Here is a 57,671-nt window from a genome sequence, read left to right as displayed (position 1 = left end):
ATTCCTATTAGCAAGAAGACTTAGTTCCCCATTTAAACTAAGTCTTCTTTTTTTTATTATTCTTTTATTTTTCTTACTTCTTATTTATATTGCTATAAAATCATCTTTTTTGCTGATTTCTATTTCATAAACTTAACTATTTTTCCTTCTTCTTTATATACTTTCACTGCAATAGCTACTCTTTCAAAGTCTCGTTTTAAGCTATATGAATATATATCTCTAAATAATCTATAACCTAGTTTTTTATTTACCGCAAAGGCAAGTTCGTATAGTTCATATATATCCATCGAATCAAAGTTCTCATGTGCTTTTATTACATCTACTAATATGTCATCACTATGCTCTCTAACTGCTTTTTCTAATAGATCATTACGAAACTCTGATTGTTCAAGCGTATATTTAAATCGTTCACGAGATACTCTTGAAAAATCACTTATTAGTGTTTTGTAGTCTAAATCATCGAATAACTCATATCCTAATTTTTCATTTATTTCTTTTGCTGTTGCTATGAGTTCTTCTTCACTTACACCTCGTAAGTCCCATACACTTTTCGTAACTGGATCCAACACTTCACTATCATCACCTTGTATCGCTTTTTTAAGTAATTCCTCTTTCATAATGTCTCCTTGTCTTTAGATAAAAACCTATTTATACCTTCTTAATAATCACTTCTATCATTATATATTATTATACTTTCGCTAGCAATATCTTATATTCAATATTTCTTTATTTATCTTCTTTCTCTACCTTGACACTATATTTATTTTATTTTATAATTAATTTGTAAAGTTATAACTTGACAATATTCAGAAAGGAGGTCTAATATGTTCTCAAAAGATAGATTACAGTCACTTAGAAAAAAGCATAATATATCACAAACAGCTATTGCCCAGCATCTTGGTGTTACTCGTTCAGCATATAACGGTTGGGAAAAAGGTAAATTTATACCTAATAAAAAGAACTTAGAAGAGTTAGCCGACTATTTTAATGTTGAGACTAGTTACTTTGAATCAGAATACGAAATAGTCAACAGATACTTACAGCTAAATGATATTAACAAGAAAAAACTTCTAAAAGTAGCCAATGAGTTATATTTTTCTCAGTTATATAAATACCGTGTTCATGCGAAATTATCTGCCGGTCTAGGTAACTACTATGATGAGAATTATGAATTCGATACTGTTTATTTTAATAATGAATACGACTATGATATCGCCTCTTGGATAGACGGGGATTCTATGGAACCTAAGTATCATAATGGCGATGTAGCTCTTATTAAGAAAACTGGTTTTGACTATGATGGCTTAATATATGCCGTAGTGTATAATGAAGAAACTTATATTAAAAAAGTCTATATCGAAGAAGATAAAGTACGCTTAGTTTCATTAAATGATAAATACGATGATATTATCGCCCCTATTGATGAAGTAAGAATAGTAGGATTAGTCACTAAGAGCTTTAGACCTATTAGTGAGGTGTAGGCTATGGGAATTATCGATTACACATTAGAACCTCATTCTGATATTGCTTTTATCGATATGAAGTCTTTTTACGCCAGTGTTGAGTGTGTAGAACGTGGCTTAAATCCCCTAACTACTTCACTTTGTGTTATGAGTCGTGCTGATAACTGCAACGGTTTAATACTTGCGAGTTCACCTGTTTTCAAAGAAGTATTTGGTAAAAATAACGTTGGTCGTAGTTACGACCTCCCTTTTAATATTAATGATAGAAGTTTTTCTTATTATAACGCTAGACGTTTTGGTATGAAAATTACCCCTGAATATATCCGACACGTAGAGTCTTGGGCGAAAAAAACACTTATAGTTCCTCCTAGAATGAACTTGTATATTGAAAAGAACATTCAGATATTAAATGTTCTAAAAAACTATGTCCCTGATGAGGATATTCATCCCTACTCTATCGATGAAGGGTTTATCGATTTAACACAGTCGTTAAACTATTTTGTAAAAGATAGTACTAAGTCTAGACGTGAAAAGTTAGATATTATTTGTGCGAAGATTCAGCGTGATATTTGGAAAAAAACTGGTGTTTTCTCTACTATTGGCATGAGCAATGCTAATCCTTTACTCGCTAAGTTGGCACTTGATAATGAAGCTAAAAAAACTAAGACTATGCGAGCTAATTGGTCTTATGAAGATGTTGAAACTAAAGTTTGGAATATAAAATCTCTTACTGATTTTTGGGGAATTGGTTCAAGAACTGAAAAAAGATTGAATAAATTAAAAATATATTCTATACGTGATTTAGCAAATGCTAATCCGGATATACTAAAAAAGGAATTTGGTATTATTGGTGTACAACTTTGGTTTCACGCAAATGGTGTTGATGAAAGCAAGCCTTCTGTTCCTTATAAACCAAAATCAAAAGGTCTTGGAAATTCACAAGTTTTACCTAAAGACTACACCATCAAGTCGCAAATAGAACTAGTATTATCAGAAATGGCTGAACAAGTAGCTATAAGATTAAGACGAGCTAAAAAGAAAGCTAAGTCAGTTCATATAACAATTAGTTATAGTCGCATAGAAGAGAAAAGACCTCTTGTTGCATCTCAAAAAATTAAACCTACTCAAAATACAAAAGAACTAACAGACTATGTATTAGCACTATTCAGAAAGAAATATACTGGCGGCGCTGTTCGGTCTATCGCTGTAAGGTATGATAATTTAGTCGATGATAATATTACTATAATTTCGCTATTTGATGATATTGAGGCAATAGAAAAACAGGAGAAAATCGATAAAACTCTTGATTCTATTCGTGATAAATATGGCTTTTTAGCTGTTCAAAATGGTAGTATCTTAATGGAAGGCTCTCGTGTTAAAGAGCGAAGTAAACTAGTTGGTGGTCATGCTGGTGGTATGGATGGTATATCATGATTAATAGAAGCTACCTACCCTATAAATCAGCTAGGCAATATGTAGATCGCGGTATGGCAAAATGGATGGGATTTTTTATTTCGGAACATACTACAGCTATTAATACTCAAGGTAACACTATAGACTTTTCTATAAATATGGATATAGCTGAAAAACGTTTATTATTAAATCAGCTATTTTTTTTTAAAGGTTTAGCTTGTTTATATACTACTAAACAAATAGCTCCGTTTTTAGGAAAAGTAACCGACTGCCAAAATGACTATATTTACTTCACAACAAAAGATACTATTATTCAAATAGATATAAAAGACATATTAAAAGTTTCAATCGCAGAGGAATTAGACTATGAATAAATTAAATCAACATGAAGTCCAATTTGATTATTTCAGTAGTAACTATGATAAATTTGAAAAAGATTTCTATAAGTATTCTGCCTTAAACATTCCCTTAACTTTTCTAACGGATGATATTTTGAGTTTAATGATGAATAACAATAGTAACTTTTTCAGATTAGCTGCGAATAAATCAAAAGATAAAAGAGATCATTACTTTTTCTTCAAAGTAAATACTCCACAAGAAAATAATACAGTAAGGATTTTTAAATATATTGGACATAAATATCAACTACAAAAATAAAAAAGTGCATCTTAAATTTTAGTGAAAACTAAATTTATAAGGTGCACTTTATTATATTAAGTATAAAATCTCTAAAACATTTAGCCTTAGAGATATTCATACATTTTAATCATATTTAATAGTTTCTTCCGCTATTGCATTTGTTAACAATTGAGAAAAATTAATATTATACTTTATCGCTACATCATTAGCCCACTTAGGAATAGACAATGTTTTTTTTACTAAAGTAGAACTATCTAAATACTGTTCCAAATCAACAACAACCATTGAAACAAAAGATTTTTCAAATACATAATAATCTTTTAATTCAGGATCATCTTTAAATGGATAATCATCCTTAATAGATAATTTATTTATATCACTTACCTCTGGCAGTTTTTCTCCATTTTCAATATAACTAGCAAGCATTAGCCCTAAGTAATCGGAAGCCATACTCATAGCTTCAGGTATATCTTTTCCTTGAGTACCAGAACCATTAATATCTGGAAAATATACATTATATGATGAGATTTTTTCGCCTTCATTATTAAAATAGAAAATCGCAGGATAGCTAATTAACATACAATCACCTCTTTATAGTGGATGAGGGTTATAATAACCCTGCATCCTTTAATATCCCCTTTTCAGTAAATTTATTCAATTCACCTTTAGGAATTATGATTGGTCTAAACTGTCCAGGTTTTGTCATCTTTACATGAGAACCTTTGCCGCCTTTTTGTAAAATAAAGCCATGCTTTTTCAACAGTTTAACCATTTCATCTTGTGTCATCGGCATAAAAACAACCTCCTGACACTTTTATATTACTACGTATTAATACGTATGTCAATAAATTTATTATACTTTTTTATAATTAAAACCCGAAACAAAGATTTCTCCTTGTTTCGAGTTTTTATTGTATTCTATTATCTTTTCGCTATTTCTTCTAATAACATTTTGTTAATCATTTGTGGGTTGGCTTGTCCTTTAGAAGCTTTCATAATTTGCCCTACTAAGAATCCTATAGCACGGTCACGACCGTTTTTGTAGTCTTCAATAGATTTTGGATTGTTATCTAATGCTTCGTTAACCCAAGCTAATAATTGTCCACTGTCAGATACTTGTACTAGACCTTTTTCTTTAACGATCTTCTCTGCATCTCCACCGTGTTCGATTAATTCAGCGAATACTTTTTTAGCGATTTTACTTGAGATAGTTCCATCAGTGATTAATTTAATCATTCCTGCTAAACCTTCCGCAGTAAGTTTAGTTTCGCTAAGTTCTTTTTGAACTTTATTTAAGTATGCATTCACATCAACCATTAAGTAGTTAGATGCTAATTTTGGATCAGCTCCTAATGATACAGTTTTTTCAAACATATCTGACATTTCTTTAGTTAATGTTAGTACATGTGCATCATATGCTGGTAATCCAAGTTCTTCTTGATATCGTTTTTGACGAGCATCTGGAAGTTCTGGAATAGTTTTTCTTACTTCTTCCATCCACTCATCTGAGATAATCATAGGTACGATATCTGGCTCTGGGAAGTAACGGTAATCGTCTGAACCTTCTTTAACACGCATTAGTTTTGTTGCACCAGTAGTTTCATCAAAACGACGTGTTTCTTGTTCGATTACTCCTCCAGATAGAATAACTTGCTCTTGACGTTTTTCTTCGTACTCTAATCCTTTTTTAACAAAAGTGAATGAGTTTAAGTTTTTAAGCTCAGTTTTTGTACCGAATTCATCTTGACCATATGGACGAATAGAAATGTTCGCGTCACAACGCATTGAACCTTCTTCCATCTTAACGTCAGATACTTCGATATATTGAATAATTGAGCGTAGTTTTTCTAAGTAAGCATATGCTTCTTCTGGTGTTCTAATATCTGGCTCAGAAACGATTTCGATAAGTGGTGTTCCTTGACGGTTAAGGTCAACTAGTGAATAACCATTTTTGTGAGTTAATTTACCAGCATCTTCTTCAAGGTGAGCACGTGTAATACCGATACGTTTAGTTTCACCATTTACTTCGATATCTATCCAACCATTTTCCCCAATTGGTTGATCAAATTGAGAAATTTGGTATGCTTTCGGGTTATCTGGATAGAAGTAGTTTTTTCTATCAAATTTTGATTCGCGAGCTACTGTCATATTAAGAGCCATAGCTGCTTTCATTCCCCATTCTACTGCTCTTTTGTTTACTACTGGAAGTACCCCAGGATATCCTAGGTCGATTACGTTAGTGTTAGTGTTTGGTTCTGCACCAAAGTGAGCTGGAGATGGTGAAAATATTTTTGAATCTGTTTTTAATTCTACATGGACTTCTAGTCCAATTACTGTTTCAAAATGCATCTTGTTTCTCCTATTATAATTCTATTTTTTTATCGTGTAAGTTGTAGTGTTGTTCAAAGTTATACGCTACATCATAAAGTGTTGACTCTGCGAATGGTTTAGCAATAATTTGCATACCGATTGGACGTTTACCTTTGAATCCACATGGGATACTAATACCTGGTAAACCAGCCATATTCACTGGAATTGTTAAAATATCATTTGCGTACATAGTTACTGGATCATCGATTTCTTCTCCAATGTTGAATGCTACTGTTGGAGCAGTTGGCCCAATAATTACATCGTATTCTTCAAATACACTATCGAAGTCTTGTTTAATTAATGTACGAACTTGTTGTGCTTTTTTGTAGTAAGCATCGTAGTATCCTGAAGATAATACGTAAGTTCCTAACATAATACGACGTTTAACCTCAGCACCAAATCCTTCTCCACGAGTTTTTTTGTAAATTTCTTCTAAGTTTGTTGCGTTTGGACTTCTATATCCGTAACGAATTCCGTCAAAACGTGAAAGGTTTGAACTTGCTTCAGCTGACGCTATTACGTAGTATGTAGAAATAACGTGGTCCGTACTTGGAAGACTTACTTCTTCTACAATAGCTCCTTGACTTTCTAAGTATTTTACTCCATCAAGAACTGCTTTTTTAACATCTTCATCGATACCAGCACCGAAGTATTCTTTAGGAAGAGCAATTTTCTTACCTTTGATGTCTCCAGTAATAATTTTACTGAACTCTGGCACTTCTACAGGAGCACTAGTCATATCGTGGGCATCTAATCCTGAGATGATTTCTAATACACGTGCATTATCTTTTACTGTACGTGTCATTGGCCCAATTTGGTCTAATGATGAAGCGAATGCTACTAATCCAAAACGTGATACACGTCCGTAAGTAGGTTTTAATCCTACGATACCACAGTATGAAGCTGGTTGACGTACAGAACCACCAGTATCACTTCCTAAAGCGAAGCTTACTTGTCCAGCGGCTACAGATGTTGCTGAACCACCACTTGATCCTCCAGGTACTGCGTCTAAATCATGTGGGTTACGTGTAAGTTTGTAGTAAGATGTTTCAGTAGAACCACCCATTGCGAATTCATCCATGTTTAATTTACCCATTAAAATTGGATTTTCAGCATTTAATTTATCCATTACTGTCGCACTATAGATTGGATTGAATCCTTCTAAGATTTTAGAAGCACATGTAGTTTGGATATCTTTAGTTACGATATTATCTTTGATTCCCATTGGAATACCGAATAATTTTCCTTCTACATCTCCCACTTCTTGGCGACAATCTAATTCTTCAGCTTGTTTTAGTGCTACTTCTTCAGTTACTGTAATAAATGAACCGATTTTATCTTCAGTAGCTTTAATTCTATCTAATGATTCTTTAACAAGATCACTAGGTTTAATTTCTTTATTTTTAAGTTTACTTTCTAAACTTTCGATTGATTCATGTAATAAACTCATCAAATTATCTCCTTACTAATTTTATTCTAAGATAGTAGGTACTTTAAATTGTCCTGCTTCAGTTTCTTTAGAGTTTTTAAGAACTTCTTCTCTATCCATACCTTCTTGAGCTACGTCTTCTCTAAATACATTAACTAAATCTAGAACGTGGTAAGTTGGTTTGATATTTTCTGTATCAACACTATTTAGCTCATTAAATAAATCTACAACTTTCTCTAATTTTTCAATATAACCATCAACTTCATCTTCTTGGATTTCTAATCTTGAAAGATGTGCAATGTGATTTACTTGTTCTTTTGTAATAGTTGACATAAGTTCCTCCAATTTATATATATTATTCTATTCCATACTAGTACATAACCGATTATTTATCAAGGGTTATAATGCTTTATAATAAAAAAGCGCCCCACATAGTTTAAAAACTACATGGGACGAATGCTAATTTCGTGGTGCCACCCTAATTTATATCAGAATACTGATACCTCTATAAATTATATTCGGTTCTATAAGAAGTGTTGCTCATTTCAATCATTAATATTTAACCTCTCAGCCTATGGATTAAACTCTCTTCTAAAAAAACATGAAATAAAAGTCTTCTTACTCTTTATTTTTTATGGTTTATTTATCTATATTATACTAAACCACTATCATTGTCAAGAATTTTTAATATAATTAAAGATTTTCAATAAAACAACATAATACTAGTATATAAGTTACTCTACTACATATATAAAAGTAGTTTATAAAATTATATTTTATAATTTTCAACTAACTATATAATACCCTTTTCATTTGATAATAACGATAAAATATTATAAGATGTTTAAGGATATTAATCACTGAAATTTTAATAATTTTAGTACTTGTAAATAAAATATAAATAATTGTGAGGTATAAAATGGAAAATTGGATTGAAATTACTATTCATACTACTAATGAAGCTAGTGAAATAGTTGAATCTATTCTTTTAGATTATGGTTCTACAGGGGTCGCTATTGAAGACCCTACTACTCTAGAAGAAAACTTACACGATGATTTTGGGACTATCGTTGAACTTAGTCCTACTGACTTCCCTGATGTTGGAGTTATTGTAAAAGGATATATAAATGAACTTAACTTTGATGATGAGACTTTTACTCGTTTTAAAGGTGAATTAGAACAACTAGGACAAAATATTAACATTGGAGAATTTTTCAAAATTGAAACTACTACCATTAAAGATAGCGACTGGGAAAATTCTTGGAAAGATTACTTCGATATTCTTAATATTGGTGAGAAGTTTGTTATAGTTCCTACATGGCGTGAATATGAGAATGAAGAAAATAAATATGTAATCAATATTGATCCTGGTATGGCTTTTGGTACTGGTGGACATGAAACTACTTCACTTTGTATTAAAAACTTAGAAAAATACGTAAAACCTCATGACAATATTATCGATGTTGGTTGTGGAAGTGGTATTCTTAGTATCGCTGCAAGTTATTTAACAGATGGTGAAATAAAAGCTGTTGACTTAGATAAACTAGCTGTTGATGTATCACGTGAAAACTTTGCACTTAATAACTTAGAAAATAGAATAACTGTTGAAGAAGCTAGCCTTCTTACAAAAGAAACAAAAAAATATAATGTTATCGTTGCTAACATACTAGCTCATATTATTGAATTAATGTTAGATGATGCATATAAGTTACTTGAAGATGGTGGATACTATATTACTTCTGGTATTATTAAAGATAAAAAAGATGAACTTCTTGAAAAAATGTTAGAACGTGGATTCAAACTAGTAGAAGAAACTTCAGATAATGAATGGTATTCATTCGTTGTAACAAAATAAATAAAATAAGGATAGATATATAACTTAATTGTTTATATCTATCCTTGTTTTTATATTAAATATAATGCAGCTTATAAAGTAAATAACTAAATAGTGGTGGTATGAATAATAACAATGGTAATACTAAGAAAAATATTGCGAAAATATAATATAATGTTTTTAATGGTTCTTTATTGTTACTTATTCTTATTTTATTATAACCTATAGTACACATCAAAATAGAACCATAGTTTAAGATTACCGTAAACAAATCACTTAAAAGCATACCCCATACATATTCTGTATACTTTTCAAACAATGTTAAATCACTTACTGAAGCAATAAGACCTAATATTGCAGAACCAACAGCTAATAACAAGCCTATAGAAATCCAAATTGCTAAAAGTGTACAGGTTAAAACTACTTGAATTATAAGTAGCGGTTTCCATGGCATAGTTAAATCTACATCTAACCCCTTACGTTTTCTTCTATATCTCATAAAGAGTATTAATAATATAAAAAATATAGGTACGGATATATGGCCATAATAAAATATCAAATTCATTCTATTGTCCGTCATTATTTACTTATCCTCCCTATAAATTATTTACTATAATTATAACATACATTAATATTCGTATAAAAAGAAAAGACTATCTTACTGATAGCCTCTTGAAGTGTTTATTTAAAGCTGTAATAATAACTAATTTTTATTATTTCTTCGTATTATTCTATTCTTTCTATCGTTACCTACTGCGCAAATAACTATAATTATTATGTATATGAATATCGTTATAAAACTTGAAATTACGGTAAATTCCCATACATCAGCTCTACCAGCAAGCGCAATAAGATATAAACACATAAATATCCATATCGGTGAAATTACTAATCCGACAATTATAGATATTACAAGAAATTTATTCCATGACATTTCCAAATATACATTTCCTCCTGATCCTTTTATACTTAAAATTTTAAGAAAAAATACTATTGAAATAGTAATGACTACTATTATGTACCCATAGAAAATAAAATACCCCATACAAAAGCCCCCTCTTATGAACTGTTTCCTTTATTATATCATATATTTACATAAAAAAGAGATTATCTTGTGATAACCTCTCATATATATTTATTAAATAACACATATTTCCAATAAAACTAATAGAAAATTCCATAAATAAATCCACTTGGAATTGCAAATATATAAATAATTATTAAAGCATAAGGCCATAATGTAGGTTGCATACTTTCTTCTTCTCGTTGTTTATTTATTCCTACTATGCATATTCTTAGTAAAATTACGTTTAAAATAACAGTTGCTATAGCACATATTACTGTTTCATAAAAAAAAACGGGGTGCTTTCTGGTGAGTCTGTAGACATTGCTCCTACAAATAATCCCAAAATCATCCATATAGGAGAAACAGTTATATCTATAGCAAATTGTATTCCAAGTAGCGTTGACCAAGGCATAGGTTTAATATTATATCCATTTTGTTTTTTTCTTTTTCTACTTCTTTTCATTAATAATATTATTAATAAAAAGGTTAAGGGGATTAATACATATCCTGACAATATTAATAAAAATATTAATAAAAAGGTTAAGAGGATTAATACATATCCTGACAATATTAATAAAATTAATAATCCACCTAATATATCACTCAATACCATTAGAAATTCCTCCTAAATATTTTGTATATTATATCATATCTCAAGTTATTAAAAAAGAGATTATCTTCACGATAATCTCTCCTATTTGAAAAATGCAAATACAACTGTTTATTCAACGTCTTTAAATCGTGCTTTATCTTTTTCATCAGCACTAGCTTTGCAAACACCTATAACTATTAAAGTCAAAAGTATTGTCAATACGCTAGTTCCTTGAGAAACATTTATAAATATAGCACCACTAGAACCGTACATAGATCTAAGTTCTAAACCATAAAGATACCCTATAAATATCCATGCTGGTAAAATCACCAACCCTACGAGTAATGACAACATAAATAATCCAGCCCACGGCATTTCTTCGTAAGGATCTCCACCATATCTTTTTATGCTTCTTACCATTATAGAAATTATCACTAAAGCAAAAATAGGTACAAGTACATGTCCACCTATTACTAAAAACGCTCCTGTATAATCAGCCTCTTTCATATATATTCCTCCTATTTATATCTGAATTTTTAATAAAAGCAATGGAACATTCCAGATAAAAATCTAAATGGAATTGCGAATAAGTAGATAATTATTATGATATAAGGCCAAAATAAACTATTTCTATATTCCTCTTTTCTTTGCTTATTTAAGCCCCTTGTAGTTATAAAAAGTGCTATAACATTTAAAATAATTGTTGCAAATAAACCAAACATTGATGCATCCGCAAATAATGTGCTACTTCCTGGCGCATCAGTAGTCATCACACCAACAAATACTCCCATAAACATCCAAATAGGCAAAATTGTAAAATCTAAAACAGCTTGTACAATAAGCAACGCTGTCCAAGGAATCGGTTTACTATCCCCTTTTGATTCTTTTCTTTTCATAAAAAATATTATTATTAAAAATATTAACGGAACTAATACATGTCCAGCCAATAAAAACAATAGTACTAATTTATCAATAAAGCTCATTAGTTATTCCTCCTTACTATTGATTTAATTATATCACATATTTACATAAAAAAGACTAAACTTTTTATGCTTAGTCTCTTGCGCTAGTATTATTTTGCTGCTGGTAGTTCTATTGTATTTGCAGTTGAACCAGTAGTTAATACATCGTTTAAGTTATCATAACTGATTTCAATCATATTAGATAAAGCTTCATCAGTATTTGATCCAATATGTGGAGTTACTAATACTTTTGGATATAAATCAACTAATTCTCTTACTGTTTGGTCTGAGATTTCATCTCCATTTTCAAAGTTTTTAAAGAAGAATGCTGCTTCATTCGCAAATACATCAGTACCAAATCCATCAAGTTTACCAGATTTAATAGCTTCTAAAATAGCTTCGTTATCTTGTAACTCACCACGTGCTGTGTTGATTAAGATAGCTCCATCTTTCATTTTTGAAATGAATTCAGCATTTACCATCTTATCATTTTTACCAGGGAAATAAGGAACGTGTAAACTTACGATATCACATTTTTCTAATAAGTCATCCATTTCAACGAATTTAACAACGTGTTTTGCTTCTTCACTTTTGAACACATCGTAACCATAAACATCTGCACCTAATCCTCTGAATAGTTTTGCTTCTGTTAAACCAATTTTACCAGTTCCGATAATTCCAACTTTACAGTTACGAATTTCTTTACTGAACATTGTTCCATCAACACGGAAGTCATATTTAGAAGTTTTGTTTACTGTGTGAGAAACGTGACGTAATAATGACATAGCTAATGTTAAAGATAATTCTGCAATTGCATTAGGAGAATATCCAGGGACACGAGCTACACTCATATTGTAGTCAGCTGCAGCTTGTAAATCAATATGGTTAAATCCTACTGTACGAGTAAATGCATACTTGATTCCATATTCTGACATTTTCTCAATATTTTGTCTATCAGCTACACAGTTACCACGTAAAATAACAGCGTCCATTCCTTCTGCTGTATTAATATTATCATGAGTTAATAATTCTTCTACTAATCTTAATTCAAAGTTATATTTGTTTAGTTTTTCAAAAAATGGTACTTCGTTTGGTCTTACACCATAACATACTACTTTTAATGTCATTTTAAAAATCCTTCTTTCATTTTATATATTTTAGTAAAGCGAAGTTACATTAGTCACCTCGCTCTACAATTGCATTTTGGCTTATTTTATTAATTTTTCTATTTATTAATGGAAAATTCCTAATGCTCCAATAATTTGAACAATAACGATCCATATTGGAGTAAGAACAACTGCTCCTAAAGTACCTAAAAGTGAAGCATTAGAAGCAAGAACTGCATCTTTATCAAAGCTAATTGCATAAGCTGCAGCTACTGTTGCTGGTGGTGTCGCCATCATTACTACGATAGTTCCTAAAGCAGTTAGGTCAACTGGTAAAATGTGAGTAACTGATAGAATTGCTAAGATTGCTACGTTAATGGCTGGAATAGCAATTAATTTAACAAATGAATAGTACCAAGTTGGTTTATTTGATAATGCTTCTTTAAATGATACAGAACCTAATGTAGACCCGATAGCTAACCATGCTAATGGTGAACATAGTCCTGAAAGATAAGTTAAGATTTGGTTAAACTGTGGTAATGTTTGGTCAAAACGTAAGAATGCAAATTGTTTTACAGCTTTTGCACCAGTTTTAGCATCGACTACATTAACACTAACTTGTGGTAAGTGCGCTTGGAATAACCAGATGAATAACCCTAAGAATGTTGCAATAACGATTGGATTTAAGAACATAGTCTTAACATTTTTCATAGTCATTTTAAGACCACTCATTTTAATGTATCCGTATGAATATAAGAAAATACGATATCCAATGTTAAAGATTGAAGCATATAATGTACCAGTTGGTCCATAGATTGCTGTTACAATTGGAATCCCGAAGAATGTTGTTGATCCGAAGATTGCTAATACACGCATCGTATCTTGTTGGTCACCTTTAAACTTCATAAATAAAGGTTTACTTAAAATGATTAATACAATATATACAAGAATTCCCCAAATAAGAACGTTAATACCTTGAGTTAATTTTTTCTCATCTATATCTACTAAGAATGATTTGAAAGCTAATGCTGGCAAAGATACTGTTAAAACAACATTTGTAAGTACTTTTGCAGTATTATCTTTAAATAAATCTTTCTTACGACAAAAATAACCTAATAATATAATTGCGATACTTGAAATAATAGCAGTGTTAATTTTTTGATCTGCTAGTGTTTTCACAAAAACATCTAAAAAATTCATAAAATATATATTCTCCTCTTTTATAATTCCGTGTACTAATACACGATAATATTTTTATACTATAACATTTATGAAAAAATATTCCAACAATAAATAACTATTATAAGTTATGTAACTTAAGTAAATAAACAAAAAATAGCTGATTTAGAGTCATTTTCTATCAATCAGCTATTTTTATTATTAATTATTTTTATATATTGTAAACGTTGTTTCGCTCAAAATATTTATAATTTTTAAGATTTATTTTTGTAGTATATCATAAAAGAACTATAGGTATTTCTATAACAATTTTTTTAATCTTTCCTTACAGATTACATTGAAAATTGATACCGGTCTACCAGAAGTACTATACTCAGCATCTTCACTTAACACGTTCATATTAACCATATAGTTTAGATACTTTCTTATAGTTATTCTAGAAATATCTAAGTCATCAGCTATTTGTTGTGTATTAAATCCTTCATTTCTACTTAATAAATTTTCAACAATTTTCTTTAACGTTATTTTTGATAATCCTTTAGGTAATTCATCAACATCTTCATGTTCTTTAGTAGTACTTAAATAATCATCTAACATTTCTTGATTAACTTTTTCTTTAGACATCAACGACTTAAAGTTTAATACTTTATCAATAGCTTGAGAAAATCTTTCATACGTAAAAGGTTTGACTAAATAATCTACTACTCCACTTGACAAAGCCGCTTCTACCGTTTGAATATCGTTAGCTGCTGTAATCATAACTACAGGATATTTCTTTAACTTAGATAAAAGACTAACCCCTTTTCCATCAGATAAATAGTTATCCAAAACTACCAAATCTGGTATATTACTTTCTAAATATAATTCTGCTTCTTTAAGTGATGACACATGGTCTAGCGTAAAATCGATTTCTTTTCTATTAAAGTATTCTTTATGTATCATAGCTACCATGGAATCATCTTCAATTATTAATACTCTCACTTTTAATCCTCCAGTACGGGTATTTCTATATTAAACTTAGTACCCTTGTTTTCTTTACTGTCTACATCTATTAAGCCGTTATATTTCTTAACAATCGTTTCAACGGCCTCTAAACCGTACCCCCTATTTTCTCCTTTTGTTGAATATCCTCTTTCGAATACTCTTTCTTTATCTACTTCCATAATCCCTGCTCCATTATCTTCTACTAAACATAATAAAACTTTTTCCTCTAGATTTAGATAAAGATAAACAATTATTTTTCCATCATTTTTATTTTCCAAAGCATCTATTGAATTATCTATTAGCACGCCTAATATAATTAACAATTCATTATATATTGTTTCTAAACCAGTATGTTGATATAATAATGAATCTGAATCAACCACTAACTGGATATCTTTGTTTCGACTTTCACGTGCTTTAGCAAGTAAAAATCCAGCTATTGATGGTACTTTTATATTTTCAGTAATATGACCTATTTTTTCATGGTAATCTTGTTTTAAATAGGTTATATACTTCGCAACTTCTTCATAAGACTTCAATTCTATCAATCCTTGAAGAACATGTAATTTATTCATAAAATGATGACTCTGTTCACGTAAACTATCGTTATATTTTTCAGTACCACTTAGTTCTGTAATAAGCTGTTTCATTTCTGATTGATCCCGTAAAGTTACTACCGCACCATATAATCTAGCTTTATAGTAAATTGGATTTCTATTCAATAATAGATCCATATTATTAATTACTATTTGTTCATCTTGACTACTCTCTCTCGTTTCCAAAATGTCTCTAAATAATAAATTATAAATCTCAGTACTTAGAGTTTCATTAATTTTTATTTCACTAGATAGTTTAGCTTTTTTTAATAAATTATTTGCACAACTATTTATAACTATTATATTTTTGTATTTATCTATCCCAATTATTCCTTCTGAAACATGATCAGCTATTAACTCTTTTTCTATATAAAGTTGTGCAATCTCTTCGGGATCTAAATTCAGAAGAATCTTTTTCAATCTTTTATTAAATAAAAACGATAATCCTACTGCCACTGTTAGCCCAATCACTAATGAATAGAATAAATTTTTCTGTGCTTCTAAGATTTGATTTTCTACCGTTCTTTTAGTATACCCTACACAGACAACTCCTATATTATTACCTTTTTCATCTTTTAGAGCTGTAAAAAATCTAACCCCTTCCCCAAGTGGACCAGTTTGCTTACTATAATGATCACCTTGAGTAAATGTTGCTTCAATATCTTCAATATTTGAAAACTTAGAGCCTATCAACTCTTCTTTTGGGTGTGAATACCTTACAAAATCTTTATCAGTTACTACTATAAAATCCGTTCGTGTTTCTTCCATCGCAGCCAATGTAAAATGTTGAATGAACTTTTCTTGATTTTTATTTTTGACCGCTTCTTGAATACTTTTATCCATCGCAATTATCTTTGCTGTAGCACTAATTTTTTGACGAATAATCTCTTCTTCACGATCTTTTATATATCCTCTCATAAAAACTGTTGTTACTAATAATGAGATTGTTACTAACCCCATCATAAATATAATAAGTTTTACTAATGTACTTCTCCACTTTTTCAAAGTACCCTCAACTCCTTATATAAATTATAAAAACTTTTATAAAAATCATTATAGTTTATATCGAAAACGAATTCAAGAGGGGATTTAATATATTTAATCAAAATTTTTGAAAATTATCGGAATAATTTAATATTACAATATCTATTTAAAATATAACTAATGAAATTATAATGGATACAAATTTTTTTAGATTATATTAATTTACTATATTTTACCCTTTTCTGTACTAATCAAAAGACAAAAAAAAAAAAAAACGAACCTAGTTTCCTAAGTTCGTCTTATTATATTATTTATTTGCTTTACGTCTTAAAGCTAACGCACCTAATCCGATAACTAAACCTGCTACAGCTAAGCTATTAGTTTCTACCCCTGTTTTTGGAAGAACAGCTTTTTTAGCTTTTTCTTTTACTACTGGTGTAGTTGGTTTACCAGGTTTATTTGGTTTACCTGGTTTTTCAGGTTTTCCTGGTTCATTAGGTTTAACCGGTTTGTTTGGAGTTGGTGTTGGCGGAGTTGGAGGTGTATCTTCTGGTTCATCTTGAAGATTGATAATTGAATTATTCTCACCAATTGTTACTGTATAAACAGTTGGATCTAGTTTATAACCTTTTGGTGCTAATTTTTCCATTATTGTGAACACTTTTCCTAAATAATCTTTTGATAATTCTTTAGAAACTGCCACTCCGTTTTCATCTGTAGTAACATCTTCAACTACAACTCCTTCTGGATTTATAATTGTGTATACAGCTCCTTGAACAGGTGTTACTTTTACTTTATCAGTTTTATTAATTTTGATTTTGTAAATTGGATTAGCATTAATCACTTCATTTAATACTGATAATCTCTCACTTACATATCCGTAAATTAAGCGATTATTGCGTTGAGGAAGTGCTTCAGTATTATTTTTTAGTAATGCAACTTTATTTCCTACTAAACTTCCATCTCCAGGAGTTGTAGTGTTATAAGTAACATAGTATGATTGTGAACCATCTTTAAAAATTACTTTTAAAGAAGTATAATTGCTGTTCCACTCAACTGTGTAGTCAGTACCTTCAGTTAGTTTAACAGCACCTGCTGGTACTTCAGAAGTACCATCATTAATAGTAGCTTTGTATACTGTTAATGATTCAGGAATATATTGAATAGCTGCATGTGTAGTATCAGTTACTATCTCATCTACTAATGCTAAGTTGCTTCCATAGTCTTTTTTTCCAGCATTAACGCGAACGCGCCATGGTGAGTAAATATTTCCTTTAGAAGTAGAACCTACAGCTGCTAATTTTTCAGAAGTCCATCCTTTATTCTCAACATCATTACCATTTTTAGCGAAGTTTTCATAACCTTTGTTTTCTCCGTCTTTAGTTGTTGATGTAAAAGTATGTGTTATTTTATTTTTCACAGCTAAGCTATCAAAAGTCACAGGTGTTTTAGTTTGATCTTTTTTGAATAAAAAATCAATAGTAAAATGACCTGTTATATCTCTTATATCATTACTTTTAGTAGTAGTTAGATATTCAGAGAAATTTTTAAGTGTTACTTTAGCATTACCACCTTGGTCGTTTGCATTTGGTGTTACTTCTGATTCAGCAATAACGACTTGTGTTTTTGTATCTTTAATATCAGCCGAATGTTTTTGGACAGTTACTGAATTAGGAATTTTTAAATTAAAATAATCTCCTTCTGATAAGTTACCGTTGTAATTCGTTAAATCAAAGTTTGCTGAAAAACGGTATGCTCTATCAGTAGTAACATTATAATTGCCATTGGCGTCAGGTTTAACTGCATTATTTCCTGCATCTGTAACAGAAATATCAGTAACAACTTTTGTAAGTTCTTTACCTTCAGCTGCGTTAGCTGTTAATGAAGATACAAATAGTAATCCTATGAATGTAAATATTGCGGTAACACTCATTTTAATTACTTTTGTGATTTTTTTCATTAATATACTTTTCTCCTTTCTTTTATCTATAATCTTATATAAATATATAAAATTATAAATGAATAATTAATAATAAATAATTACAATCTATTATCTACACATATATTACGATTAATTTATAACATTGTCAAGTTTTTAATCTTCTTGTATACGAATTATCAATTTTGGAATCTAGTGTTATTATTAAACTATTTCACATAAATTTAAATACACTTTTTTGAAAATATATATGTTTATTAAAAAATTACTCTTTAGTTTTTATGTATATATTCATTTTCTAATAATTTTCATAATTTAAAATATAACTATGCTATACTCTATAATACTTAGAAAAATATGTATTTTAACACTATTATTTTAAATGAAAATCGTTTATCCTTTTCATTATCAGAGATTCTAAATGTCCTTATATTACTTGTTTTCTGTAAAATAACTATTCTAAAAAATAATTTTGCAAACATATTTTCTATAATTTTTCTAAAAATTCTTAATCTTAGTAGGAATTATAGAATAATTTATTAGAAAAATACCAATATTACTTGAATAATTGTATGTACTATGCTAATATTTTTATTAATGCTTAGTGCAGAATTAAAAATTAAATATTTTAGGAGGAAGATTATATGGAGAAAGAAGCTAAAAAGATATTTTGGTATACGTTAGCGTTCATGGCCTTCTCTACTGTTTGGGCGTTTGGTAATATCGTTAACGGATATTCAGAATTTGGCGGACTTAAATCTATTTTCTCATGGGTTTTAATCTTCGTAATTTACTTTATTCCATATTCACTAATCGTTGGTGAACTAGGATCTACATTTAAAGATGCTGGTGGAGGTGTTAGTTCTTGGATTAAAGAAACACACAGTAAATTACTAGCTTATTATGCTGGATGGACAATTTGGGTAGTACATATGCCTTATATTTCTCAAAAACCATCACGTATTATCGCAGCATTCAGTTGGGCATTATTTAGAGATAACCGTATTAGTAAAATGAATATAACTTATGTACAAATTATTTCACTTGTTATATTCATAGTAGCGTTATTCCTAGCAGCAAGAGGAGTTAACTTCATCAAAAAACTTGCGACTTTAGCAGGATCATCAATGTTTATTATGTCATTATTATTCATATTGATGGCTATTACAGCACCTTCTATTACAGGAGCTAAAACATACAGCATCGACTGGTCATTAGATACATTTATGCCAACATTCGATGTTAAATATGTTACGTCAATAGCGATTTTAGTATTTGCAGTTGGTGGTTGTGAGAAGATTTCGCCTTATGTTAATAAGATGAAAAAACCTTCTACTGATTTCCCTAAAGGAATGATGACTTTAGTTCTTATGGTTGTAACAACAGCTATTTTAGGAACATTCGCACTTGCATTAATGTTTGATACTAATAACATTCCAAAAGACTTATTAACTAATGGTACTTATTATGCATTCCAAACATTAGGTAACTACTACGGTGTTGGTAACTTATTCTTAGTTATTTATGCAGTAGTTGACTTTATCGGTCAAGTATCTATCGTTATTATCTCAATTGATGCACCATTACGTATGTTACTAGAAAGTTCTGATGAACAATACATCCCGAAAAAATTATTAGTTAAAAATAGTAATGATGTTTACACTAACGGATTAAAATTAGTTGGTGTTATCGTATCTATCCTTTTAATTATTCCTATGTTCGGAATCAAAGAAGTAAACGAACTATTCAGATGGTTAGTTAAATTAAACGCTGTTTGTATGCCACTTCGTTACCTATGGGTATTCGCTGCTTATATCTTCTTGAAAAAAGCAGCTGGTAAATTCCAAGCTGATTATAAATTTGTTAAGAATAAATATATCGGTGTTGGTTTAGGAGCTTGGTGTTTCTTCCTAACAGCATTTGCTTGTATCACAGGTATGTATACACCAGGAAGTGTATTCCAAACAACAATGAACATTGTTACACCTATTATTCTTATTTCACTTGGTTTAATTATGCCTTACCTTGCGAAAAAAAATAATAAATAATGTTTATAGCTCAAAAGACGAGAAAATTTCTCGTCTTTTTTAATTTGTAAAAATTTTATAATGTAATATATTTCTTCGTATTTAAAAAAGCTAAGAAATCTGTAACTTCTTAGCTTTTATAATTTTGTTATTTAACTATTATCTTTATAATATCCTCTCTTTTTAAACCACCATCTAATAGAGAAAATAAATCTTATACACTCCATTAGAACTGTCAGTATAAATAAAATCACATTTAATATGAAAAAGAAACTGGTAGATCCATCATCCAGCGTAAAAATACTTCCCCAAAGTCCCACCATTGCCCATGGGAATACTATAAAAGTTTCTAACAACTTACTTATTCTATTAAAACTTTTCCAACTTTTTGTTAACCATATTTTTTCTTCACTATTTTTATTATTTAAAAACTTACGTACAAATATTATAAAAATTGTTAATTCAATTGGAAAATATCCATATAGAACTACTATAATAATAATCAAATATTGTATATCATCCATATACTGCTTACTCCATCAAAATTTTAAACTATTTTGTTCTTCATTATAATTCATATTGATAAACTTTTCAAGAAGTACCAATTTATCTACAAACTATTGATTTAATCAAAGCACTTTTACTATCTTCCTATCTAGTATATAATTAAATAGAAACTATTAAGTTTATATTATTTATTACTAGCAAAGGAGTGAATTTCTTGGAAGTAAATAGACAACACTTTGATTTTGATTTACAGAGTAAATTTGAACCTAAAGGAGACCAAGTTAGAGCTATTAATGAGCTAACTGAAGGTATTAATAACGGAGAAAAATACCAAACCTTACTTGGTGCTACTGGTACAGGTAAAACTTTCACAATAGCTAATATTATAAAAAATGTTGGAAAACCAACACTAGTATTAGCTCACAATAAAACATTAGCTGGACAATTATACAATGAGTTAAAAGAATTCTTCCCTAACAATAGGGTCGAATATTTCGTTTCTTACTATGATTATTTCCAACCAGAAGCATATGTACCATCGACTGATACCTATATAGAAAAAGATTCTTCTGTCAATGATGAGATTGATAAACTACGCCACAGTGCTACATCTTCTCTATTTGATCGTGATGATGTAATTATCGTATCTAGTGTCAGCTGTATATATGGTCTTGGTTCTCCAGAAGAATATTCTTCTCTGGTGCTTTCACTTAGAGTTGGAGATGAAATAAGCAGAAATAAAATTCTTTCAAAACTGATAGACATCCAATATATGCGTAATGATATAGAATTTACACGTGGTACTTTTAGAGTACGTGGTGATGTTATAGAAATTTTCCCAGCTTCTCGTAGTGAAAACTCTGTTCGTATAGAGATGTTTGGGGATGAAATTGATAGAATACGTGAAATCAATTCACTAACTGGTGAAGTACTTAGTGAATTAGAACATATTGCGATTTACCCTGCCAGCCACTTCGTCGCAGGTGAAGAAAAAACAAAAGAAGCAATAAAAAGAATACGTGCTGAACTAGAAGATAGACTAAAAGTATTCAATATGAAAAACAAATTACTAGAAGCACAACGTTTGGAACAACGTACTAACTATGACCTTGAAATGATGGAAGAGATGGGATTTTGTTCAGGTATTGAAAACTACTCTCTTCACTTAACTCTACGCGAACCTGGTTCAACACCTTATACTCTACTAGACTACTTTCCAAAAGATTGGTTATTAGTAGTTGATGAATCACACGTTACCCTTCCACAGGTTAGAGGTATGTATAATGGTGATAGAGCTCGTAAGCAAGTTCTAGTTGACTATGGTTTTAGACTACCTACTGCTTTAGATAATAGACCTCTTAACTATCAAGAGTTTGAAAATAAGTTAAACCAAGCAATTTTTGTTTCAGCTACACCTGGTGACTATGAACTTGAACATAGTTCAAAAATTACTGAACAAATTATTCGTCCTACTGGTCTACTAGATCCAGTAATAGATGTTCGTCCCGTTAGCGACCAAGTATTTGATATTACTAAAGAAGCTGAAAAAATTATTGAAAAAGGTGAACGTGTTTTAATCACGACTCTTACTAAAAAAATGGCTGAATCTTTAACCGCCTATTTAAAAGAAAATGGTCTAAAAGTTGAGTATCTTCACTCTGATATTAAAACCTTAGAACGTACAGAAATTATTCGTAACTTACGTCTTGGAAAATTTGATATTCTTGTAGGGATTAACCTACTACGTGAAGGTTTAGATATTCCAGAAGTTTCATTAGTTGCTATATTAGATGCGGATAAAGAAGGTTTCTTACGTGGAGATAAAGCCTTACTACAAACAATTGGGCGTGCCGCACGTAATGCGAATGGTCGTGTAATTATGTATGCGGATAATATGACTAGAAGTATGAAAAAAGCTATCGATGAAACAAATCGTCGTCGTGAAATACAAATGGCATATAATGAGGAACACGGCATAACACCTCAAACAATTATTAAAGATATTCGTGACAGTATTAGTGCTAAGAAAGAAGTAATTGAAGATGAAACATTAGAATTAGAAGAAGTATCTAATATTACCGATGATAATATCGAAGAACACTTAGCTGAACTAGAACAAGAAATGTTCTCAGCGGCTGAAAAATTCGAATTTGAACGTGCTGCTAAACTTCGTGATACTATAGCTGAATTAAAAGAAAAATATAAATTATAAAAAGGGCTGACCTATGATATGTACCCCTTTTACTGGACAAACCGGTGAAAGGGGTATTATTATGCGTTATAGCTTTGAATTTAAATTAGAATGTATAGAAATGTATGAGAGAGGAGAATTTCCGGATACACCTGATGGTGTATCTACAAAGAGATTCAGAGATAATATAAGACAATGGAAAAGAATGGTTGATTCATCAGGAATTGACTCTTTACACCATAAACCACAAAATAGAAAATGGAAACCAGAAGAGAAATTAGAATTAATTGTTAAAGTCTTAGCTGGTGAATCATGTACTTTTGTTGCGTTAAGCAACGGAATTCAACCTGGAATGTTGTATCAATGGGTTAACAAATATAAAACTTTAGGTTATAATGGACTCGAAGAATCTAAGAAAGGTCGACCTCCTAAGGATAAAAATATGAAAAAAAATAATAAAACACATGCACCAAAACTTAATGAAACTGAATATGAAGAGCTTATAAGATTACGAGCTGAAAACGAACATATTAAAACAGAAATAGAAGTAATAAAAAAATCTATTGCCTTGAGAAGAGAAAAATGGGCTGCGCAACTCGAGGCGAAAAAGCAGCGATCATCAAAGAACTTGTAGATAAAAAATATAAACTAAAGTATCTTTTAAAAGCAGTAGGAATGGCTAGATCAACATATTATTATGAGTTGAATAAAGTAGATGTAATAGCTATTCGCAATAAACCAATACTAAAAGAAATTAAAACGATTTTCGCTGAGAACAAGGGAATATACGGAGTTCGTAGAGTTTATAATGAATTAATTAATAGAGGTTTTAAAATAAATCATAAACGTGTTCAACGACTTATGAACAAGGCAGGGTTAAAAGGAAAATGTCCTAAAGAAAAATATCATTCTTATAAAGGAACTGTTGGGAAAGTCGCTGATAATATAATAAATCGAGATTTCAGTACAACAGCACCATTACAAAAGTGGACTACAGACGTATCTCAATTTAAATTTTCATGGGGAAAGTGTTATTTTTCTCCAATATTAGATATGAATACAAATGAAATAATATCATATGATTTATCTTTACATCCTAATTTAGATCAGATAAAAAGGATGTTAGAGAAAGCATTTAATAAATTTCCTAAAACGGAGGGACTAATCTTACATTCAGATCAAGGGTGGCAATACCAACATTTCTATTATAGAAATGAGTTAAAAGAACATGGAATCATTCAGTCAATGTCTAGAAAAGGAAACTGTTATGATAATAGTATAATGGAGACATTCTTTGGAAGGATGAAAACCGAACTGTATTATGGTTGTGAAAAAGATTATTTATCATTTGAAAGTTTCAATGAAGCAGTAGAGGAATATATAGATTATTACAATAATAAAAGGATTCAATCAAAAACAAAATGGATGCCTCCTGTAAATTACAGGATAACATCCATAAGTTTAAACTAAATATATATGTGTCCAGATTATTGGGTACACATCACTATTGGTCAACCCTTAATTTTTTTCTCTTATTTCTCTCGCTTTTCTTACTACATAATAATTTTCATTGTATTTTAATAATAAATCAATATATTTATTTGCTTCTTCTTTATTTTCTTTTAGTACTTCATTACAAAGATAGAAGTAATAATTAAATACTTTTGAACACTCTACTATATTATCATTTAATTCTTCTTTAAAGTTATCAGCCGGTTCTTTTAAAACTAGAACTTTATATATATTATCTAATTTATTATTATACATTTGAACAGCTTCTTGATTTTTACTAACTGTTTTCACAAGTTGTTTTTTTAATTCTTCTAAATCAAATTCTTTTTCAGTAAAAATATTTAACATAAATCTAGTATAGTGATACCATATTTCAGTTCCTCTTAAGGCTCCTCTAATATAACCTGATTGAGTAAGTTTTACTTTTGATAAATATTCTTCACTCTTATCAAAGTTACCATAGATAAGCTCAACTAGTGCCATATAGTTATAATATAGGCTATTTCTAGTTAATTTTTTATTTTTATATTGTTCATGCATAAAATCCATAAAATCAGCTAATTCTAAATCATTTAATAACCTTAGTGCAATTAAATTTTCAATTTTTTGTCTTTTCGTGGCAAAATAAACAACTAGTATTAAGCAAACTATTACGAATATAATAAAAGCTACCGTATCACTATACCCTAGCGTCATTTGAGTGAAACCCGCTGCAAAAAGAAACACAATATATACAAGGATAAAATTATATACTAGACTAGTTTTTCTTTTTTGCAAGGTTTTAAAATCATATTTATCTTCTAATTTTTCATCCAAACTTTTCTTCCTCCTACTCATATCAATTTTTGTACATATTCTATTATAAATTTAATATTACAAAAATACAATATTAACATGCATTAAATTAATAAATTAACTTTTTAAATTAGATATAAAACTACTCTACTTTATATTTTTGTGGTATAATTATAGGACAAATTGCTGAATTTAATATTCAGTGTGTACGTAGGCAATAGTTTATATTTAAATATTTCTATTAACTATAACAATAACATTTAAACATAACAAAAAAATTTTTATTAGGAGATTTTTTATGACAAAACAAAACATAGGAATCGTTTATGGTGGTAAGAGTGCTGAGCATTCTATCTCACTATTAACTGCAAAATCAATTATTAACGCAATCGATAAAGAAAAATACAATGTTTTTCCTATCTTTATCTCATTAGAAGGAAACTGGGCTAAAGGTGAACAAATTAAATCTGAAATCAAAGATCAAAATGAACTAAGATTTACTAACTTTAATAGTGATATTAGTAGCTTATTATTCGAAGATGGTCGTAAATTTGATTTAGTATTCCCTGTTCTTCACGGTCCTAATGGTGAAGATGGTACTATCCAAGGTTTCTTAGAAATTATGGATATTGCTTATGTAGGAAACAACGTACTTTCTAGTGCCTCTGGTATGGATAAAGTAGTTATGAAGCAATTATTTGCGGCATACGACCTACCTCAATTACCATATACACACTTTATTGAATATACTTGGAAAAAAAATAAAGAAGCGGTTGTTAAAGAAGTTAATGATAATCTAAAATATCCTGTTTTCGTTAAACCTGCGAACCTTGGTTCTTCTGTAGGTATTAGTCGCTGTAACGATGAAGCGGAATTAGTTAAAGGTATCGAAGAAGCATTAAAATTCGATAAAAGAATCGTTATTGAGCAAGGTGCTGTAGGGGCAAAAGAAATAGAAGTAGCTGTACTTGGATACAACGAAGTTAAAACTACAGATCCAGGTGAAATAGTTAATATTTCTACTACAGAATTCTATGACTATGAAACTAAATACACTGATGGTCAATCACGTATGGATATCCCTGCACCAATTGATCCAAATCTTTATCCAGAATTCAGAAAAATGGCTGCAACAGCATTCCGTGCAATTAGCGGATCTGGTTTAGTTCGTGCTGACTTCTTCTATACAAAAGAAGGAGAAATCTTCATCAACGAAGTTAACACAATGCCTGGATTCACTCCATTCTCTATGTTCCCATCACTATGGGCAAATATGAACGTAAGCTATCCTGAAGTAATCGAAGAATTATTCCGTTTAGCTATAGAACGTTACGAAGACCGTAAAAACTTATTAACAGAAGAATAGGATTAACTATGAAATATTTAGTAAAAGATTTAGAACAAATACTTAACGCAAAAAAAGTAAATATAGTTGAAAACAAAGAAATCACTGGTATCGCAATTGATAGTAGAAAAGTTAAAGAAGGAGATTTATTTATTCCCTTCTTAGGAGAAAATGTTGATGGTCATAACTATATAGAGAGTGCTTTTGAAAAAGGTGCTGCTGCATCACTTTCTTTAAAAGAAGACTTTACTAGCGATAATAATATAATTTATGTAGAAGATAGTTATGTAGCTATCCAAGCTTTAGCTAAACACTATTTAGATAGTTTAAACGCTAAAATCATTGCAATTACTGGTAGTAATGGTAAAACTACTACTAAAGATATTATTACTGGTCTATTAGAAACAAAATTCAAAGTTCATAAAACACAAGGAAATTTTAATAATGAACTTGGTGTACCTATAACTATTTTAGCTGCACCTGAAGATAGTGAAATATTAGTTTTAGAAATGGGAGCTGATGGTTTTGGTCAATTAGACTTCCTATCAAAACTAGTAGAACCAGACTATACTGTAATCACTAATATTGGTGAAAGTCATATCGAATTTTTCGGTTCTCGTGAAGGTATTGCTAAAGCAAAATTTGAGATTACTAATGGTATGAAAAAAGATGGATTCTTCGTTTATAACGGAGATGAAGTATTGCTAAAAGATTTAGTAGATAAATCTAATATAGGAGCTACTTCATGCGGTGAGAATGATTATAACAATATAATTTTAGAAAACTACACTATTACTCGTAATCATATAGATTTCAAACTAAACCTTAGCGATGAAAAATTCACAACAAAATTAAAAGGAAAACATAACCTATTTAATATAATGTTCGCTACAGCTATTGCTGAAAAGCTAGGTTTATCTATCGATGAAATCCGTAAAGCAATAGAAAAAACATCAGAAATTACTCATATGCGTTTAGAAAGTATTCCTTATGGAAAAGACTCTCTAATTATTAATGATGCATATAACGCAAGCCCTACTTCTATGAAAGCTAGTGTTGATGTAGTTAGTGGCTTTGATGATTTTGATTATAAAACTCTAGTACTTGGTAGTATGTTTGAACTTGGTTCAAAAGAAGTACAGTACCACAGTGAAGTTGGAGAATATATCTCTAATAATTCAAAAGATATCGACTTAGTTATTTCTGTTGGTGACTTAGCTAAAAATATTACTGATAGCATAACTAACTCAGAAATTAAAAAATTACACTTTTCTTCTAACGAAGAAGTAAGTAACTACTTAAAAGAAAATAAACACGCTAATGAAGTAATTTTATTTAAAGCTAGTCGCTCAATGAAGTTAGAAAGTATTATTGAAGAGATAAACAAATAAATAAACTAAAAAGAAATATAGTTTTAAAACTATATTTCTTTCTTTTTATATATTACGAGCCCTACTATAATCCAAGCACATAGAATAATAAATGATGGTAATTTTAACACTGCTGGTGATAATGGGAATAAAAGTAAAACTATAAATCCTATAGATACTCCCAACGATAATAAGCATAAAATTTTTTCAATTTTATTAACTGAATAAATATAACTAACATAACTAACATATCCATAAGATACTGCAGCTAAAACACTAGATATATCTACTATGTAAAGTATTACTTCTCTTCCTATCCAAGGAGCTATTAAGCTAATACATGATACAAATACTATAGCATATGGGTACATCCCACTATCATTTTTTTCACTATATTTCTTATCCATTATCTTATTTTCAGATAAAGATGCTATCAGTTTACTACTTGCTAACATAAATCCATTTATTCCTCCATTTATAGCTGCCCATAATGCAACCAACATAAATATAAATCCTATATATCCTGTGGTAAGAATTACTGAATCTGCTACAGCCCAATTCGTATTTTTAGCTTCCATAGGCGAAAAAGAAAATCCAGCTATTAAATTTAATAAAGAATAAATAAGTGCTCCAAATACTATTGAGATAACTGTAATAACCGTTGCCTTCTGAGCTTTAAACTTCAATTCCTTTGCTACTTGAGGTATAACATCGAACCCTACAAATAAAAAAGGCACAATTGCAATAACAGAAGATATTTCTTTAAAAGAAAAAGTATAATTCTCAATATAGTTTTTCTTAAAATACGAAATATCACTTTTATATCCAACAAAAACGACTAGCACAAGAACTACAATTACAAGTAAGGTACTCATTATATTTTGCACAAGAGAACTTAAGTGCAAACCTCTTATATTTACAATAGAAAAAATGATAATAATTATACTCATTAAAATTATATCACTTATCCATACTGGATAACCTGCAATAGAATATAAATATCCAAAACTATATTTATCATTAAATATAACTTTAAACAATAAAACATACGCACTAGCATTTAACGGTATCATACTTAAATAACATAAACTAAGTGACCAACCAACAATAAAGCCATGCCCTCTTCCTAGATTATTTAAAGCATATGAAAATTCTCCACCTTCTTCAATATTATTTTTAAGCATTATATGATAAGCAAATTGAATTATTATTACTAATGCTCCACCTATAAAAAGTCCTAGAGTTGTATTAATTACTCCTGACTTACTTAAAAATTGTTTACCTGGTAAAGTAAAAGATCCCCAGCCAATTATTGACCCTATTACTAGAGAAAATACATCAAAATATCCTAATTTTTTTTTCATACATAGCTCCTTATTCAAAATCCTAGAAGTAGAATAAATACCCTACTTCTAGAACTTTTTTGTTATCTATAGTAAATTAAATCTATAATTTGTTACTATTGGTTCACGCCCTGTTGTAACATCATTGAAATATTCATACATTGATATACCTAGGAAAGAACCTGAAATATTTACCACATTTTTGAATCCCCTTAAATTCAGTTCTCTAACCATATAATAGCTTCTTTGCGAAGATAAGCAATGTATATACACTGGTTTGTCTTTTGGTATCTCATCTAGTCTATCTCTAAATTCACTTAATGGAATATTTAAAGCCCCTTTAATATGCCCTTCTTCATATTCTTCTTTCTCCCTAGAGTCAATAATACATGCTCCTTCTTCAACCAATCTTCTTACTTCACAAGTTCTAACTTGCTTATACTCTCCATTTAATAAGTTACAGGCTACTAATGCTGCCATATTTGTAGCATCTTTTGCAGTTGTAAAATAAGGTGAATAACACAATTCAAGCTCTTTTAAATCCTCTATATTAGCTCTATTCATAATCATTGCAGCTATGACATCTATCCTTTTATCTACCGCTCCTTTACCTACTGATTGTGCTCCCAATATTTGACCTGTCGGAACTTGGAAAATCAGTTTAAAATGAATCGGGTTAGCAGATGGTATTAATCCAACTTTATCTTTAGGGATTATATAGGCTACATCATAGTCAATACCTAATTTTTTACAATCTTTTTCATTAAGTCCGGTGCTTGCTGCATTATAATCAAATACTTTCACTACTGAGGAACCTATTACCCCAGTATTTCTATACGTTCTTCCATAAATATGATCTGCTACTGCTCGTGCCTGACGTTGTGCTGGTCCTGCAAGAGTTAAACGAACTTTTTTATTAGTAATAAAGTGTGTTACTTCTATTGCATCTCCAACAGCATAAATGTCAGGATCACTAGTTTGATAATGATGATTCACTAAAATCCCACCAGTTTCACCAAATTCTAATTCAGCATCCTTTGCTAATCCTGCTTCAGGGAGAACGCCTATTGCTAACACAACTACTCCTGCTTTTACTTCTTTGCCAGACTCTAAAATAATTTTCTCTTCTGCTACTTCAGCTAATTTTTCATTATATAATAAAGTCACTCCCTTATCATATATTTCTTTATTTAATACTTGAACTAAATCATAGTCAAGTGGAGCTAAAATTTGATCTGTTCCTTCTACTAAAGTTACATTTTTACCAGCTTCTCTTAAACTTTCCATAACTTCAAGCCCGATAAATCCGCCACCGATTACAGCTACATCTTCAATATTATTCTCGTCTATGTATTTTTTCAATCTGTCAATATCAACAACATTTTTTACTGTAAATACATTATCCCTATCTACACCTATTATTGAAGAAGGTCGAATCGCCCTTGCTCCAGGCGATAATATTAATTTATCATAGCTTTCTTCATATTCTTCTCCAGAGTCTACTTTTCTTATAGTAATTGTTTTTTCTTCCTTATTAATTTTCACTACTTCATGCTCAACTTTTACATCCAAATTATATTGACTTTTTAAAAGCTCTGGTGTCATTAAAATTAAATCATCTGCTGTAGGAACTACACCTGATAAATAGAAAGGTAGACAGCAGTTTGAAAAACTTACATGTGGTCCTTTTTCGAAAACTTGAATATCTGCAAACGGATCTAATCTTCTTATTCTTGCAGCTGCAGACATTCCACCTGCAACTCCCCCTACTACTAAATATTTTTTACTCATTTTAAAGTCCTCCTCTTATTAATAGTCAATTATTTATTTAAAATCTTTTCTATCTCTATGTCTTGGTGGAATTAAACAAGATTTTCCTTTAAATAGTTTTAATCCAGCAACAGCTCCTAATGAAATAGCAACCAAGAACACCCAACCTGAAATCGAAAAGTTAGGCAATGAAGAATATAGAGCCCCTATATTACAACCTTTTGCAAGACGAGAACCAAATCCCATAAATAAACCACCTAGCCCAAACAACATGGCGTTAGTTGAATTAAATTGTAGACTTAATTTAAATCTTCCTGCTAATAAAAATGCTAAAAATGATCCTACTACTATTCCTATATCGAGAATCACCCCAGCATCAGTAAGTATACCATGTGAGATTGCTTTATAAACAGAATCAAATGCTTTATCATTAAAATGAATTCCAAATAAGCCTAAAAACCAAACGGCAATATGTGTAAAAGCTGACGTTACCCCCCACGCTTTATTATTAAAAATCAAGTAACATCCAGATATGATAGCTAGAGTAAACGCTCCTGTTTTAAAACTCCATCTTTCCACAAATATTTTATGATATAAAGCCCATCCCCATGGTTTTACATCTAAATTATCACTAAGTTCTTTTTCAAAATCTTCATAATCTGATTCTGGATTTAAATATGTACCTTCTTGTTTTCGTTTATTCTCATATTTTTTAGCAAGAATATATAATAATAGTAGGCCTAATAAAGTGACTACTATAGCTCCAAAATAACCAAAATATTGAGGTAAATGACCACGGACTCCAACTTTCCCTATAGGATTTCTATCAATAACTTCTCTTAAAAAATGCCCAGGGATAGTTCCCAAGATAAAGAATGGAAATGCAATTAACGCATGCCCTTCACCTTCACCAAAATCAGCTAATGTTCCTGACGCACAACCTCCGGCTATAATCATACCTATACCAAAAACGAATCCACCTATAACAGTACCTATATTTGTCATAAATACATTCTGAGTACCTGGTATTATCGTTTCTCCATTTTTCGCTAAAAATGCTGGTAGAGCACCTTTTGTACTAGCAGTCCACTGAATAGCTCCATAAATTAATGTTATTACTGCAAAACTAATAAGTAGAGCTTTTGTAAGACTTCCTTCTCCTCTAACGTAAATTCTCTTTATCCCTCCAGCAAAACCAAATCTTGATCTAGTAAGCGTATATCCAAATCCCAATCCTGCTAAAAGACCGAAAATTAATTTTGGGGTATGTAACTTATATGCAAATAATACCATCAGTAGTAATATCACAAACCCAATAATTGGTTGAACTTTATTAAACTTTTTAGAAAATTCTCCAGTATTCATTTTTACAATCTCCCTCTATAATATTTTCATTAACTTTCCCCTTATTTTTTTGATTAAATATTTGCTCTTTTTGCTACAGTATTGCCTATGACACCTCCTAGCACTAAAAATATTAGGAATATCCATCCTGACAATGAAAAATTGGCTATTGGAGTATATAGTGCCCCAACATTACATCCATTAGCAAGACGAGTTCCAAATCCCATACATAACCCCCCTAAGGCATAAAACATCCCTAATTTAGGAGAGATTCTCCATTCTAATGATACGGTTTTTTTGAATATTTTTGCACTTAATAAATATAATAAGGCTCCTAAAAATATTCCAACATTTTGAACATTAATTGGGTGTTCAAAAAACGGTAATACAAATGGTTTAGCTGACATCTCTGTGAAACTTGATATTGAATCTGTCGATACACCAAACACCATTAGGAGTTTTCCGAACCATAATCCATAAGGAGTACTGGCACCCCAACCAGCTTTTGTTATACCCATTAACAATACAAATATCCCTGAAATAATAAACGCACCAGTTTTCAAATCCCAAGGTTTAACAAATAATCTATCATAATACCCTGTATACTCAATATTTTTTTCTCTACTTTCTAATTCTTTCTTACTCTCAAAATCTTGGACTTTCTCACTTAAAAATCCAACATAGGTCCCACTAGTTTTACGTTTATTTTCATATAAATTAGAAATATAGACGACTATTAAACATAAAATACCTGTAAAGATAACAGCTCCTAGATAACCCTGCATCCCATCAAATTTAAATAAATCTGGAAAATATACACCTTTTGTCCCAATTTTTGTTCCAGTTTCAGTTGAAAACCAACTCTCTGTAATCCAACTTTGTGTATTTTGAATTGGAAATCCAATAAATACTCCTAAGCAGAAAAATAATAAAGTAATCATTGCTCTTGGAAATGAGCTTGCTAAATCTGTTAATACTCCAGATGCACAACAACAAGAAAACGACATTCCAAAACCAAATAGTATTCCACCTAGAATTAATCCAAGATTAATTGGATTTACCCATAAATCAAACTTAGTCGCATCATCGTTAAAAAGTACTGCTGTAGAAAATAGTGATGTTAAAAAAAACATTAACATCAAAGTTCTCATTAATCTAGTAGAACCAGTGTTATATGCCCTATTAACACTACCTGCAAAACCCATATATGCTCTTGTTAAAACATACCCTAAGCTAACTCCTACTATCAATCTAAAAAACAACATATCTGTTGATAAATAAAATCTACCAAATAATAAAATTAATACTATAAGTATTAGTGATAAATACATTTCTACTCTTTTACTCATTTATTAACCTCCTTGTTATATAACACTTAACTTATATCTTAATTATAAATGCAAACTAATAAATTGTCAAGATTTTAAGATTATCATAGATAATATATTTTTATACTTTAATAATAAAATATCTATTCCCCATAATATTTTAAAATGTTTAATTTATCACTCTACATCTAATTTAATAAATATTCTTTTCATATATTAGTAAAATTTTTTATACTTACTATCTATTCACCCTATATTATATGTAATATCATGTATATACAATTATTTAACTTTTGATTAATTTTATTACAATTATTTTAATAACTTATTATTTTTTTGAAAATCATAAATTTTAGTTATCACTCAATACTTTAGTTTATTAAAAAAAATATTTTGATTTATTAATTATTATGCTATTACATAGTTTATATCATTAACTGTTGTCATCTGTATTATTAAAGAATATTTAATAAATACTATTTTTAAATTTTCACAGTATTTATTAAACTTATATCTGTTTCTAACATATAATAAGTATTTTTAAATTTATATATTATAATTTAATAGCATATTTATATAGATCTTAAGTCTTTCATTCCCTAAACTCTACTTTTCCAGTTTTTTAAAAAAGGCTTCACATATGTGAAACCTTTTTTTAATATTATTTTATTTTTCTTTTATTTTATTCGTTTCTTTCAATAGCCTTTTTACTTTCCTCAGGTAATTCTATTTTTACTTCTTTATTGATTTCCTCTAAAGAACCTTTATCTAGTGATTTTGAAGTTGAACCCTCAGTTTTAGTATGTAGCTCATATACTAACTTCTCTACATCATTAGTTTTCGTATTAAAAACATATTCTATAGTATAATCAAAATCAGAATACTTTACTTTCTTCTCAGTTTTTTTAGAGCGTTCCTCTTTAACCTTATTTTTCAGCTCATCAGTTTTCTTTAACCTGAATGTTACTTTATCACCATCTTTTGTTATATCCCAGTTATCTTTGTTATCTAATAAATTTAAAATTTCATCTTTAGTATTTAATGATTCTGTTTTGAAGCTAAGTACATGCTTGTTATCAGTTGGACCTTTCTTTTTAAACCAAGCAGAACCGTTATCAAGTTTTGTCTTAATATAGTAAACACCGTCTTTTATATAATCTTCTACTTCAGTATTTTTACTTGGAGTTATAATTTTCCCCTTCATTGCAAGTTCTAATGGTTCAAACTTTTCATCTCCGCTCATTTCATAACCATATGCTTTATCTGTATTATCACTAGAAATAGACAACATTATATGCGCCTTACCTGACTTAATTTCTTTAGTATCTTTCTTTACTTCTTGTAACATATTTTCAATATTTTGATTACTATCGGTACTTTCTGTATTTTGTGAACTCTGCTTGCTACAACCACCTAAAATTACCGTTAAACCTACCATGACGGCTAAAATTTGCTTTCTCATAACAATTTGACCTACTTTCTATTTAAATAAATACTGTGATTTTCAGTTTTTACTAAAATCTATTCTTTTTATTTCTTTAATTCTACTGCACTTTTACTTTCTTCTGGTACTTCAATTTTAACTTCTTTATTAATTTCTTCTAATGAACCTTTAATCGTTCCTTTTGTAGTTGAACCTTCTGTTTTAAAGTTTAATTCAGATACAATTTTCTCTATATCCTTAGTTTTCGTATTAAATACATATTCAATCGTGTAGTCAAACTCAGAAAACTTAACTTGTTTCGTAGTTTTTTTAATTCGTTCCTCTATTACCTTATTCTTTAACTCATCAGTTTTCTTTAACTTGAATGTTACTTTATCTCCATCTTTTGTTACATCCCAGTTATCTTTATTATCTAATAAATTTAAAATACCCTCTTGCATACTTATTGATTGATCCTTAAAGTTCAAAGCATGTTTGTTATCTGTAGGGACTTTTTCTTTGTACCAAACTGTTTTAGAAGCTATATTACTTTTAATATAGTAAACTCCATCTTTAATATAGTCTTCTATTTCATTACTTTTATCTCCCTGGAAAAACTTACCATTCATCTTAAACTCTAGTGGATCAAACTTTTCATCACCACTCACTTCATAACCCGAGCTACCCGCGGAACTGTTATTTTCATTTTTTATTGATAACATCATTGTTGCTTTTCCAGATTTTACCTCTTTAGTATCCTTCTTAACTTCTTGTAGCATACTTTCTGTACTCTGCGAACTACACCCACTTAACACTACAGATAGACCTAGCATTACACCTATAATTTGTTTTTTCATACCTTGTTTACCTACTTTCTTTTAATTTAATACTATTTTATTAATATCACTTCAATTATTTTATTTGCCCTCTTCAATGGCATTTTTACTTTCTTCAGGCAGTTCAACTTTAACTTCTTTATTAATTTCTTCTAAAGAACCTTTAGTTGTCGCTTTAGAAGCTGTTCCTTCAGTCTTAATAGTTATCTCATAAGCTAATTTTTCAACATCTTTAGTTTTCGTATTAAATACATATTCTATATTATAGTCAAAATTATAGTTGGACTCAGTAAATTTTGCTTCTTGCTTAATTCTATTAAGATGTATTTCCTTAACCTTATTCTTCAATTCATCAGTTTTCTTTAACTTGAATGTTACTTTGTCACCATCTTTTATTATATCCCAGTTATCTTTATTATCTAATAAATTTAAAGTTCCCTCTTGCATATTTATTGATTCTGATTTGAAGCTTAATGCATGATTATTATCCGTCTGACCTTTTTTCTTAGACCAAGTCGATTTACCTCCAATTCTAGTCTTAGAATAGTGTACTCCATCTTTAATGTAATCTTCTATTTCAAGACTTCTACCTAACCTTGTAAATTGACCATTCATTTTAAGCTCTAGTGGATCAAATTTCTCTTCTCCACTCATTACATAATTTATATTATCCAATGAACTACTATTTTCATCGCTTATTGATAGTACCATTGTTACCTTCCCAGACTTGATTTCTTTAGTATCCTTCTTAACTTCTTGTAGCATACTTTCTGTACTCTGCGAACTACACCCACTTAACACTACAGATAGACCTAGCATTACACCTATAATTTGTTTTTTCATACCTTATTTACCTACTTTCTTTTTTATACAAGAACTGTGTTTTTCTGCTTCAGTTCAATTGCACTTTTACTTTCTTCAGGTAATTCAATATTAACTTCTTTATTGATTTCTTCTAAAGAACCTTTAGTTGTTATTCTTTTATTTGAACCCTCACTTTTAGTTTTTAACTCATATACCAACTTCTCTATATCCTTAGTTTTTTTATTATATACATATTCAATCGTATAATCAAACTCAGAAGATTTTTTTTGCTCATCAACTTTATCATAGTGCGCCTCTATTACCTTATTTTTCAACTCATCAGTTTTCTTTAATTTAAATGTTACTTTATCCCCATCTTTTGTAACATCCCAATTATCTTTATTATCTAATAAATTCAAAATACCATCTTTCATAATTAATGCACGGTCTTTAAAACTATAAGCTTGTTTTTTATCTGTAGTCGCATTATCTTTAAAAAATAGTTTTTTATGACCTATATTAATCGCATTATAATACATCCCATCCTTAATATATATTTCAGTTTCATGGTTTTTATCTGCCCGAAAAGTCTTACCTATCCTCTTAAATTCTAGCGGATCAAACTTTTCATCGCCACTTTCCTCATAACCAGAGATATCTGATGAACCATTTTTTTCATTTTCTATTTTCATCATCATTGTTACTTTGCCTGATTTTACTTCTTTAGTATCCTTCTTTACTTCTTGTAACATACTTTCTGTACTTTGAAAACTACAACCACTTAAGACTATAGATAAACCTACCATTACGGCTAATATTTGTTTTTTCATAAGTTTATTTGACCTACTTTCTTTTTATTGGAAATATTTATTTTTATTTATCTTCTAACTTTCTTAAGTATTATATTTTTATTCAACAGCATTTTTACTTTCCTCTGGTAATACTATGTTAACTTCTTTATTAATTTCTTCTAATGAACCTTTTGATATTATTTTTGAATTATCATCAGATGCACCACTAATTTCATATGCTAACTTCTCTATGTCTTTAGTCTTCGTATTAAATACATATTCAATTGTATAATCGAACTCAGAAAACTTCACTGCTTTCCCATCATTATTTTTAACTGTCTTTAGGTATTCTTCCTCTACCTTCTTCTTCGTTTCATCATTTTTTTTCAACTTAAATGTTACTTTATCACCATCTTTTGTAACATCCCAGTTATCTTTATTATCTAATAAGTTTAAAATACTATCTTGCATATTAAATGCATTTTTTTTGAAATTGAAAGGCTCACGGCTACCTTGTGTAAGTTTACTTTTAGCCCAACGATATCTTGAACCAACACTAAATTTAAGATATTCTACCCCATCTTTAATATATATTTCTACATCAGAATCTTTACCGTCTTGTTTAAATGTACCCTTTAGATTATATTCTATTTGATCAAATTTCTCATCACCGCTAATATTATAACCAATAGGCTTATTAACTTTGTCTGTTGAAGACATTGATGTTGTAAGTTTACCAGACTTTATTTCTTTGGCATCTTTCTTTACTTCTTGTAGCATACTTTCTGTACTCTGCGAACTACATCCACTTAACACTACAGACAGCCCTAACATTACAACTAAAATTTGTTTTCTCATAACTTATTTACCTTCTTTCTATTTTAATAATTAGTGCGTTATTTTTAATTTTTTCCTAATTTATAATATTTTAAGCCAACATCTCAAGTGCTTTTTTACTTTCTTCAGGTAATTCAATATTAACTTCTTTATTGATTTCTTCTAGAGAACCTTTATTTGTTGCTTTAGATGTTGTACCTTCAGTCTTAGTGCTTATTTCAAAGTATAACTTTTCTACATCATTAGTTTTCTTATTAAATACATATTCTATATTGTAATCGAACTCAGAAAATTTTAAGTCTTTTTTTAGTTCCTTATTGTGTATTTCCTTAACCTTATTCTTTAATTCATCAGTTTTCTTTAATTTAAATGTTACTTTATCTCCATCTTTTGTAACATCCCAATTATCTTTATTATCTAATAAATTTAAAATATCATCATTCATATTTAATGATTCTGATTTAAAACTTAAAGCATGCTTGTTATCTGTTGATACTTTTTTCTTAAACCAAATAGCTTTGCTACCTACACCATTCTTAGTATAATAAACCCCATCTTTAATATAATCTTCTACTTCTAGACCTTTTCCTAAGCCTGAAAACTTACCATTCATTTTAAGTTCTAGTGGATCAAACTTTTCATCACCACTCATCTCATAACCAGTATTCCCTTTTGACCCTTCTTTTTCATCACTTAACGATAATGACAATGTTACTTTCCCAGATTTAATTTCCTTAGTATCCTTCTTTACTTCTTGTAGCATACTTTCTGTACTCTGCGAACTACATCCACTTAACACTACTGATAGACCTACCATAACGGCTAAAATTTGTTTTCTCATAATTTATTTACCTACGTTCTTTTTAAATTAACACTGTATTCTTTTTTTTATTACTTAAATTATTACAGTTTTAACTTCTCATTTCTTTTGCTTTTTTACTTTCTTCTGGTACTTCAATTTTTACTTCTTTATCGATTTCTTCTATTGAACCTTTAGAAATTATTTTTGATGTATCATCAGATGTACCACTAATTTCATAAAGTATCTTCTCTATCTTTTTAGTTTTCGTATTAAATACATATTCTATTTTATACTCAAATTCAGAAAATTTAACTGTTCCCCCATCATCATCTTCAACTGTTTTAAGGTACTCTTCCTCTACCTTCTTCTTCGCTTCATCATTTTTCTTCAACTTAAATGTTACTTTATCTCCTTCTTTTATAGCTTCCCAGTTATCCTTATTATCTAATAAATTCAAAATACTATCTTGCATATTAAATGCATTATTTTTGAAATTAAAAAGCTCACGATCCCCTGGTGAAAGTTTATTTTTACCCCAACGAGATTCACCGCCAACATTAAGCTTTAAAAATTTTACTCCATCTTTAAGATATAGTTCTACATCAGAGTCTTTTCCTACTTGTTTATATATTCCCTTTAACTTATATTCTGTTGGATCAAACTTCTCATCCCCATTTAATTCATAACCAATAGATCTATTTTCTTCATCTGTCGAAGACATCGATATTGCTACCTTTCCAGACTTTATTTCTTTAACATCTTTCTTTACTTCTTGTAGCATACTTTCTGTACTCTGTGTACTACATCCACTTAACACTACAGATAAACCTAGCATTACACCTATAATCTGCTTTCTCATAATTTATTTACCTACTTTCTTTTTAAATTAAAACTGTTTCTCTTTTATTATCATTTTATTTATAGTATTTTTATTTATCCATTTCGATTGCAGTTTTACTTTCTTCAGGTAATTCAATTTTCACTTCTTTATTAATTTCTTCTAATGAACCTTTAGATATTAAATTTGAAGATGTAGCATCAACTTTACCATTTATTTCATATGCTAACTTCTCTATATTTTTAGATTTAGTATTAAATACATATTCTATAGTATAATCAAATTCAGAAAATTTTACTTCCTCTTTTATTTTAGCTATCTTAATCTGTGACTTCTTAACTTTATCTGCCAATTCAGCATTTTTCTTTAATTTAAATGTTACTTTATCTCCATCTTTTGTAACGTCCCAGTTATCTTTATTATCCAACAACTCTAAAATACTATCTTCTGTATTCAGTGATTCTGTTTTAAAACTTAAAGCATGCTTATTATCTGTTGATCTTTTTTCTTTGGTCCAGATAGGGTTAACACTAACAATAGACTTAGTATAATCGACACCATCTTTACGATATCTTTCTACTTCTAGGCCTTTACCTACCCCTAAAAACTTACCACTCATCTTAAATTCAAGTGGATCAAACTTTTCATCACCGCTCATCTCATATCCGTCACCGCTAGATGAATCCTCATTTTTTAATATTAATGCTATTGATGCCTTTCCTGACTTAATTTCTTTTGTATCCTTCTTTACTTCTTGCAACATACTTTCTGTACTCTGCGTACTACACCCAGCTAATGCTACAGATAGACCTACCATAACGGCTAAAATTTGTTTTCTCATAAATTATTTACCTGCTTTCCTAATAGTAACTTTCCTTAACTATATTGCTCTTTAGGATAATATCCCTAGTAATTACTGCTAATACTAAACATATTTCTTAAGCATGTATTAGAATATTTTTGATATTTATCTATGTTACTCCCTAGCTTCTCTAGCAGTTTTACTTTCTTCAGGTAATACAACTTTTACCTCTTTATTAATTTCCTCTAAAGTACCTTTAGCTATAACTCTTGCACCTGAACCATACCTTTTTCTATTATACTCATATACTAATTTCTCAACATTTCTAGATTTTGTATTATATACATATTCCAAATTGTAGTCGAATTCAGCAAATATTTCATTATTATCAAATGCATGATCGTAAGCTAGTTGAACTAGTGCTTTCATATCATCATTTTTCTTCAATTTAAACGTTACTTTATCTCCATCTTTAGATATATCCCAGTTATCCTTATTATCTAGTAAACTTAGAATTTCATCATTCATATTTAGAGACATATCTTTAAAATCAAATACATTTTCATTTTTGCCTGGGGCCTTAGACTTTTGCCAAACTGATTTAGAACCTACAGTACTCTTAGTGTAATAATAACCATCCTTGATGTAATCTTCTACAATAATTTCATTACTATTTTTAGAAAATTTTCCTTTCAATGCAGCTTCTGTTGGTTCGAATTTTTCATCACCGCTTAGCTCAAAGTTAGTACCAGAGTTTGATTTTTCACCTTTTGCTAACATAGATATCGATACTTTTCCTGATTTAATTTCTTTAGTATCTTTCTTTACCTCTTGTAACATACTTTCTGTACTCTCCGTGTTTTTTGTACCCTGTTTAGCACAACCACTTAGTACCACCGTTAAACCCACTATAACGGCAAAGATTTGTTTTTTCATAACTTATTTACCTACTTTCTTTATTTTAGTAAAGAGATTTTAGGTTATATATCTTTATTTAATTTCTTCAATCATAATAATATTCTAATTTCTTAATATTTAAATTAAGATATTAAAATCAAAAATTTAAATAAAATTATAATAATAACAATAATAATATATATAATATTATTTTAATCAAATACTACTTTTTAAAAAGATACATAGTCTAAAAACTGTCCTCACTAAAAATATATATTTTAATATATTGTAACATATTTTCAGTAATTAGCAAACACGTATATTAATTTATAATTTAATAAAATTTATTTAAATAAGTATTCAAGTCTAATATAAAGCTAATCTTCTTTTTATAATTTTTTCTTTTTCAAAAAAACTTTTTTATGGATACTTTTCTTATATAAATATATAAAAAAGGTTCCTAGTCTAAAACTAAGAACCTTTTTACTTACTTTTAAATTACATATTAGCTATAGAATCCTGATACATCATCTGAAAGATCGATTAAGATATTTTTCATTTGTGAGTAGTGTTCTAAAATAACTTTGTGAGTTTCACGTCCGATACCTGATTTTTTGTATCCTCCAAATGGAGCATGTTCAGGAATTTGGTTATAAGTGTTAACCCACATTCTTCCTGTTTCTACGCTACGAGCAATATTAAGTGCTCTAGTGATGTTTTTAGAGAACACTGCTCCTGCTAGACCATATTCACTATCGTTTGCTTGTTCAATAACTTCTTCATCAGTTTTGAATTTAATAATTACAGAAACTGGTCCGAATACTTCTTCTTGAGAGATACGGCAACCATTGTTAACACCAGTAATTAATGTAGGTTTTACGAAAGCACCTTTATCACATCCATTTTCAGTGTAACGTTCTCCACCAACAAGAACTTCTCCACCTTCTTTTTTAGCAATTTCTACGTAGTTAACAATTTTTTCTGCTTGTTTTTCATCGATTTGGCTACCCATTTGAGTATTTGGATCTAATGGATCACCAATTTTAATTTTATTGAATCTTTCTTTTACTTTAGATACGAACTCATCGTAGATTCCTTCTTGAACAAAGATTCTTGAACCAGCACAACATACTTGTCCTTGGTTGAATAAGATACCAAGTTGAGCACCATCTAATGCTTTTTCGATATCAGCATCATCTAAGATAATGTTAGCTGATTTTCCTCCTAATTCTAATGTAGCTGGAATTAATTTTTCTGCAGCTGCCACAGCGATTTTCTTACCAATTTCTGTAGAACCTGTGAATGCTAGTTTATTTAATCCTTCATGATTTTTTAGGTATTCCCCAGATTTACTTCCACGTCCAGTTACTACGTTTAATACACCTTTTGGAAGTACATCTTTAATTAATTCAACAAATGTTAGTAAGCTTAGTGAAGTTAAGCTTGATGGTTTAATAACGATTGTATTACCTGCAGCTAATGCTGGAGCAATTTTCCAAGCAGCCATTAAGAATGGGAAGTTCCAAGGAATAATTTGTCCTACTACCCCGATAGGTTCTCTTAATACTAAGCTTAAGAGTTTTTCTTCTAATACAGTTGCTTGCCCTTCATCAGCTAAAATACAACCTGCGAAATATCTAAAATGTTTAGCACTTAATGGTACGTCTACAGCTTTAGTTTCACGTATTGGTTTACCGTTGTCTAAACTTTCTGTAGTAGCTAATAAATCAGTATTTTCATCAATAATATCAGCAATTTTGTTTAATAATGCTGCACGTTCACTTACTGTTGTTTTTTTCCAAGTTTTGAATGCCTCTTGAGCTGCTTCAACTGCGCGATTTACGTCTCCTTCAGTTGCATCTGGGAAGTTTGCTAAATATTCTGAGTTTGCAGGGTTATATGCTTTTAATACTAGTTTATCTTCTGAATCAACCCACTCCCCATTAATAAACATTTTGTAATTTTCTTTATTTAATTTACTCATAATTTTACGTCTCCTTATGCGTCTTATTTTCTCAAATATTAACACATTTATAAATGCGCTTCAATATTTATGCTCAAACGCTTACAACTATATGACAAATATTTTAAAATTTATTAAAGTTAACCCTTTTTAAATATATTCATAAGTTAACTTATTATCATTATAATCCCTTTAATATAAAAAATAATATATCAATATTTTTTGTATATTTTAATGTTAATTTTATAATTTCTATATAACAGAATATAAAGAAAAGACTTTAAAAATATAAATGTAATTTCAAAGTCTTTTCATCATTGTATTATTTTACTACTCTTACACGAGATTTTCTCTCTATCGGAGCTGGTTCACCTACTATTTCACCAAATGGCATTTGAGCGCGTAGTACTAAGTTAGTTGGAATATTCCATTCTTTAGCTACTCTTTCATCAATTACTGGGTTATAGTGTTGAATATTTGCACCTACACCTGCTTCCGCCAATGCATTCCAAACAGCAAATGATGCAATACCTGTTGATTGTTCTGACCATAATGGGAAGTTATCAGCATATGATGGGAATTGTTCTTGTAATCCTTTTACTACATCATGATCTTCAAAGAATAAGATAGTTCCATAAGCTGCAGCGAATCCATCAAGTTTTGCTTTAGTTGCTGCTTTTGCGTCTTCATTAGGTAAGAATTTACCTAGTTCTTCAAAAGTAATATCCCAAAGTTTTTGGTGGTTATCACCTAATAATACTACTGCATGAGCAGTTTGTGCGTTAAAGGCACTTGGTGAATATTTAACTGCATTATCAATGATTTCTAATACTTCGTTTTCTGCTAGGGGTAAATTTTTACCTAGTGCATATTGGCTTCTTCTATTTTGATATAAATTTTTTGCGTTTGTCATTTTAGATTCCTCCATTTTAGCTACTTGCTAAATTGATCTTTTTCTTTTATAATTAATATATATTAATATTATCATATACAAATAAATATACAAGTACGATTTTTTTGTATAGTCAGTATCTTTTAAGATAGAAATGGATTGTATCAATAAAAAATAATTAGGAGTTTTTTTAAAAAATGAAAGAAAAAGAATTATTCGGGGTTTGTCCTTTCTTTACAACACAGAAAATATTATCAGGTAAATGGACGATTTTAATTTTACATTTACTTGAGGGAAAAGCAGTAAGATTTAATGAGCTTCAACGTGAGTTAGGAACAATTACACAAGCTACTCTAACAAAACAACTTAAACAACTAGAAAAAGATGGATTGATCAATAGAAAAGTCTACGCACAAATACCACCTAAAGTAGAATATAGTTTAACAGAAATTGGACAAAAGTTTCATAATGTACTTAATGAACTTGAAGTTTGGGGAAATGACTATATAGACTTTCTTGAAAAATCTGATAGAAAAGACTTAGTGGCACAATAATGGATAAAATAAATAAAATTAAAAATATCCTTCCCCTACTATCTGAAAAACAAATAGATATACTAGATAGTATTATTTCATCTTGGGATATTAAATCTTCACAGCTTCTTACAGATGATGAGATAGTTAAGGCAATTTATGAAAATACTATAAATCCTATTGAGGATCCACTTAAAAATTATTCAAAAGAAGAATTGTTAGAAGAATATGGTGTTCTATTTTATAATAAAAATGAAATGGAACAAACGACTAGCAATATGGAAGGTATTGAAATAGAATATCCTCAAAATATGACTAATAAAAATTCCGAAGAGAATAAATATGATAACTTAGACATTAAATCACTTATTTCTAAAAAGCCCTTAGTCGAAGAAACAGTTAATCAACAAACTAACGATGAAGATTTTGATCCACTTTTCCCAAATGTCGATTTTGACTCTATGACAGGACTAAATAAATCTAAGTATGATGACTTGGATTTCTCAGCTTTAATATCAAAGAAACCTAAATAGCAAAAAGGAGATGTAACTTTACACCTCCTTTTTTTATTTTTCTTTCATTATTAAATCTTTAATATAACTTATATACTTTTCTTCCATTATTTGCGCGCGAAGATTAGGACACTTATCCAGTATCTTTCTGCCTTCTTCTAAAAGTTCTAATGCTTTTTCAGGATTATTATTTACTTTCCACTCAATTAATGCATTTATCGTCTTATTCTGAGGTGCATTTGCTTTGAGACTAGATTTTGTAAATGAATCATTTAGCAATTCCTCTAACAATGGATTTTCTTTATCTAGTAAACACATAAAGAAAATTAATAGCTTAGAAACTTCTATTTTGTACGGTAGTATCATATCCGGATTTTCTTTATAAAATTGTAAAAGTCCATGATATGCTTTTTCAAATTCAAATTGTTCTTGATAGTAATCGTACTCAATAAGTTTTAAAGCATCTGTATTATAATTTGGTTTTTCTATTTTAAGATTTTTAATTTTTTCTAATTCTTCTGGATGTTCTTCAATATATGATTTACCTATACTCGCATAATAATTAACTACTAATGTTAAGTATAGAACATATTTATTAGTTTCATCTTGTGTAGAAAGTTTATATGTCATACCATCATTAAAACCAGATGGTATTGCATTAGATATTCCAAATATTATCCCTATCATTACTATCATTAAAGTATAGATACTAGGATATATAAACCAAATAGCTACAGAAAATATAAGGTTGCCAAGTACTCCACCAGCCAGATACAGTTTATATCGAAACTTTCCTTCTATATATTTTGGTGGTTTCATTAAGCATTGACCTAGAGTACCTCTCATATGATGTAGTCTTAACTTAAATTTATTATTGTCATCTTTTTCAAGTTTAAAATCAAATACTCTAAAACTAACGAATTTATATCCAGTTAGCAAACCAAATACTAAGTGTCCAGCTTCATGGACAATAATTTGTATTACTACACCTATAACACATGATATTATTAGTAAAATTACACTAAAATCTTCTACTTTTGGAGCTAATTTCCCAGCATAACTTCCTCCAAAGAATCCAACAACTCCACATAGTAAAATATACGCTGAAAATTTTAATATTCTTCCACTTTTTTTATTCATAATTCCCCCTATTTAATCAATTTTTTCTTGAATGAAGTCTATGATTTCTATTAATTCTTCTTTTGACCCTACTGTGACTATAAATATTACATCACCCATAGCTTCTGCAAAAACTTTTGGTACATACTCCACCATTCTGATTTTTTCATGGTATTCGATATTAATATCATCTTCTGAATATTTATAATTATATTTATTTCGTCTAGATACTGTAGCTGTGTAGTTATCAGTTTCATATTTTGGTACTTCTTCACCTACTACTACTTTTGCATATAACTCACATAAATCACAGTTATAAGCATAGTTATATAAATCTATTGTTATTCCACCAGCGATACGATTATTATATTCTAATGCTATATATTCTCCATCTGGTAGTTTAAAGAATTCAATATGGAAGAATCTTTCCTTCATACCAAACTCTTTAACAATATTTTTACCAAGCTCTACTAATTTCTCATCAATTTTTGGTTCTATATCTGTATAATAATCTTTAGCATTATTTATTAATTCAAGTGTTGGTAAACTATAAGTAAAACTTGTATCGAATGCTACATTTCCTTCACTATCGATTAATCCATCATATGTACAAAGTACTGCATTATCAATATATTGTTCAAGGAAATAACTTACACTTTCATCCCAAGTATTTCTAAAATTCTCAACGTCTTCTTGTGTAAATAGTTTATAAGTATTAGCTGCACCTACTCCATTATCTGGTTTAGCTATTACAGGTAATCCTAAAATTTCTATAGTTGGAGCAAGTTCTTCTTTATTACTTATAGAAAGACCTTCTACTACTCTAGCACCTGCATTTCTAAAGACATCTTTCATTCTTGATTTATATTTAGTTAATGATAGCTGATTAGGTTTTACTCCATCGATATTGAAGTCTTCTCTGATTTTGGCATCTAATTCTAACCAATATTCATTATTTGATTCAACTCTATCTATTTTTCCATGTTTATATGTTAAAAAAGCTACGGCTTTTAGCACTTCATTATAGTCTTCTAAATTATTAACTTTAAAATACTCTGTAATAACTTCTTGTAGTCTTGGACTTAGTTCATCATAGCTTTCCGTACCTATACCTAAAACAGTTATTCCCTTTTCACTAAGTCTTTTTGCGAAATATTCTTGACTCTTGGGAAAGTTAGGAGAAATTAACAAATAATTCATAACTACACCATCCTTTTTCAATTTACTTACAATTTTATCATAATTTTAAATATTTTTCTAATATTTTCTGAAAAATAAATAATTATTTTAATAGTAAAAAGAGAATTAAAAGTTTGAGTTACTTTTAATTCTCTCTTGTTTATTCTTTAATATTTACTGTTATATTTTGTAGATATGTTTTAAATGTTGAATCAACCTCTTCACTTAAACCTTTTGTTGCTTTTAAGTCAACAAAAATTTCTACTTTTTCATTAAAAGTTTGAGTCATTATAATGTTACTTAGCACACAAATATTTGATACTAAACCACAGAATTCTACTTCTTCATAATCACTTCGTGAAATATATTTTGCTAATTCTCTACTTCCGAAAGTTGTTTTATTAAATACCTTTTTAGCATCTTTTTCATAGTCAGCAACTTTTCCGTATAGAGCATGTCCTTCAGAATCTATTATACAATGCTCAACTGGTAGGTGTTTTCCTTCACGTGTTGTTAAGTAGTTAGTATAGTGAGTATCTTTTGTAAATATAACATCTTGATTATCTTTTTTATATTGTTCAATCTTTTCAACAATAATTGGTTCAAGTTCCTTAGTCCCTGGGGCCCCTAGAGCACCATCAACAAAGTCTTTTTGATAATCTACTACTACTAGTAGTTTCTTACTAGTCATATTTTTTAAAGTAACCCTTATATAATATAAAAATACAACCACTAAGAGTACTATACAAACTTGGAACACCATATCATAAACAAATTTCATATTAAATCTTGGCATTCTAACAACGTTATAAATAACTATTGCTATCCCAATAATAAATGGTATTGTTAATATTTTTACCTGTTTTCTTATAAAAATTGGGAAATCTTTAGCTCCTACTTTTTTATATATAAGATATCCAAATAAACCAATTGCACCTACAATAACAGCTAATGTTCCATACTTATGCATTAAGTGGAATAGATGTTTTGCTCCAGGTCCAAAAATATAACCTAATGTTATAAATGTTCCAACCCATAGCATTCCTCCTACTGTAGAATACACATGGAATTTTTTCGCATTAACTTTTGTAATTCCAGAGAAGTATCCTAGTATATGTCTAACTCCTGGAAGATAATAGGCAACAAATATCACTACATTACCATACTTATTAAAAAAGTCTGACGCCTTAGTCATTCTATATGGCGTAAGTCCAATATAAGATCCATATTTATCTATTGCTTTAACACCTAGCCTTCTACCTACTTCGTAAGAAAACTGCATACCTATTATAGTACCTAATGCACTTGCAATAACCATACCTAGGTAACTTCCATGTCCTCCGTAAGCCATAATACCTGCCAGAAGCATCATTGTTTCTCCAGGTAAAGGAAGACAAGCAAACTCTAGAATAAGTGAGATAAACAGTATTAGATAAACATGTTCCGCTAATAGTTTAAATAGCATTTCCATTATAAACTATTCTCCTTTGCTATAATATTTATTCATTATATCATATTTAAACTTCAACTACAAATTTAAACATACAGTTAATATGATACTATTGTATATACTTTTTTACCATTTTAGCAAAAGAAATAGAGCAAACTATATCATATTAGCATTTATAATATCACTTTTAGTTAATTATAACTTAAAAATTACATTAAATAAAATTTATTATGTATCTATTTTTGAAACAAAAAAGGCTCGAGATTTAGTCTCGAACCTATTTTATTAAACTAGTACTTTATCGTTCTCTTTTCTTTCTTTTGGAGATTGATGTACTTTTACTTCTATTTTTCCTTTTTTATTTAATTCTCTTACTTTTAGTACTGCCCATAGTTGAGCTGCAATAAATAGTGAAGAATATAGACCGAATACTAATCCAATTAATAACGCTACGTTAAATGAGTAGATAGAACTACTTCCTACTAATAACATTACTACTACAGTAATAATAACTGTTAATACTGTATTAATAGAACGCGTTAAAGTTTGTCTTAATGACACGTCAACAATTTTGTAAATTTGCTCTTTAGTTTTAATTAGTTTTTCATGACGCATGTGTTCCCTAATCCTATCGAATGTAACGATTGTATCGTTTATTGAATATCCGACAATTGTTAGTACTGCGGCGATAAATGTAATATCAATTTCTAAACGAAGTAAGCTTGCCATAAATATAATAACTGCTACGTCGTGTAGAAGTGCGATAACACTCGTTAATCCCATTCTCCATTCGAATCTAAAGGCTACATAAATTATAATACCGATAGATGCATAAACTAGAGCGTAAATTGCATTCTTAACTAATTCTTTACCTATTACTGGAGATACAACACTTAAGTTTGCATCTTTTTCGTATTTTTTAGCAAAGTATTCTTTTATTTCTATTGATTTGTCTTGTGCAAAACTGTCTTTTGAATATACAGTTGCTTGTTTTTTATCTTGTGATAAAACTATTTTTTCTTCTTTTACATTTAGTGAACCTAAATCTTGTTTAACTTGATCAGTAGTTAATTCTGTATTAGCTGCTATGTCAATACGAGTACCACTTGAGAAGTCAATTCCTAAGTTAAGTTTATTCATACCTAGTGAGATTGATCCTGCTATCATAATAGCAATACTTAATGCAAAGAATTTTTTCATGTGTTTTGTAAAACTTAACCATTCAAATTTAGTTGGTAAGTTTAATGAGTTAATACCAAACTTAGTATCGTGAATTGATTTTTTACTTACACCGAAGTATCCAGGATGATTATTAAAGAAGTTAGATCTTACTAATAGACCAAGTAATAATCTAGTACCAAATACCGCAGTTATAAAGCTGACTAAGATAGATAGTAATAACATAGTCGCGAAACCTTTAACACTACTTGTACCAAAGATAAATAGTACAACAGCCGCAATTACTGTTGTGAATTGCGAGTCAAAGATTGTCCATAGTGATTGTTTAGCTCCATCTAGGTAAGCTTTTTGCAGTGGATATCCTGCACGAACTTCTTCTTTAATTCTTTCATACATGATGATATTAGCATCGACTGCCATACCTACCCCTAAGATTAGGGCTGCGATACCTGGTAGTGTTAGAACTCCGGATATCATATTAAAGAATACTACAGTTAGATATACATATGCAACCATCATTACACTGGCTACAAATCCTGGTAATCTATATACTAATAACATAAATGCACAAATAATTCCAAGTGCTATTGCTCCTGCTAATACTGTTTGGTATAATGCATCAGCTCCAAATTGAGCCCCTACAGAGTTAGAATAGATTTCAGTAAGTTTAACTGGTAAAGCACCAGAGTTAAGTAATGCAGCCATCTCTTTGGCTTCTTTTACTGAAAAATCACCTGTAATTTGAACATCATTTGAGTTAATTGTTTGGTTAACTTGTGGTGCTGAAATGTATTTTGGTTTTTCTTTAGCAGCTTCAGCTTTAAATGAATCACCATCGCTAAAGTCCATCCAAATTACCATTAAGTTTTGACCACCAGTTTTTTTACTTATATCAGAAGTGATTTTACCAAATTTTTCTGCATCTTTTAGTTTTAATTTAACATCTGGTTTAGAGTTTTGATCATAACCTTGAGATGCACCATTTTCTTGTAAATCAGATCCGTCTAGAAGAACATTATCATCAGTATCACGAATTGTTAAGTTAGCTTGTGTTGATAATACTTTACGAGCTGTTTCTTGGTCTTTAACACCTGCTAATTCAACCCTAATTCTATTACCTGCTTCAACAGTAATAACTGGTTCACTAACACCTAAGATATTGATACGTCTACTAATAGTATCAGCAGTTGCTTTTACAGCCGCTTCATCTATATTTTGTCCTTCTCTAAGTGGTTCTACTTGATAAAGAACCTCAAAACCACCTTGAAGATCTAGTCCTAAGTTTACTTTCTTCGCATTAGATTGTGCTGTTAACCCTATTGAAGTTAAAACAATAACTACTAATGATAAGAAAGCAAGAATACGACTAAATTTTCGTTTTCCTTGTTTTCTTCCTCTCATGAAAGTTTCTCCTTTATTTTATTTTTCATTGTACAATATATAGCAAAATTACATATTAATCTTAATTTTACTATCTTTAAAAATTAATACGCTACCCTTTAATTTACCAAATTTTCCCAAAGTTAGCAAGAGGGTTATTTGATTTTTTCATAATATTTTTCAACATATTCTATAACTGAGAAGTCATTATTATTTCCTATAACTTCATCACACATGTCTTGGATTGCTTGACTAGAATTATTAGGACAAACGCTCCAACCTGCTACATCGAACATTTCTTTATCATTAAAGTTATCTCCAAATACTACACATTCTTCTATAGGAATATTATAGTGTTCTGCAAGTTTTTGAATAGCTGTTCCTTTGTTACACCCTTTAGGCATAATATCAAAGAAATCAGTTGCTGAAAAAGTTCCATCAACAGGTAACACTTTTGCTACTTCTTTATAGAATTTCTCTATCTTATCATGATCTTTAGCGATCATCATAATTTTTTGGCAACTTTCATTATTCTTTTTGATTTCTCCAATTATATCTTTATGAATATACATAGGAGTTTTTAATTCTTCAGGCATATCCTTTTCTATACGTTTCATTCTTGCCATGCTAAATGATAGTCTATCACAGTATATGTAATTCAATGTGTAAACATGGAATTCTATACTATCATCGTTTAGTTCTTTAAACATATTAAAGATTGTTTCAACTTCTTCAATTTTAAAGCTTTTTTGATAAACAATCTCCCCTGTCGTAAGATTTCTTATTAAACTACCATTATTTGATATTACAACGTCATTCATACCTAGATTATAGTAATAATGCTTTATCGCTATATCTGGTCTTCCTGTCGCAATTATGAATTTACTTCCTTTATCTTGTAATTTTACAATTACATCACGAGCATTTGGTGCTACTTCTTTTTTATCATTTAAAAAAGTACCATCCATATCTGTTATAAACCATTTCATTAGTTATTTTTCTCCTTCGTAAATACTAAGAATTTACTAATTACATAATTAGCAACTAGCACTACAAATTGTATAATAAATTTAGATAAGTATGCATTCATACCTAAATAAATAAAGAATTCAACTCCGAATACTTCTATAACTAGTGTAGATAATCTCGCTGTGAAGAATTTTGCTAATTCATAGAAAACTTTTTTAAATCCAACAGCTTTTGAATTAAATACATATCTCGCATTAACAAAGTAAGCAAATAAAATTGATAATGTTATCGATATTAAGTTAGCTGGTCTTACTCCCATACCATAGTAATACAAAATAAAGTAAGTTACTACGTTAACTAATGTTGTACAAACACCAAAGAAAATATAGTTAACTATACTTTTATACTTAGGCTGTTTGTAAAGATCCAGCATTTTCGTTATTAAATTTTTCATGCTATCCTCTTTAAATATAAAATTTTGCTAACACTTAATTATATACCTATACAGCCTTTTTTTCAACTTTTTGTATGCAAAAAAGGTAATTTAACTTTTATTGTTAAACTACCTCTTTTTTATTATTTTTCTTTTGTAAATTTTACTACTACTGTTTGTTCTTTTTTGTATCTATTTTCCCCTGATACAGTTAAAATCAATTCGTTATTTTCCAATTTATAATTATATGTTACAGGATTTAATTCTCTTTTATCTGTATATATTCCTAAAAGATATAGATCATCAATTCTTGGAGTTTCAGGAAATGATATAGTTTTATTCTCAGTATCTAAAACACCATCTTTTACTTTAACATTAATGACACTATTTTCAATAGAAGCTTCCGTGTGTTCTAATTTTGGTTTAGAAAGATTAAACATATAAGCATTACTTTTTTTGAAATCATCTAGATCTTTATGTCTTTTATACCCTGAACGTTTAAAATCTGCTTCATATAGTTTGTTAGCATCAAAAGTATTTGTTAAAACAACATCCTTATCTTTTATTATTAATTTAATATCTGCTTCATTATAATAATTTTTTATGGCCTGAGCACGCTCTTCAGAACCTACTCCAGAAACTATTATATTGTGAACTGTTTCAGGTAAATCTTTTACCTTCCATGTACCTTCAAGGCTTTTTTCTTCTTTTTGTGTTGTGTTATTACTGTTGTTACCATTAGATTGTGAACATCCTGTAAGCACACATGCAAGGCTTAAAAATATTGGTAAGATATATTTTTTAATTCTTTTTATATTCATAGTAATTCTCCCTTATTAATTTTTTTCTTTTGTAAATTTTACTACTACTGTTTGATCTTTTTCATACATATTTTTTCCTGACACTGTTAAAATCAATTCATTATTTTCCAATTTATAATTAAATGTTACAGGCTCTTTTTCTCTTTTTTTAGTATGTAGTCCTAGAAAATTAAAATCATCAATTCTTGGATTTTCAGGAAATGATATAGTTTTATTCTCAGTATCTAAAACACCATCTTTTGCTTTAATATTAGTAACATTATTCTCAATAGAAACCTCATTATGTTCTAATCTTGATTTTCCTATTTTAAACATAAATTCCCAATGTTTTGTAAACTCTTCTAAAGATATTCTTCTTTTATAACCTGCTCGATTATAATCTGCTTCAATCAATTTTGTAGCATCGAATGTATTTGTTAAGACAACATCCTTATCTTTAATTATCAACTTCATATCAGCTTCATTATAATAATCTTTCAAATCCTGAGCACGCTGTTCTGAACTGGGTCCTGAAACTATTATACCGTACATTGTTTCAGAAAAATCTTTCACTTTCCATGTACCTTCAAAGCTTTGCTCTTCTTTTTGTGTTGTGTTATTACCGTTATTACCATTAGATTGCGAACATCCTGTAAGCACACATGCAAGGCTTAAAAATATTGGTAAGATATATTTTTTAATTCTTTTTATATTCATAGTAATTCTCCCTTATTAATTTTTTTCTTTTGTAAATTTGATTACTACCGTTTGGTCTTTATCTTTTCTATTTTTCCCTGATACAGTTAGTATAAGTTCTTTACCTTCAATTTTATAATTAAATGTTATCGGCTCTTTTTCTAATTTTTCCGTTTCTATTCCTAGTGTATAAAGTCCATCAATTGTTGGAGTTTCCTGGAAAGATATCGTTTGTTTATCTGGATCCAATACTCCATCTTTCAATTTAATATTTATCACATTATTCTCAAATGAAGATTCAGTGTGTTCTAATTTCTTTTGTGATAACTTAAACATTGATTCTCTACTTTTTGTAAATTGTTCTATATCTTTGTATCTTTTGTATCCTGAACGTTTGAAATCTGCTTCAAATAGTTCTTTAACATCGAATCTATTAGTCATTACAACATCTTTATCTTTTATCGTTAATTTCAAATCAACATTATTATAGTAATCTTTTAAAGCTTGAGCACGCTCTTCTGAACCACCAATATCAATAATTATTTTATAAACTGTTTCAGAGAAATCTTTTACTTTCCATGTTCCTTCTATAGTAGGATTCTCTTCTTGGCTCGTATTATTCCCATTATTACTATTTGATTGTGAACAACCAGAAAGGACACATGCAAAACTTAAAAATACTGGCAAGATATATCTTTTAATTCCTTTTTTATTCATAATAATACCTCATTTAGTTTTCTTTTGTAAATTTAATATTTATTGGATATTCTTTTCCCTTTACATCTTTCGCAGTTACTGTAAGAGTTAATTCACTATTTTCTATACTATAATTATATGTTACCGGATTAGTTTCATCATTATAAGTAGGGTTACCTAATAAGTACTCAGTATCTATCGATGGTGTCTCAGGAAATGTTATAGTCTTTTTATCTTCATCTATTTCACCATTTTTGAGTGTATAATCTATTTTATTCCCATCTCTTATAGCTTTAGTATGTTCCAAAACATTATAATTTACATTAAAGCTAGTTCTTTTTTTATTAGTATACTGTTCTAAACTCTCATAAATTCCTTTTTCAAAATTATTAAAATAATACTCATATAATTTTGTTACATCAAATGTATAATGTAGTACTGCATTGTCATTTGTTATAGTTAATGTCATATCAAAGTCATTATAAAAGTTTTTTATGCGTTCTTCCACATCGACTCTTTTAGCTCCAACTTGTAATAATTGTTTAATTGTATCCTGGAAATCTTTTACTTTCCATGTACCTTCTAAAGTTGAATTTTTTTCTTTTTTTACTGTATTATTTTGATTATCACTAGTAACATTTGATGAACAACCAGAAAGTACACATGCAAAACTAAAAACTATTGGTATGAAATACTTTCTTATTCTTTTTACATTCATAGAAATCCCTCCTACTTTGTAATTTTATTATATCAAGTAAATGTGAAAAAATAAAATATTTTTATTAAAAAATATATTACAATCCTCCTCTTTATACGTAAAAAAACTAACCTCCTAATTAGAGATTAGTTTTATATTAGTTTTGAGATTGTAATTCTATATTTTAAACTTCTTTTATTTTGTTCAAAACTTTTAATTGTAAATCGACCAAATTTTCTTATCGATAAAATGTCGTCTACTGAACAATTTTTCTCGCCATTTTTTACTATTACATGATTAAGTTTAACAAATTCTTGTTCTAAAAATTCCTTAACCTTGCTTCTAGATTTATTAGTAATTTTTGCGACAATTGAATCAATTCTAAATGATGAAGTTACTATTTCAAAATCTTGGAATTCTTTTTTTATGTCGATGTCTAATTCGCTAACTTCTTTAAACTCTAGATTAACTCTACCAATTTTTGTTAACTCCATTTTTATAAAGTCAGCAATCTCCCTATCAACAAATATATAAATAGAGCTTTCTGAAACTACTATATCTCCTACTCTATTAAAATTAATTCCTAAATTATGAACTGTTCCGAGTACATTTCTGTGTTCTATTTTATTAAATTTATTATTATAGTCGGCTCTTAGACAAACAATATCGTAATCAATATCATAGTATTCATTAGAGATTATTTTTGCTTTTTTTCTTTCACTACCTTCATATCCACCAAAAAACTCAACTTTGTAATCTGGATAATTATACGCAGCTACTTTACTTAGAACTATTTGTTCAAAGTTTGTAAGAAATCTTGTTACGGTATTTCGATTATCAAGAAAACTTACTGTTTGTAGTAAATTTTCTGCGTTTTCTTTTTCTTCATTAGATGCTGTTGCCAAAAAATTTATCTTTTTCATAACTATCAATTATCCGAATAAGATAAAATATACTAATCGTTGAATTAGATTTAGTGCGAAAAAAGCAACAATTGGTGAAATGTCCATCATTCCAACCGGTGGTATTAATTTTCTAAATAGTTTTAAGTATGG

At 29.3% G+C, this 57,671-nt stretch carries 58 protein-coding genes (1 of these 58 only partly in view); 13 read left to right on the top strand and 45 right to left on the bottom strand.

Features of this window, described 5'->3' with window-relative positions:
- Positions 1-119: 119 nt before the first annotated feature.
- Positions 120-617 (bottom strand): hypothetical protein, encoded by a 498-nt coding sequence (locus T369_RS0100860; protein ID WP_031550464.1) that lies wholly within the window; start codon positions 615-617, stop codon positions 120-122.
- Positions 618-824: 207 nt separating this feature from the next.
- Here T369_RS0100860 and T369_RS0100855 point away from each other — a divergent pair, with 207 nt between their 5' ends.
- The 4 genes from T369_RS0100855 to T369_RS0100840 are packed head-to-tail and all read left to right on the top strand — an operon-like array spanning position 825 to position 3,533.
- A complete protein-coding gene (locus T369_RS0100855; RefSeq protein WP_031550460.1) occupies positions 825-1,481 on the top strand; it encodes a LexA family transcriptional regulator in 657 nt (218 codons plus the stop codon).
- Positions 1,482-1,484: 3 nt separating this feature from the next.
- A complete protein-coding gene (locus T369_RS0100850; protein ID WP_031550457.1) occupies positions 1,485-2,897 on the top strand; it encodes a Y-family DNA polymerase in 1,413 nt (470 codons plus the stop codon).
- Positions 2,894-3,250 (top strand): hypothetical protein, encoded by a 357-nt coding sequence (locus T369_RS0100845; RefSeq protein ID WP_031550453.1) that lies wholly within the window; start codon positions 2,894-2,896, stop codon positions 3,248-3,250. Before T369_RS0100850 ends, T369_RS0100845 begins: the two co-directional genes overlap by 4 nt.
- Positions 3,243-3,533 (top strand): DUF5960 family protein, encoded by a 291-nt coding sequence (locus T369_RS0100840; RefSeq protein ID WP_031550450.1) that lies wholly within the window; start codon positions 3,243-3,245, stop codon positions 3,531-3,533. The genes T369_RS0100845 and T369_RS0100840 overlap by 8 nt, the downstream gene beginning before the upstream one ends.
- Positions 3,534-3,638: 105 nt before the next feature.
- Here T369_RS0100840 and T369_RS0100835 read toward each other — a convergent pair whose 3' ends face one another.
- The 5 genes from T369_RS0100835 to gatC form a co-directional block, all read right to left on the bottom strand.
- Positions 3,639-4,094, bottom strand: a complete 456-nt coding sequence (locus T369_RS0100835) for a type II toxin-antitoxin system HicB family antitoxin (RefSeq protein WP_031550445.1) — start codon at positions 4,092-4,094, stop codon at positions 3,639-3,641.
- A gap of 28 nt (positions 4,095-4,122) precedes the next feature.
- Positions 4,123-4,308, bottom strand: coding sequence for a type II toxin-antitoxin system HicA family toxin (locus T369_RS0100830; RefSeq protein WP_031550442.1), 186 nt, complete (start codon positions 4,306-4,308; stop codon positions 4,123-4,125).
- Between the two features lie 128 nt (positions 4,309-4,436).
- Complete coding sequence (gene gatB / locus T369_RS0100825; RefSeq protein WP_031550439.1) at positions 4,437-5,864, bottom strand: Asp-tRNA(Asn)/Glu-tRNA(Gln) amidotransferase subunit GatB; 1,428 nt, start codon at positions 5,862-5,864, stop codon at positions 4,437-4,439.
- 13 nt (positions 5,865-5,877) lie between these two features.
- A complete protein-coding gene (gene gatA, locus T369_RS0100820) occupies positions 5,878-7,335 on the bottom strand; it encodes an Asp-tRNA(Asn)/Glu-tRNA(Gln) amidotransferase subunit GatA (protein WP_031550436.1) in 1,458 nt (485 codons plus the stop codon).
- A 21-nt stretch (positions 7,336-7,356) separates the two neighbouring features.
- Entirely contained in the window at positions 7,357-7,647 is a 291-nt protein-coding gene (gene gatC / locus T369_RS0100815; RefSeq protein WP_031550433.1) for an Asp-tRNA(Asn)/Glu-tRNA(Gln) amidotransferase subunit GatC, read from the bottom strand.
- A 586-nt stretch (positions 7,648-8,233) separates the two neighbouring features.
- On the opposite strand from gatC, the gene prmA reads away from it, so the two are divergent.
- On the top strand, positions 8,234-9,169 hold the full coding sequence (gene prmA, locus T369_RS0100810; RefSeq protein ID WP_031550430.1) for a 50S ribosomal protein L11 methyltransferase: 936 nt from the start codon (positions 8,234-8,236) through the stop codon (positions 9,167-9,169).
- 55 nt (positions 9,170-9,224) lie between these two features.
- Here the strand turns inward: prmA and T369_RS0100805 are convergent, their stop codons facing one another.
- The 10 genes from T369_RS0100805 to T369_RS0100755 form a co-directional block, all read right to left on the bottom strand.
- Positions 9,225-9,728, bottom strand: coding sequence for a hypothetical protein (locus T369_RS0100805; protein ID WP_031550427.1), 504 nt, complete (start codon positions 9,726-9,728; stop codon positions 9,225-9,227).
- 123 nt (positions 9,729-9,851) lie between these two features.
- The gene (locus T369_RS0100800) at positions 9,852-10,193 is read right to left on the bottom strand and encodes a hypothetical protein (RefSeq protein WP_031550424.1); all 342 of its coding nucleotides are present in this window, start codon (positions 10,191-10,193) and stop codon (positions 9,852-9,854) included.
- 292 nt (positions 10,194-10,485) lie between these two features.
- Entirely contained in the window at positions 10,486-10,827 is a 342-nt protein-coding gene (locus tag T369_RS0100790) for a hypothetical protein (protein ID WP_031550421.1), read from the bottom strand.
- A gap of 108 nt (positions 10,828-10,935) precedes the next feature.
- Complete coding sequence (locus T369_RS0100785) at positions 10,936-11,313, bottom strand: hypothetical protein (RefSeq protein WP_031550419.1); 378 nt, start codon at positions 11,311-11,313, stop codon at positions 10,936-10,938.
- Between the two features lie 29 nt (positions 11,314-11,342).
- Complete coding sequence (locus T369_RS0100780; protein WP_031550416.1) at positions 11,343-11,789, bottom strand: hypothetical protein; 447 nt, start codon at positions 11,787-11,789, stop codon at positions 11,343-11,345.
- 89 nt (positions 11,790-11,878) lie between these two features.
- The gene (locus T369_RS0100775) at positions 11,879-12,895 is read right to left on the bottom strand and encodes a 2-hydroxyacid dehydrogenase (RefSeq protein ID WP_031550413.1); all 1,017 of its coding nucleotides are present in this window, start codon (positions 12,893-12,895) and stop codon (positions 11,879-11,881) included.
- Positions 12,896-13,000: 105 nt separating this feature from the next.
- Complete coding sequence (locus T369_RS0100770; protein ID WP_031550410.1) at positions 13,001-14,074, bottom strand: AEC family transporter; 1,074 nt, start codon at positions 14,072-14,074, stop codon at positions 13,001-13,003.
- 279 nt (positions 14,075-14,353) lie between these two features.
- Positions 14,354-15,034: a response regulator gene (locus T369_RS0100765; protein ID WP_031550407.1), complete on the bottom strand. Its 681-nt coding sequence runs from the start codon at positions 15,032-15,034 to the stop codon at positions 14,354-14,356.
- A 2-nt stretch (positions 15,035-15,036) separates the two neighbouring features.
- Entirely contained in the window at positions 15,037-16,638 is a 1,602-nt protein-coding gene (locus T369_RS0100760) for an ATP-binding protein (RefSeq protein ID WP_031550403.1), read from the bottom strand.
- A gap of 286 nt (positions 16,639-16,924) precedes the next feature.
- Positions 16,925-18,577, bottom strand: a complete 1,653-nt coding sequence (locus T369_RS0100755; protein ID WP_051618946.1) for a SpaA isopeptide-forming pilin-related protein — start codon at positions 18,575-18,577, stop codon at positions 16,925-16,927.
- A 623-nt stretch (positions 18,578-19,200) separates the two neighbouring features.
- Between T369_RS0100755 and T369_RS0100750 the strand changes: the two genes are divergently transcribed.
- The gene (locus T369_RS0100750) at positions 19,201-20,604 is read left to right on the top strand and encodes an amino acid permease (protein ID WP_031550398.1); all 1,404 of its coding nucleotides are present in this window, start codon (positions 19,201-19,203) and stop codon (positions 20,602-20,604) included.
- Between the two features lie 131 nt (positions 20,605-20,735).
- Here T369_RS0100750 and T369_RS0100745 read toward each other — a convergent pair whose 3' ends face one another.
- Positions 20,736-21,107 carry a hypothetical protein gene (locus tag T369_RS0100745; protein ID WP_031550395.1) on the bottom strand — a complete coding sequence of 124 codons (372 nt, stop codon included), beginning with the start codon at positions 21,105-21,107 and terminating at the stop codon, positions 20,736-20,738.
- A gap of 197 nt (positions 21,108-21,304) precedes the next feature.
- On the opposite strand from T369_RS0100745, the gene uvrB reads away from it, so the two are divergent.
- The 3 genes from uvrB to T369_RS0100730 all read left to right on the top strand — a co-directional run bounded on the left by uvrB (position 21,305) and on the right by T369_RS0100730 (position 24,751).
- Entirely contained in the window at positions 21,305-23,302 is a 1,998-nt protein-coding gene (uvrB, locus tag T369_RS0100740) for an excinuclease ABC subunit UvrB (protein WP_031550392.1), read from the top strand.
- Positions 23,303-23,363: 61 nt separating this feature from the next.
- A complete protein-coding gene (locus T369_RS0100735) occupies positions 23,364-23,915 on the top strand; it encodes a transposase (RefSeq protein WP_031550389.1) in 552 nt (183 codons plus the stop codon).
- Positions 23,864-24,751 carry an IS3 family transposase gene (locus tag T369_RS0100730; RefSeq protein ID WP_016359613.1) on the top strand — a complete coding sequence of 296 codons (888 nt, stop codon included), beginning with the start codon at positions 23,864-23,866 and terminating at the stop codon, positions 24,749-24,751. Before T369_RS0100735 ends, T369_RS0100730 begins: the two co-directional genes overlap by 52 nt.
- 48 nt (positions 24,752-24,799) lie before the next feature.
- On the opposite strand, the gene T369_RS0100725 is transcribed toward T369_RS0100730, so the two are convergent.
- Entirely contained in the window at positions 24,800-25,609 is an 810-nt protein-coding gene (locus T369_RS0100725) for a hypothetical protein (protein WP_031550383.1), read from the bottom strand.
- 277 nt (positions 25,610-25,886) lie between these two features.
- On the opposite strand from T369_RS0100725, the gene T369_RS0100720 reads away from it, so the two are divergent.
- Both T369_RS0100720 and T369_RS0100715 read left to right on the top strand, forming a co-directional pair.
- Entirely contained in the window at positions 25,887-26,954 is a 1,068-nt protein-coding gene (locus T369_RS0100720) for a D-alanine--D-alanine ligase (RefSeq protein ID WP_031550380.1), read from the top strand.
- An 8-nt stretch (positions 26,955-26,962) separates the two neighbouring features.
- Positions 26,963-28,324, top strand: a complete 1,362-nt coding sequence (locus T369_RS0100715; RefSeq protein WP_031550377.1) for a UDP-N-acetylmuramoyl-tripeptide--D-alanyl-D-alanine ligase — start codon at positions 26,963-26,965, stop codon at positions 28,322-28,324.
- A gap of 29 nt (positions 28,325-28,353) precedes the next feature.
- On the opposite strand, the gene T369_RS0100710 is transcribed toward T369_RS0100715, so the two are convergent.
- The 15 genes from T369_RS0100710 to T369_RS0100640 all read right to left on the bottom strand — a co-directional run bounded on the left by T369_RS0100710 (position 28,354) and on the right by T369_RS0100640 (position 44,994).
- On the bottom strand, positions 28,354-29,667 hold the full coding sequence (locus T369_RS0100710) for an APC family permease (RefSeq protein WP_031550374.1): 1,314 nt from the start codon (positions 29,665-29,667) through the stop codon (positions 28,354-28,356).
- A gap of 66 nt (positions 29,668-29,733) precedes the next feature.
- Positions 29,734-31,437, bottom strand: coding sequence for an FAD-dependent oxidoreductase (locus T369_RS0100705; RefSeq protein WP_031550371.1), 1,704 nt, complete (start codon positions 31,435-31,437; stop codon positions 29,734-29,736).
- A 33-nt stretch (positions 31,438-31,470) separates the two neighbouring features.
- Complete coding sequence (locus T369_RS0100700; RefSeq protein WP_031550368.1) at positions 31,471-32,781, bottom strand: YeeE/YedE family protein; 1,311 nt, start codon at positions 32,779-32,781, stop codon at positions 31,471-31,473.
- 53 nt (positions 32,782-32,834) lie between these two features.
- Positions 32,835-34,109 (bottom strand): YeeE/YedE family protein, encoded by a 1,275-nt coding sequence (locus T369_RS0100695; protein ID WP_031550365.1) that lies wholly within the window; start codon positions 34,107-34,109, stop codon positions 32,835-32,837.
- Positions 34,110-34,770: 661 nt separating this feature from the next.
- Positions 34,771-35,550, bottom strand: a complete 780-nt coding sequence (locus tag T369_RS0100690) for a hypothetical protein (RefSeq protein ID WP_031550362.1) — start codon at positions 35,548-35,550, stop codon at positions 34,771-34,773.
- Between the two features lie 68 nt (positions 35,551-35,618).
- Positions 35,619-36,368: a hypothetical protein gene (locus T369_RS0100685; protein ID WP_031550359.1), complete on the bottom strand. Its 750-nt coding sequence runs from the start codon at positions 36,366-36,368 to the stop codon at positions 35,619-35,621.
- 60 nt (positions 36,369-36,428) lie between these two features.
- On the bottom strand, positions 36,429-37,190 hold the full coding sequence (locus T369_RS0100680) for a hypothetical protein (RefSeq protein ID WP_031550355.1): 762 nt from the start codon (positions 37,188-37,190) through the stop codon (positions 36,429-36,431).
- Between the two features lie 23 nt (positions 37,191-37,213).
- A complete protein-coding gene (locus tag T369_RS0100675) occupies positions 37,214-37,981 on the bottom strand; it encodes a hypothetical protein (protein ID WP_031550353.1) in 768 nt (255 codons plus the stop codon).
- Between the two features lie 78 nt (positions 37,982-38,059).
- A complete protein-coding gene (locus T369_RS0100670; protein ID WP_031550351.1) occupies positions 38,060-38,800 on the bottom strand; it encodes a hypothetical protein in 741 nt (246 codons plus the stop codon).
- A gap of 70 nt (positions 38,801-38,870) precedes the next feature.
- Positions 38,871-39,620, bottom strand: a complete 750-nt coding sequence (locus tag T369_RS0100665) for a hypothetical protein (protein WP_031550348.1) — start codon at positions 39,618-39,620, stop codon at positions 38,871-38,873.
- 70 nt (positions 39,621-39,690) lie between these two features.
- Positions 39,691-40,440, bottom strand: coding sequence for a PH domain-containing protein (locus T369_RS0100660; protein ID WP_031550345.1), 750 nt, complete (start codon positions 40,438-40,440; stop codon positions 39,691-39,693).
- A 70-nt stretch (positions 40,441-40,510) separates the two neighbouring features.
- Complete coding sequence (locus T369_RS0100655; RefSeq protein WP_031550342.1) at positions 40,511-41,260, bottom strand: hypothetical protein; 750 nt, start codon at positions 41,258-41,260, stop codon at positions 40,511-40,513.
- A gap of 135 nt (positions 41,261-41,395) precedes the next feature.
- Positions 41,396-42,157 (bottom strand): hypothetical protein, encoded by a 762-nt coding sequence (locus T369_RS0100650; protein WP_031550339.1) that lies wholly within the window; start codon positions 42,155-42,157, stop codon positions 41,396-41,398.
- A gap of 466 nt (positions 42,158-42,623) precedes the next feature.
- Positions 42,624-44,102 (bottom strand): aldehyde dehydrogenase family protein, encoded by a 1,479-nt coding sequence (locus T369_RS0100645; protein ID WP_031550336.1) that lies wholly within the window; start codon positions 44,100-44,102, stop codon positions 42,624-42,626.
- Positions 44,103-44,403: 301 nt separating this feature from the next.
- Positions 44,404-44,994 (bottom strand): nitroreductase family protein, encoded by a 591-nt coding sequence (locus T369_RS0100640; protein WP_031550333.1) that lies wholly within the window; start codon positions 44,992-44,994, stop codon positions 44,404-44,406.
- A gap of 176 nt (positions 44,995-45,170) precedes the next feature.
- Between T369_RS0100640 and T369_RS0100635 the strand changes: the two genes are divergently transcribed.
- Together T369_RS0100635 and T369_RS0100630 are read left to right on the top strand one after the other, a co-directional pair.
- Positions 45,171-45,527, top strand: coding sequence for a winged helix-turn-helix transcriptional regulator (locus T369_RS0100635; RefSeq protein WP_031550331.1), 357 nt, complete (start codon positions 45,171-45,173; stop codon positions 45,525-45,527).
- Positions 45,527-46,039, top strand: coding sequence for a hypothetical protein (locus T369_RS0100630; protein ID WP_031550328.1), 513 nt, complete (start codon positions 45,527-45,529; stop codon positions 46,037-46,039). Before T369_RS0100635 ends, T369_RS0100630 begins: the two co-directional genes overlap by 1 nt.
- A 33-nt stretch (positions 46,040-46,072) precedes the next feature.
- Here the strand turns inward: T369_RS0100630 and T369_RS0100625 are convergent, their stop codons facing one another.
- The 12 genes from T369_RS0100625 to T369_RS0100570 all read right to left on the bottom strand — a co-directional run.
- Positions 46,073-47,158 carry a hypothetical protein gene (locus T369_RS0100625; RefSeq protein ID WP_031550325.1) on the bottom strand — a complete coding sequence of 362 codons (1,086 nt, stop codon included), beginning with the start codon at positions 47,156-47,158 and terminating at the stop codon, positions 46,073-46,075.
- A gap of 12 nt (positions 47,159-47,170) precedes the next feature.
- Positions 47,171-48,337, bottom strand: coding sequence for an ATP-grasp domain-containing protein (locus T369_RS0100620; RefSeq protein WP_031550321.1), 1,167 nt, complete (start codon positions 48,335-48,337; stop codon positions 47,171-47,173).
- A gap of 139 nt (positions 48,338-48,476) precedes the next feature.
- Positions 48,477-49,787 (bottom strand): isochorismatase family protein, encoded by a 1,311-nt coding sequence (locus T369_RS08940; RefSeq protein WP_031550319.1) that lies wholly within the window; start codon positions 49,785-49,787, stop codon positions 48,477-48,479.
- A gap of 264 nt (positions 49,788-50,051) precedes the next feature.
- Positions 50,052-52,346, bottom strand: coding sequence for a protein translocase subunit SecD (gene secD, locus T369_RS0100610; RefSeq protein ID WP_031550315.1), 2,295 nt, complete (start codon positions 52,344-52,346; stop codon positions 50,052-50,054).
- 134 nt (positions 52,347-52,480) lie between these two features.
- On the bottom strand, positions 52,481-53,314 hold the full coding sequence (locus T369_RS0100605; RefSeq protein ID WP_031550312.1) for a Cof-type HAD-IIB family hydrolase: 834 nt from the start codon (positions 53,312-53,314) through the stop codon (positions 52,481-52,483).
- Positions 53,314-53,748, bottom strand: coding sequence for a GtrA family protein (locus T369_RS0100600; RefSeq protein WP_006364339.1), 435 nt, complete (start codon positions 53,746-53,748; stop codon positions 53,314-53,316). Before T369_RS0100600 ends, T369_RS0100605 begins: the two co-directional genes overlap by 1 nt.
- A 122-nt stretch (positions 53,749-53,870) precedes the next feature.
- Positions 53,871-54,548, bottom strand: coding sequence for a hypothetical protein (locus T369_RS0100595; protein ID WP_031550309.1), 678 nt, complete (start codon positions 54,546-54,548; stop codon positions 53,871-53,873).
- A gap of 15 nt (positions 54,549-54,563) precedes the next feature.
- The gene (locus T369_RS0100590) at positions 54,564-55,244 is read right to left on the bottom strand and encodes a hypothetical protein (protein ID WP_031550305.1); all 681 of its coding nucleotides are present in this window, start codon (positions 55,242-55,244) and stop codon (positions 54,564-54,566) included.
- Between the two features lie 15 nt (positions 55,245-55,259).
- Positions 55,260-55,940: a hypothetical protein gene (locus T369_RS0100585; RefSeq protein WP_031550302.1), complete on the bottom strand. Its 681-nt coding sequence runs from the start codon at positions 55,938-55,940 to the stop codon at positions 55,260-55,262.
- A gap of 13 nt (positions 55,941-55,953) precedes the next feature.
- Complete coding sequence (locus tag T369_RS0100580) at positions 55,954-56,637, bottom strand: hypothetical protein (protein WP_031550299.1); 684 nt, start codon at positions 56,635-56,637, stop codon at positions 55,954-55,956.
- 131 nt (positions 56,638-56,768) lie between these two features.
- A complete protein-coding gene (locus T369_RS0100575) occupies positions 56,769-57,539 on the bottom strand; it encodes a YlmH family RNA-binding protein (RefSeq protein WP_031550296.1) in 771 nt (256 codons plus the stop codon).
- A gap of 9 nt (positions 57,540-57,548) precedes the next feature.
- On the bottom strand, positions 57,549-57,671 hold the final stretch of the coding sequence (locus T369_RS0100570) for a YggT family protein (RefSeq protein WP_031550293.1). Its footprint extends 153 nt past the window's final position; 123 of the gene's 276 nt are visible here — the last part of the coding sequence; its start codon lies off the right edge, out of view; it ends in the stop codon at positions 57,549-57,551.

Source organism: Gemella sanguinis ATCC 700632 (genome assembly GCF_000701685.1).
GTDB classification, from domain to species: Bacteria; Bacillota; Bacilli; order Staphylococcales; family Gemellaceae; genus Gemella; species Gemella sanguinis.
The sequence above is the reverse complement of the archived record's forward strand: the minus strand, read 5'-3'. Positions and strand labels throughout refer to the sequence as shown.

Coding starts and splice junctions, on each gene's coding strand:
- T369_RS0100720 (WP_031550380.1), top strand. CDS start 25,887: ATGACAAAACAAAACATAGGAATCGTTTATGGTGGTAAGAGTGCTGAG.
- T369_RS0100735 (WP_031550389.1), top strand. CDS start 23,364: ATGCGTTATAGCTTTGAATTTAAATTAGAATGTATAGAAATGTATGAG.
- T369_RS0100600 (WP_006364339.1), bottom strand. CDS start 53,748: ATGAAAAATTTAATAACGAAAATGCTGGATCTTTACAAACAGCCTAAG.
- T369_RS0100645 (WP_031550336.1), bottom strand. CDS start 44,102: ATGAGTAAATTAAATAAAGAAAATTACAAAATGTTTATTAATGGGGAG.
- T369_RS0100575 (WP_031550296.1), bottom strand. CDS start 57,539: ATGAAAAAGATAAATTTTTTGGCAACAGCATCTAATGAAGAAAAAGAA.
- T369_RS0100745 (WP_031550395.1), bottom strand. CDS start 21,107: ATGGATGATATACAATATTTGATTATTATTATAGTAGTTCTATATGGA.
- T369_RS0100840 (WP_031550450.1), top strand. CDS start 3,243: ATGAATAAATTAAATCAACATGAAGTCCAATTTGATTATTTCAGTAGT.
- T369_RS0100590 (WP_031550305.1), bottom strand. CDS start 55,244: ATGAATATAAAAAGAATTAAAAAATATATCTTACCAATATTTTTAAGC.
- T369_RS08940 (WP_031550319.1), bottom strand. CDS start 49,787: ATGGAAATGCTATTTAAACTATTAGCGGAACATGTTTATCTAATACTG.
- T369_RS0100655 (WP_031550342.1), bottom strand. CDS start 41,260: ATGAGAAAACAAATTTTAGCCGTTATGGTAGGTCTATCTGTAGCATTA.
- T369_RS0100730 (WP_016359613.1), top strand. CDS start 23,864: ATGGGCTGCGCAACTCGAGGCGAAAAAGCAGCGATCATCAAAGAACTT.
- T369_RS0100775 (WP_031550413.1), bottom strand. CDS start 12,895: ATGACATTAAAAGTAGTATGTTATGGTGTAAGACCAAACGAAGTACCA.
- T369_RS0100620 (WP_031550321.1), bottom strand. CDS start 48,337: ATGAATTATTTGTTAATTTCTCCTAACTTTCCCAAGAGTCAAGAATAT.
- T369_RS0100835 (WP_031550445.1), bottom strand. CDS start 4,094: ATGTTAATTAGCTATCCTGCGATTTTCTATTTTAATAATGAAGGCGAA.
- T369_RS0100830 (WP_031550442.1), bottom strand. CDS start 4,308: ATGCCGATGACACAAGATGAAATGGTTAAACTGTTGAAAAAGCATGGC.
- T369_RS0100625 (WP_031550325.1), bottom strand. CDS start 47,158: ATGAATAAAAAAAGTGGAAGAATATTAAAATTTTCAGCGTATATTTTA.
- T369_RS0100855 (WP_031550460.1), top strand. CDS start 825: ATGTTCTCAAAAGATAGATTACAGTCACTTAGAAAAAAGCATAATATA.
- T369_RS0100665 (WP_031550348.1), bottom strand. CDS start 39,620: ATGAGAAAACAAATTTTAGCCGTTATGGTAGGTCTATCAGTAGTGTTA.
- T369_RS0100585 (WP_031550302.1), bottom strand. CDS start 55,940: ATGAATAAAAAAGGAATTAAAAGATATATCTTGCCAGTATTTTTAAGT.
- T369_RS0100860 (WP_031550464.1), bottom strand. CDS start 617: ATGAAAGAGGAATTACTTAAAAAAGCGATACAAGGTGATGATAGTGAA.
- T369_RS0100845 (WP_031550453.1), top strand. CDS start 2,894: ATGATTAATAGAAGCTACCTACCCTATAAATCAGCTAGGCAATATGTA.
- T369_RS0100755 (WP_051618946.1), bottom strand. CDS start 18,577: ATGAAAAAAATCACAAAAGTAATTAAAATGAGTGTTACCGCAATATTT.
- T369_RS0100700 (WP_031550368.1), bottom strand. CDS start 32,781: ATGAATACTGGAGAATTTTCTAAAAAGTTTAATAAAGTTCAACCAATT.
- gatB (WP_031550439.1), bottom strand. CDS start 5,864: ATGCATTTTGAAACAGTAATTGGACTAGAAGTCCATGTAGAATTAAAA.
- T369_RS0100710 (WP_031550374.1), bottom strand. CDS start 29,667: ATGAAAAAAAAATTAGGATATTTTGATGTATTTTCTCTAGTAATAGGG.
- T369_RS0100780 (WP_031550416.1), bottom strand. CDS start 11,789: ATGAGCTTTATTGATAAATTAGTACTATTGTTTTTATTGGCTGGACAT.
- T369_RS0100750 (WP_031550398.1), top strand. CDS start 19,201: ATGGAGAAAGAAGCTAAAAAGATATTTTGGTATACGTTAGCGTTCATG.
- T369_RS0100605 (WP_031550312.1), bottom strand. CDS start 53,314: ATGAAATGGTTTATAACAGATATGGATGGTACTTTTTTAAATGATAAA.
- T369_RS0100770 (WP_031550410.1), bottom strand. CDS start 14,074: ATGAATTTTTTAGATGTTTTTGTGAAAACACTAGCAGATCAAAAAATT.
- T369_RS0100790 (WP_031550421.1), bottom strand. CDS start 10,827: ATGGTATTGAGTGATATATTAGGTGGATTATTAATTTTATTAATATTG.
- T369_RS0100595 (WP_031550309.1), bottom strand. CDS start 54,548: ATGAATATAAAAAGAATTAAAAAATATATCTTACCAATATTTTTAAGC.
- T369_RS0100640 (WP_031550333.1), bottom strand. CDS start 44,994: ATGACAAACGCAAAAAATTTATATCAAAATAGAAGAAGCCAATATGCA.
- T369_RS0100690 (WP_031550362.1), bottom strand. CDS start 35,550: ATGAGAAAGCAAATTTTAGCCGTCATGGTAGGTTTAACGGTAATTTTA.
- T369_RS0100675 (WP_031550353.1), bottom strand. CDS start 37,981: ATGAAAAAACAAATATTAGCCGTAATGGTAGGTTTATCTATAGTCTTA.
- T369_RS0100680 (WP_031550355.1), bottom strand. CDS start 37,190: ATGAAAAAACAAATTATAGGTGTAATGCTAGGTCTATCTGTAGTGTTA.
- T369_RS0100650 (WP_031550339.1), bottom strand. CDS start 42,157: ATGAAAAAACAAATCTTTGCCGTTATAGTGGGTTTAACGGTGGTACTA.
- T369_RS0100670 (WP_031550351.1), bottom strand. CDS start 38,800: ATGAGAAAACAAATTTTAGTTGTAATGTTAGGGCTGTCTGTAGTGTTA.
- T369_RS0100695 (WP_031550365.1), bottom strand. CDS start 34,109: ATGAGTAAAAGAGTAGAAATGTATTTATCACTAATACTTATAGTATTA.
- T369_RS0100580 (WP_031550299.1), bottom strand. CDS start 56,637: ATGAATGTAAAAAGAATAAGAAAGTATTTCATACCAATAGTTTTTAGT.
- T369_RS0100850 (WP_031550457.1), top strand. CDS start 1,485: ATGGGAATTATCGATTACACATTAGAACCTCATTCTGATATTGCTTTT.
- T369_RS0100785 (WP_031550419.1), bottom strand. CDS start 11,313: ATGAAAGAGGCTGATTATACAGGAGCGTTTTTAGTAATAGGTGGACAT.
- T369_RS0100705 (WP_031550371.1), bottom strand. CDS start 31,437: ATGAGTAAAAAATATTTAGTAGTAGGGGGAGTTGCAGGTGGAATGTCT.
- secD (WP_031550315.1), bottom strand. CDS start 52,346: ATGAGAGGAAGAAAACAAGGAAAACGAAAATTTAGTCGTATTCTTGCT.
- T369_RS0100800 (WP_031550424.1), bottom strand. CDS start 10,193: ATGGGGTATTTTATTTTCTATGGGTACATAATAGTAGTCATTACTATT.
- gatC (WP_031550433.1), bottom strand. CDS start 7,647: ATGTCAACTATTACAAAAGAACAAGTAAATCACATTGCACATCTTTCA.
- T369_RS0100685 (WP_031550359.1), bottom strand. CDS start 36,368: ATGAAAAAACAAATTATAGGTGTAATGCTAGGTCTATCTGTAGTGTTA.
- T369_RS0100715 (WP_031550377.1), top strand. CDS start 26,963: ATGAAATATTTAGTAAAAGATTTAGAACAAATACTTAACGCAAAAAAA.
- T369_RS0100660 (WP_031550345.1), bottom strand. CDS start 40,440: ATGAGAAAGCAGATTATAGGTGTAATGCTAGGTTTATCTGTAGTGTTA.
- T369_RS0100805 (WP_031550427.1), bottom strand. CDS start 9,728: ATGACGGACAATAGAATGAATTTGATATTTTATTATGGCCATATATCC.
- T369_RS0100630 (WP_031550328.1), top strand. CDS start 45,527: ATGGATAAAATAAATAAAATTAAAAATATCCTTCCCCTACTATCTGAA.
- T369_RS0100635 (WP_031550331.1), top strand. CDS start 45,171: ATGAAAGAAAAAGAATTATTCGGGGTTTGTCCTTTCTTTACAACACAG.
- gatA (WP_031550436.1), bottom strand. CDS start 7,335: ATGAGTTTATTACATGAATCAATCGAAAGTTTAGAAAGTAAACTTAAA.
- prmA (WP_031550430.1), top strand. CDS start 8,234: ATGGAAAATTGGATTGAAATTACTATTCATACTACTAATGAAGCTAGT.